Source organism: Actinomadura sp. NAK00032, from assembly GCF_013364275.1.
Taxonomy (GTDB): Bacteria; Actinomycetota; Actinomycetes; order Streptosporangiales; family Streptosporangiaceae; genus Spirillospora.
The window spans coordinates 6,159,071-6,215,759 of record NZ_CP054932.1 but is presented as its reverse complement, the minus strand read 5'-3'; the positions used below and the strand labels follow the sequence as shown (position 1 = coordinate 6,215,759).

50 protein-coding genes (2 of these 50 cut by a window edge) are annotated in these 56,689 nt (G+C 74.2%); 26 read left to right on the top strand and 24 right to left on the bottom strand.

Annotated features, from left to right (window positions below; all coding sequences use genetic code 11):
- Together HUT06_RS28665 and HUT06_RS28660 are read right to left on the bottom strand one after the other, a co-directional pair.
- A protein-coding gene (locus HUT06_RS28665) for a glycerol-3-phosphate dehydrogenase/oxidase (RefSeq protein ID WP_176198551.1) crosses the window boundary here: on the bottom strand, positions 1-618 show its 5' portion. Its footprint begins 936 nt before the window's first position; the window shows 618 of its 1,554 coding nt (coding positions 1-618); it begins with the start codon at positions 616-618; the stop codon falls past the left edge of the window.
- Positions 615-1,223, bottom strand: coding sequence for a TetR/AcrR family transcriptional regulator (locus tag HUT06_RS28660; RefSeq protein WP_176198550.1), 609 nt, complete (start codon positions 1,221-1,223; stop codon positions 615-617). The genes HUT06_RS28665 and HUT06_RS28660 overlap by 4 nt, the downstream gene beginning before the upstream one ends.
- Positions 1,224-1,287: 64 nt before the next feature.
- Between HUT06_RS28660 and HUT06_RS28655 the strand changes: the two genes are divergently transcribed.
- The 5 genes from HUT06_RS28655 (at position 1,288) to HUT06_RS28635 (ending at position 8,313) form a co-directional block, all read left to right on the top strand.
- On the top strand, positions 1,288-2,877 hold the full coding sequence (locus HUT06_RS28655) for an FAD-binding oxidoreductase (protein ID WP_176201686.1): 1,590 nt from the start codon (positions 1,288-1,290) through the stop codon (positions 2,875-2,877).
- A 5-nt stretch (positions 2,878-2,882) separates the two neighbouring features.
- Positions 2,883-3,764 (top strand): diacylglycerol kinase family protein, encoded by an 882-nt coding sequence (locus tag HUT06_RS28650; protein WP_176201685.1) that lies wholly within the window; start codon positions 2,883-2,885, stop codon positions 3,762-3,764.
- A 312-nt stretch (positions 3,765-4,076) separates the two neighbouring features.
- On the top strand, positions 4,077-5,582 hold the full coding sequence (locus HUT06_RS28645; protein ID WP_176198549.1) for a metallophosphoesterase: 1,506 nt from the start codon (positions 4,077-4,079) through the stop codon (positions 5,580-5,582).
- A 160-nt stretch (positions 5,583-5,742) separates the two neighbouring features.
- Positions 5,743-6,243 (top strand): DUF4234 domain-containing protein, encoded by a 501-nt coding sequence (locus tag HUT06_RS28640; RefSeq protein ID WP_176198548.1) that lies wholly within the window; start codon positions 5,743-5,745, stop codon positions 6,241-6,243.
- Positions 6,244-6,609: 366 nt separating this feature from the next.
- Positions 6,610-8,313 (top strand): bifunctional 3'-5' exonuclease/DNA polymerase, encoded by a 1,704-nt coding sequence (locus tag HUT06_RS28635; protein WP_176198547.1) that lies wholly within the window; start codon positions 6,610-6,612, stop codon positions 8,311-8,313.
- On the opposite strand, the gene HUT06_RS28630 is transcribed toward HUT06_RS28635, so the two are convergent.
- Positions 8,295-8,981 (bottom strand): SGNH/GDSL hydrolase family protein, encoded by a 687-nt coding sequence (locus HUT06_RS28630; RefSeq protein WP_176198546.1) that lies wholly within the window; start codon positions 8,979-8,981, stop codon positions 8,295-8,297. The genes HUT06_RS28635 and HUT06_RS28630 overlap by 19 nt on opposite strands.
- The gene (locus HUT06_RS28625; RefSeq protein ID WP_176198545.1) at positions 8,978-10,378 is read right to left on the bottom strand and encodes an MFS transporter; all 1,401 of its coding nucleotides are present in this window, start codon (positions 10,376-10,378) and stop codon (positions 8,978-8,980) included. Before HUT06_RS28625 ends, HUT06_RS28630 begins: the two co-directional genes overlap by 4 nt.
- Before the next feature lie 115 nt (positions 10,379-10,493).
- Here HUT06_RS28625 and HUT06_RS28620 point away from each other — a divergent pair, with 115 nt between their 5' ends.
- Positions 10,494-11,126 (top strand): TetR/AcrR family transcriptional regulator, encoded by a 633-nt coding sequence (locus tag HUT06_RS28620; RefSeq protein ID WP_217711496.1) that lies wholly within the window; start codon positions 10,494-10,496, stop codon positions 11,124-11,126.
- On the opposite strand, the gene HUT06_RS28615 is transcribed toward HUT06_RS28620, so the two are convergent.
- The 9 genes from HUT06_RS28615 to HUT06_RS28575 are packed head-to-tail and all read right to left on the bottom strand — an operon-like array spanning position 11,092 to position 20,213.
- Complete coding sequence (locus HUT06_RS28615; RefSeq protein ID WP_176198544.1) at positions 11,092-12,354, bottom strand: flavin-dependent oxidoreductase; 1,263 nt, start codon at positions 12,352-12,354, stop codon at positions 11,092-11,094. The genes HUT06_RS28620 and HUT06_RS28615 overlap by 35 nt on opposite strands.
- A gap of 16 nt (positions 12,355-12,370) precedes the next feature.
- Positions 12,371-13,252: an ABC transporter ATP-binding protein gene (locus tag HUT06_RS28610; protein WP_176198543.1), complete on the bottom strand. Its 882-nt coding sequence runs from the start codon at positions 13,250-13,252 to the stop codon at positions 12,371-12,373.
- A gap of 52 nt (positions 13,253-13,304) precedes the next feature.
- Positions 13,305-14,162, bottom strand: a complete 858-nt coding sequence (locus HUT06_RS28605; protein ID WP_176198542.1) for an ABC transporter permease — start codon at positions 14,160-14,162, stop codon at positions 13,305-13,307.
- Entirely contained in the window at positions 14,159-14,935 is a 777-nt protein-coding gene (locus tag HUT06_RS28600; protein WP_176198541.1) for an ABC transporter permease, read from the bottom strand. Before HUT06_RS28600 ends, HUT06_RS28605 begins: the two co-directional genes overlap by 4 nt.
- The gene (locus tag HUT06_RS28595) at positions 14,932-15,918 is read right to left on the bottom strand and encodes an ABC transporter substrate-binding protein (RefSeq protein WP_176198540.1); all 987 of its coding nucleotides are present in this window, start codon (positions 15,916-15,918) and stop codon (positions 14,932-14,934) included. The genes HUT06_RS28600 and HUT06_RS28595 overlap by 4 nt, the downstream gene beginning before the upstream one ends.
- Before the next feature lie 38 nt (positions 15,919-15,956).
- Positions 15,957-17,558, bottom strand: a complete 1,602-nt coding sequence (mdlC, locus tag HUT06_RS28590; protein ID WP_176198539.1) for a benzoylformate decarboxylase — start codon at positions 17,556-17,558, stop codon at positions 15,957-15,959.
- Positions 17,555-18,403, bottom strand: a complete 849-nt coding sequence (locus tag HUT06_RS28585) for an ABC transporter permease (RefSeq protein ID WP_254715436.1) — start codon at positions 18,401-18,403, stop codon at positions 17,555-17,557. The genes mdlC and HUT06_RS28585 overlap by 4 nt, the downstream gene beginning before the upstream one ends.
- Positions 18,400-19,209 carry an ABC transporter permease gene (locus HUT06_RS28580; protein ID WP_176198538.1) on the bottom strand — a complete coding sequence of 270 codons (810 nt, stop codon included), beginning with the start codon at positions 19,207-19,209 and terminating at the stop codon, positions 18,400-18,402. Before HUT06_RS28580 ends, HUT06_RS28585 begins: the two co-directional genes overlap by 4 nt.
- A 20-nt stretch (positions 19,210-19,229) precedes the next feature.
- On the bottom strand, positions 19,230-20,213 hold the full coding sequence (locus HUT06_RS28575; protein ID WP_176198537.1) for an ABC transporter substrate-binding protein: 984 nt from the start codon (positions 20,211-20,213) through the stop codon (positions 19,230-19,232).
- 861 nt (positions 20,214-21,074) lie between these two features.
- On the opposite strand from HUT06_RS28575, the gene HUT06_RS28570 reads away from it, so the two are divergent.
- From HUT06_RS28570 to HUT06_RS28550, 5 genes are all read left to right on the top strand, one after another.
- The gene (locus HUT06_RS28570) at positions 21,075-24,338 is read left to right on the top strand and encodes a nitrate- and nitrite sensing domain-containing protein (protein ID WP_176198536.1); all 3,264 of its coding nucleotides are present in this window, start codon (positions 21,075-21,077) and stop codon (positions 24,336-24,338) included.
- Positions 24,335-24,784 carry a roadblock/LC7 domain-containing protein gene (locus HUT06_RS28565; RefSeq protein ID WP_176198535.1) on the top strand — a complete coding sequence of 150 codons (450 nt, stop codon included), beginning with the start codon at positions 24,335-24,337 and terminating at the stop codon, positions 24,782-24,784. The genes HUT06_RS28570 and HUT06_RS28565 overlap by 4 nt, the downstream gene beginning before the upstream one ends.
- Positions 24,785-24,814: 30 nt before the next feature.
- The gene (locus HUT06_RS28560) at positions 24,815-25,273 is read left to right on the top strand and encodes a DUF742 domain-containing protein (RefSeq protein ID WP_176198534.1); all 459 of its coding nucleotides are present in this window, start codon (positions 24,815-24,817) and stop codon (positions 25,271-25,273) included.
- Between the two features lie 40 nt (positions 25,274-25,313).
- A complete protein-coding gene (locus tag HUT06_RS28555) occupies positions 25,314-25,913 on the top strand; it encodes an ATP/GTP-binding protein (RefSeq protein WP_176201682.1) in 600 nt (199 codons plus the stop codon).
- 124 nt (positions 25,914-26,037) lie between these two features.
- Positions 26,038-26,811 (top strand): SGNH/GDSL hydrolase family protein, encoded by a 774-nt coding sequence (locus HUT06_RS28550; protein ID WP_176198533.1) that lies wholly within the window; start codon positions 26,038-26,040, stop codon positions 26,809-26,811.
- Positions 26,812-26,855: 44 nt separating this feature from the next.
- On the opposite strand, the gene HUT06_RS28545 is transcribed toward HUT06_RS28550, so the two are convergent.
- Positions 26,856-27,194 (bottom strand): STAS domain-containing protein, encoded by a 339-nt coding sequence (locus HUT06_RS28545; RefSeq protein ID WP_176198532.1) that lies wholly within the window; start codon positions 27,192-27,194, stop codon positions 26,856-26,858.
- Positions 27,195-27,380: 186 nt separating this feature from the next.
- Here HUT06_RS28545 and HUT06_RS28540 point away from each other — a divergent pair, with 186 nt between their 5' ends.
- Positions 27,381-30,998: an AAA family ATPase gene (locus tag HUT06_RS28540; RefSeq protein WP_176198531.1), complete on the top strand. Its 3,618-nt coding sequence runs from the start codon at positions 27,381-27,383 to the stop codon at positions 30,996-30,998.
- Between the two features lie 11 nt (positions 30,999-31,009).
- Here the strand turns inward: HUT06_RS28540 and HUT06_RS28535 are convergent, their stop codons facing one another.
- Positions 31,010-33,082, bottom strand: a complete 2,073-nt coding sequence (locus tag HUT06_RS28535) for an ABC transporter ATP-binding protein (protein ID WP_176198530.1) — start codon at positions 33,080-33,082, stop codon at positions 31,010-31,012.
- Between the two features lie 167 nt (positions 33,083-33,249).
- Between HUT06_RS28535 and HUT06_RS28530 the strand changes: the two genes are divergently transcribed.
- From HUT06_RS28530 to HUT06_RS28505, 6 genes are all read left to right on the top strand, one after another.
- On the top strand, positions 33,250-34,356 hold the full coding sequence (locus tag HUT06_RS28530) for an LCP family protein (protein ID WP_176198529.1): 1,107 nt from the start codon (positions 33,250-33,252) through the stop codon (positions 34,354-34,356).
- Positions 34,357-34,408: 52 nt separating this feature from the next.
- On the top strand, positions 34,409-34,702 hold the full coding sequence (locus tag HUT06_RS28525) for a hypothetical protein (RefSeq protein ID WP_176198528.1): 294 nt from the start codon (positions 34,409-34,411) through the stop codon (positions 34,700-34,702).
- Positions 34,703-34,787: 85 nt separating this feature from the next.
- A complete protein-coding gene (locus HUT06_RS28520) occupies positions 34,788-34,946 on the top strand; it encodes a hypothetical protein (protein WP_176198527.1) in 159 nt (52 codons plus the stop codon).
- Positions 34,947-35,114: 168 nt separating this feature from the next.
- Positions 35,115-35,270, top strand: a complete 156-nt coding sequence (locus HUT06_RS28515) for a hypothetical protein (protein ID WP_176198526.1) — start codon at positions 35,115-35,117, stop codon at positions 35,268-35,270.
- Positions 35,271-35,320: 50 nt separating this feature from the next.
- Positions 35,321-35,809, top strand: coding sequence for a glutathione peroxidase (locus tag HUT06_RS28510; RefSeq protein ID WP_176198525.1), 489 nt, complete (start codon positions 35,321-35,323; stop codon positions 35,807-35,809).
- Positions 35,810-35,972: 163 nt separating this feature from the next.
- Positions 35,973-36,875: an oxidoreductase gene (locus tag HUT06_RS28505; protein ID WP_176198524.1), complete on the top strand. Its 903-nt coding sequence runs from the start codon at positions 35,973-35,975 to the stop codon at positions 36,873-36,875.
- Between the two features lie 4 nt (positions 36,876-36,879).
- Here HUT06_RS28505 and HUT06_RS28500 read toward each other — a convergent pair whose 3' ends face one another.
- The 4 genes from HUT06_RS28500 to HUT06_RS28485 form a co-directional block, all read right to left on the bottom strand.
- Positions 36,880-37,455, bottom strand: a complete 576-nt coding sequence (locus HUT06_RS28500) for a TetR/AcrR family transcriptional regulator (protein WP_176198523.1) — start codon at positions 37,453-37,455, stop codon at positions 36,880-36,882.
- A 38-nt stretch (positions 37,456-37,493) separates the two neighbouring features.
- On the bottom strand, positions 37,494-38,036 hold the full coding sequence (locus HUT06_RS28495) for a methylated-DNA--[protein]-cysteine S-methyltransferase (RefSeq protein WP_176198522.1): 543 nt from the start codon (positions 38,034-38,036) through the stop codon (positions 37,494-37,496).
- Between the two features lie 422 nt (positions 38,037-38,458).
- Entirely contained in the window at positions 38,459-41,053 is a 2,595-nt protein-coding gene (locus HUT06_RS28490) for a DUF6493 family protein (protein WP_176198521.1), read from the bottom strand.
- A complete protein-coding gene (locus HUT06_RS28485; RefSeq protein ID WP_176198520.1) occupies positions 41,050-42,441 on the bottom strand; it encodes an SWIM zinc finger family protein in 1,392 nt (463 codons plus the stop codon). Before HUT06_RS28485 ends, HUT06_RS28490 begins: the two co-directional genes overlap by 4 nt.
- Before the next feature lie 151 nt (positions 42,442-42,592).
- On the opposite strand from HUT06_RS28485, the gene HUT06_RS28480 reads away from it, so the two are divergent.
- The 4 genes from HUT06_RS28480 (at position 42,593) to HUT06_RS28465 (ending at position 45,789) form a co-directional block, all read left to right on the top strand.
- A complete protein-coding gene (locus HUT06_RS28480; protein ID WP_176198519.1) occupies positions 42,593-42,952 on the top strand; it encodes a hypothetical protein in 360 nt (119 codons plus the stop codon).
- Positions 42,953-43,013: 61 nt separating this feature from the next.
- The gene (locus HUT06_RS28475) at positions 43,014-43,343 is read left to right on the top strand and encodes a DUF3817 domain-containing protein (RefSeq protein ID WP_176198518.1); all 330 of its coding nucleotides are present in this window, start codon (positions 43,014-43,016) and stop codon (positions 43,341-43,343) included.
- Positions 43,344-43,418: 75 nt separating this feature from the next.
- The gene (locus tag HUT06_RS28470) at positions 43,419-44,342 is read left to right on the top strand and encodes a helix-turn-helix domain-containing GNAT family N-acetyltransferase (RefSeq protein WP_176198517.1); all 924 of its coding nucleotides are present in this window, start codon (positions 43,419-43,421) and stop codon (positions 44,340-44,342) included.
- 667 nt (positions 44,343-45,009) lie between these two features.
- The gene (locus HUT06_RS28465) at positions 45,010-45,789 is read left to right on the top strand and encodes a PP2C family serine/threonine-protein phosphatase (RefSeq protein WP_176198516.1); all 780 of its coding nucleotides are present in this window, start codon (positions 45,010-45,012) and stop codon (positions 45,787-45,789) included.
- Positions 45,790-45,850: 61 nt separating this feature from the next.
- Here HUT06_RS28465 and HUT06_RS28460 read toward each other — a convergent pair whose 3' ends face one another.
- The 4 genes from HUT06_RS28460 to HUT06_RS28445 form a co-directional block, all read right to left on the bottom strand.
- Positions 45,851-46,492 (bottom strand): GNAT family N-acetyltransferase, encoded by a 642-nt coding sequence (locus HUT06_RS28460; RefSeq protein ID WP_176198515.1) that lies wholly within the window; start codon positions 46,490-46,492, stop codon positions 45,851-45,853.
- Between the two features lie 205 nt (positions 46,493-46,697).
- The gene (locus tag HUT06_RS28455) at positions 46,698-48,005 is read right to left on the bottom strand and encodes an FAD-binding oxidoreductase (protein ID WP_254715435.1); all 1,308 of its coding nucleotides are present in this window, start codon (positions 48,003-48,005) and stop codon (positions 46,698-46,700) included.
- A 24-nt stretch (positions 48,006-48,029) separates the two neighbouring features.
- Positions 48,030-49,490 carry an MFS transporter gene (locus HUT06_RS28450; protein WP_176198514.1) on the bottom strand — a complete coding sequence of 487 codons (1,461 nt, stop codon included), beginning with the start codon at positions 49,488-49,490 and terminating at the stop codon, positions 48,030-48,032.
- 60 nt (positions 49,491-49,550) lie between these two features.
- Positions 49,551-50,057: a nuclear transport factor 2 family protein gene (locus tag HUT06_RS28445; RefSeq protein WP_176198513.1), complete on the bottom strand. Its 507-nt coding sequence runs from the start codon at positions 50,055-50,057 to the stop codon at positions 49,551-49,553.
- Between the two features lie 119 nt (positions 50,058-50,176).
- On the opposite strand from HUT06_RS28445, the gene HUT06_RS28440 reads away from it, so the two are divergent.
- The 3 genes from HUT06_RS28440 to HUT06_RS28430 all read left to right on the top strand — a co-directional run bounded on the left by HUT06_RS28440 (position 50,177) and on the right by HUT06_RS28430 (position 54,187).
- Positions 50,177-51,088, top strand: coding sequence for a LysR family transcriptional regulator (locus HUT06_RS28440; protein WP_176198512.1), 912 nt, complete (start codon positions 50,177-50,179; stop codon positions 51,086-51,088).
- 102 nt (positions 51,089-51,190) lie between these two features.
- Positions 51,191-53,587 (top strand): endopeptidase La, encoded by a 2,397-nt coding sequence (gene lon / locus HUT06_RS28435; protein WP_176198511.1) that lies wholly within the window; start codon positions 51,191-51,193, stop codon positions 53,585-53,587.
- A 126-nt stretch (positions 53,588-53,713) separates the two neighbouring features.
- On the top strand, positions 53,714-54,187 hold the full coding sequence (locus tag HUT06_RS28430) for a VanZ family protein (RefSeq protein WP_176198510.1): 474 nt from the start codon (positions 53,714-53,716) through the stop codon (positions 54,185-54,187).
- A 16-nt stretch (positions 54,188-54,203) separates the two neighbouring features.
- Here the strand turns inward: HUT06_RS28430 and HUT06_RS28425 are convergent, their stop codons facing one another.
- Positions 54,204-55,718 carry a nitroreductase family deazaflavin-dependent oxidoreductase gene (locus HUT06_RS28425; protein ID WP_176198509.1) on the bottom strand — a complete coding sequence of 505 codons (1,515 nt, stop codon included), beginning with the start codon at positions 55,716-55,718 and terminating at the stop codon, positions 54,204-54,206.
- Between the two features lie 177 nt (positions 55,719-55,895).
- Between HUT06_RS28425 and HUT06_RS28420 the strand changes: the two genes are divergently transcribed.
- On the top strand, positions 55,896-56,689 hold the 5' portion of the coding sequence (locus HUT06_RS28420) for a Gfo/Idh/MocA family oxidoreductase (protein WP_176198508.1). Its footprint extends 211 nt past the window's final position; only the first 794 of its 1,005 coding nucleotides appear in the window; it begins with the start codon at positions 55,896-55,898; the stop codon falls past the right edge of the window.

The following is a 56,689-nucleotide window of genomic DNA, read 5'->3' as shown; positions in this document are numbered from 1 at the left end:
GAGGACGCGGGCGCCGTGCCCGGCGGCCGTCCGGGCGAGCGCGGTGACCAGGCGCGCGTCGTCGCACAGCTGCCCGTCCCACGACAGCAGCCCGCCGCGCAGCCCGTGCGGGCGCAGGGCGGGCGCGAGCCGCAGCGTCTCGACCGCCGACAGCCGGCGCGGGCCGGGCAGCACCGAGCGCGGGGTGCGCGCCGCGAGCCGCAGCAGGTCGCCGGCCCGCATCCCGCCGCCCGCGACCACCGCCTGCCCGCGCGACACCAGCGGTGTCAGCGGCAGCACGAACGGCAGCGCGCGCACCAGGTGCGGGGCGGTGCGGCGCATCAGCGTCCCGCGCTCGACCGCGCTCTCGTGCGCCACGTCCAGCTGCCCGGACGCCAGGTAGCGCAGCCCGCCGTGGATCAGCTTCGAGCTCCACCGGGAGGTGCCGAACGCCAGGTCGTGCGCGTCGACCGCGGCGACCGACAGCCCCCGCGACGCGGCCTCCAGTGCGGCGCCCGCGCCGGTCGCGCCGAGGCCGACGACCAGCACGTCCACCACCTCGTCGGGGAGCGCGGCGAGCTCGCGTTCCCGGCGCGCCGCGGTCAGCGACGTGCGCGGGTCCGGTGCGGAGGTGTTCATGGGGCGAGCATCCTCTCCAGGACGTGGCGGAGCTCGGCGTCGAACGCGTCGGCGTCGAAGCCGGGCTCGGCCGCGTCGATCATGATCGGTGCGGACAGCGCGAAGGACTGGACGATCAGCAGCAGCGCGCGCGCCTGCCGGCCGGGATGGCCGGCGCGGACCGTGCCGTCCCGCTGGCCGGCGGTGATCGCCTCCTCGAACCAGTCCAGGAACGCCCGCTGGCTGGCGCCGCAGCGGTCCAGCAGGTAGGGCAGCAGCAGCTCCGGGTCGACCTCGATGATCTTGCGCAGCAGCGGGTGCTCGCGGAACGTCCGGACGCCGGTGACCAGGCCGTCCACCATCCGGGACCGGACGGGCCGGCCGTCGTCGGGCGGCTGCAGCGCGCCGCCGAGCGCGGTCCACTCGCGGGTCATCAGGTCGGCGACGATCGTGCGGACGTCCGGCCAGCGGCGGTACAGCGTCATCCGGGACACGCCCGCGCGGCGGGCGATGTCGGTCAGCGTCGTGCGGCGCACGCCGACCGCGAGCACGCAGTCGCGCGCCGCGTCCAGCACGGTGTCGTCGGCGGTCCGCGCCGCCGGCCTGTTGTGACGATTCGACGTCATGTGTCACAGTGTAAGCACACAGGGGACGGGCGGACGACGAGGAGGCGGCGTGGAGACGCGGGACATGCTGTGGAGCGGCTGGGGGGATCCGGCCAAGGCCGCGCCGCTGCCCGAGGGGACGGCCGGGCTGCTGCGCGACCTGCTCGGCGTGCGGCCCGCCGCCGCGGCGCCGCCCGCGCTGCGGGCGCTGAAGGTCGCCGACCCCCGGCTCTCGGGCGCGGACCTGACCGCGCTCGCCGCGGTCGTCGGGGACGGCAACGTCCGCGCCGACGCCGAGTCGCGGGTCCGGCACACGCGCGGCAAGTCGACCCCCGACCTGCTGCGCATCCGCGCCGGGGAGACCTCGGACGCCCCGGACGCGGTCGTCCTGCCCGGCTCGCACGAGGAGGTCCTCGCGGTGCTCGGGGAGTGCGCCGCGCGGCGGATCGCGGTGGTCCCGTTCGGCGGGGGCACCTCCGTGGTCGGCGGTCTGGAGCCCGAGGGGGTGGACGCGTTCATCGCCCTCGACCTGCGGCGGATGGACCGCCTCGTGGAGATCGACGAGGTGTCGCGCACCGCCGTCCTCCAGCCCGGCCTGCGCGCCCCGGCAGCCGAGGCGCTGCTCGCCGAGCGCGGCTACACCCTCGGCCACTTCCCGCAGTCGTTCGAGTGGGCGACGATCGGCGGCTTCGCGGCGGCCCGGTCGAGCGGGCAGGCGTCCGCCGGGTACGGGCGCTTCGACGACATGGTGGTCGGGCTGACCGTCGCGACCCCCGAGGGCGCGCTCGACCTCGGCCGCGCGCCGAAGTCGGCCGCCGGACCCGACCTGCGGCAGTTCGTCCTCGGCTCGGAGGGCGCGCTCGGCGTGATCACGTCGGTGACGGTGCGGATCCGCCCCGTCCCGCAGGCCCGGGAGTACGAGGGCTGGCGGTTCGCGTCCTTCGACGCGGGCGCCGCCGCGCTCCGCGGGCTCGCCCAGGACGGGCCGCTGCCCACCGTCCTGCGCCTCTCGGACGAGGCGGAGACCATGGTCGGTCTCGCCGACCCCGCGGCGATCGGGGAGGGCGCGTCGTCGGCCGGCTGCCTCGCCGTGCTCGGCTTCGAGGGCACCCCGGCGGACGTGGCCGCCCGGCGGGCCGGGGCGGCGGAGGTGCTCCGCGACGCGGGCGGCGAGCCGCTCGGCGCCGGGCCGGGCGAGAAGTGGGAGCACGGCCGGTTCAACGCCCCCTACCTGCGCGACTCCCTGCTGGACGCGGGCGCCTTCGCCGAGACGCTGGAGACCGCCGCGTTCTGGTCGGACGTCCCGAAGCTCTACGAGGCCGTGCGGACCGCCCTCACCGGGACGCTGTCGGAGGCGGGGACGCCGCCGCTCGTCATGTGCCACATCTCGCACGTCTACCCGTCCGGGGCCTCCCTCTACTTCACCGTCGTCTCCGCGCAGGGGGAGGACCCGGTCGAGCACTGGGCGCGCGCGAAGCACGCGGCCAGTGACGCGATCGTGGACGCGGGCGGCACCATCAGCCACCACCACGGCGTCGGCACCGACCACCGCGACTGGTACGCCAGGGAGATCGGGCCCCTCGGCGCGGCCGTGCTGCGGGCGGTCAAGGAACGGGTCGATCCGGCGGGCGTCCTCAATCCGGGCGTCCTCGTCCCGCCGGCGCCGGAGGCGTGACCGCCATGCGCGCCTTCACCGCGATCGTCAACCCGGCGGCGGGCGGGTCCGCGTCCGCCTCCTGCCTGATCCCGCTCGGCCGGCTGCTGCGCGAGGCGGGCGCCGAACTCGACGTCGAGTACAGCCGCGGCATGGAGCACGCCGCCGACGTCGCCCGCGCCGCGGCGGAGGCCGGGCGCGTCGTCCTCGGCGTCGGCGGCGACGGCATGGTCGGCTGCGTCGGCGGCGCCGTCACCGGCACGGACGCCCTCTTCGGCATCGTCCCGGCCGGGCGCGGCAACGACTTCGCGCGGCAGCTCGGCGTCCCGTCGGACGCGGCGGAGCTGGCCCCGCTGCTGCTGGAGGGCGAGCCGCGCGCGGTGGACGCCATCGAGGCCAACGGGACGCCCGTCCTCGGCAGCGTCTACGCGGGCATCGACGCGGTCGCCAACGACAACGCCAACCGGACCCGGCTGCTGCGCGGCTCGGCCGCCTACTACGTGGGCGCGCTGCGCGCGGTCCTCACCTGGCGGCACGCCGACTACCTGATCACCGTGGACGGCGCGCAGCACCGGCGCGAGGGCTACACCGTCGTCGCGGCGAACTCCGGCTACTACGGGTTCGGCAAGCACATCGCCCCGGACGCGCGCGTCGACGACGGCCTGCTCGACGTCGTCCTCATCCGCAAGGCGCCGCGCACGCTGTTCTTCGCGGTGATGCGGGAGCTGGCGGACGGCTCGCACGTGCGGCGCCCGGAGGTGGAGGTCATGCGCGGCCGGGAGGTGCGGATCGAGCTGGCCGGCGAGTCCGGCCGCAGGATGCCCTACGGGGCGGACGGCGAGCTGCCCGGGGTGCTGCCGGTCACCGCCCGGATCATGCCGGGCGCGCTGCGGGTGCTGGCCCCCTGAGGTTTTGCCTGCTGTTTGGGGCGGTTTACGCCCGCATTACGGCTCTCCGTATAGCGTCAGTTACGTCCCGCTTTCGGGACCTTGGGGGCCGTCCTGCGGAGGCATCATGAGAGGCGACTGCACGCTCGCCGTTCTGGGGGGACTCATGGTGTTCGCGGACGCCCCGGACGTGGTGGCGCCGGCGTCCTTGGGGGTGGCGCCGGCGTCCACCACGCGCACGCGCGCGTCTGCTTGACGCCGCGACCGCCTCCGGACAGGCTGTGAGGATCCCCTCACCGCTGCCGGAGGCGTTTCGTGTCCGAGGATTCCCCCGTGCCCGACAACTCGCGTACGTCCGAGGCGGGCGCGGGGTGGGTCTGCGGGAGGCCCGGCACCTTCAACGAGCTGCTGCCCGAGCGCGTCCCCGACTTCTCCTGGCGGCGCCCCTCGGCGCTGTGGCGGTCCCGCAACGACGTGCTGGCGAAGCTGTTCGGCGACCCGTCCAACGCGATCCGGCGGCGCTGCGTCGCCGCGCTGCGCGAGCGCGGCACCCCGGCCGCGTTCACCGTGCACCGCTCGGCCCCGGAGTTCTCGTTCGCGCTGCTCGGCGACACGGGGGAGGGCGACCGCTCGCAGTACGCGGTGGTGCCCCCGCTGCTGCACGCCGCCGCCGGCACCGACTTCATGATCGTCGCCAGCGACGTGATCTACCCGACCGGTGACTGCGCGCAGTACCCGGACAAGTTCTTCCGCCCCTACCGGGACTACCCGGCGCCGATCTTCGCCGTCCCCGGCAACCACGACTGGTACGACGGCCTGCGCGGCTTCCTGCACGTGTTCTGCGGCCTGGACGCCGACTGCACGCCGCCGCCCTGGCGCGGCGCGCTCCGGTTCGTCCCGCGGCTGCTGTGGCGGCGCCCCGGCGAGGTCGACGCCGCCGCGGTCGCCGAGGCCCGCCGCGAGTACCGGGGCGCGCCCGGCCAGCACGCCGTCCAGCCGGGGCCGTACTGGGCGATCGACACGCCGTCGCTGCGGATCATCGGCATCGACACCGGCATCACCGGCGCCCTCGACCGCGACCAGGGCCGCTGGCTGCGCGAGGTCTCCGGTGGCCCCAAACCCAAGCTGCTGGTGACCGGAAAGCCGCTGTACGTGGACGACGAGCACCGGCCGGGGGAGATCGAGGGCGGCGGGACGGTCGACGAGATCGTCCGGGACCCGGCCCACCACTACGTGGCCGCGATCGGCGGCGACATCCACAACTACCAGCGCTACCCGCTGCGGACCGGCGACGGCCGCACGATCCAGTACATCGTCTCGGGCGGCGGCGGCGCGTTCATGCACGCCACCCACACGATCCCGCGCACGCACGTGGTCGAGGAGAACGAGTTCCGCTGCTACCCGCTGCGCGGCGACTCCCTCTCGCGCTACAGCAAGCTCTACGGGCGGTGGCTGCGGCTGCCGAAGCTGTTCGAGCTGACCCCGGAGGAGGCCACCGCCGCCGTCCGGTACCGGCTCGGCATCAGGCCGGGACGGGGCTATAAGGCCGCGCGGGAGGAGGCCAGGCCGCCGCGCCGCGCGCGCTTCGTCGCCGCGGTCCTCGGCGTCCCGCGCGACGGCCGCCGCCGCCCCGGGTTCCTGCGGCTGCCGGTGCACCGGCTCCCGCAGCGCTTCCGCTCGGAGCTCGCCGACTGGGACAGGCCGCCCTTCTTCAAGAGCTTCCTGCGGCTGGACGTGACGGAGTCGCGGTTGCGCATCCGCTGCTTCGCCGCGACGGGTTGCGGCGACCACGAGGCCGACCCGCCGTGCGAAGACGAGGTGACGATCCCGCTGCGGTAGCCCGAAAACCCGGCGAAGTCGCCCGCAAACTGGCCAAAGTCGGCGATTTATACCCCCGACGTGGTCCGATGCCGTTACAGTCTTGGGCTCAGCCTTACGGGTGAACGGTAACGGACGGTCGGCCGGAAAACGACCGCGTCCCACAGGAAGAGCGAACTCGATGAGTTACCCCCAGCAGGGCCAGGGCCAGCAGCAGCAGGCCTACCAGGGCGGCTACGCGCCCGCCCCGGCGCAGCAGGGCGCCGCCCCCGCCGCCGTCGGCGCGGGCCTCAACATGAAGCGCCGCAACCCGGTCGGAGCCTGGCTCGGCCTGCCCATGATCACCTTCGGCATCTACGGGCTGGTCTGGTTCTTCAAGGTCCACAACGAGCTGCACCAGTACGACCGCCGCATCGACAACGCCGCCACCAACGCGCTGCTGTCCATGCTGTTCGGCGCCATCACGCTCGGCATCTGGCCACTGATCATGTACGTCAAGCTCGGCGGCCGCATCGCCGAGGCCCAGCGCGCCGCCGGCCTCCAGCCGACCTGCAGCGGCGGCATGGGCTTCCTGCTCGGCATCATCGGCTTCGGCGTGCTGTACTACCAGATCCAGCTGAACAAGGTCGTCGACCGCTACGGCGACACCCCGGCGGGCCAGCAGGTCTCGCTGGTCGCGTAGTTCATTGCTTCGCCCTCGGCGGTCGGCGCTGGCGCGCCTTCCTTCCACGGGCGAAGCGGCGATCGCTGTGTTGATTGCTTCGCCCTTGGCGGTCGGCGCTGGCGCGCCTTCCTTCCACGGGCCAAGCGGCGATCGCTGCATCGCTCCGGCTCGCCTTGCGGCTCGCTTCGCGATCAGGTTTCTTGCTTCGCTCGAAACCTGGCTTCGCACGCGATCGCGGCGCTGAGGTCGTCGCGGTGCTGAGCTTCTAACCCGGGCGGTTACGGCCCTGATCGTCCGGGCTCTACAGGACCCCTCCGTGTGCACCCGTCGCGGAGGGGTCTTCGCGTGCGCGGTTCTGTCGGTGGGGGCCAGCACAATGGGCGGGTGAGGATCGCGGTCGCCGCCGGGGCAGGCGGCGGGGGGACGCTGCGGACGCTCGGTGAGGACGGGGCGCCCGCCGCACCCGCGCGCGACGTCCCGGACCTGGTCGCGGCCATCGCCGAGCAGGAGCGCGCCGCCGCGCCGCGCTGGGTGTGGCCGGCCACCGCGCGGCTCTACCCGCGGCTGCTCGACGCGGGCGTGCGGGTGGCGCGCTGCCACGACCTCGAACTGGTGGAGAGCCTGCTCCTCGGCCATGCCGGGCGGTACGGGGAACCGCGCTCGGTGCCGGCCGCGTGGGCGCGGCTGCGCGGCGAGCCCGTCCCGCCGGACCGCCCGCCCCCCGACGAGCCGGCCCCGCAGGCGTCGCTGTTCGACGACGAGCTGTTCGACCGGGGCGCGGGGCGGGACGCGCCCGCCGACGACATCGGGCAGGTCGTCGCGGTCCACGCCGCCCAGCAGCGCGCCATCGCCGGGCTGGACGGCTTCGCGCTGCTCGCGGCGGCCGAGTCGGCGGGCGCGCTGGTGGCGGCCGAGTTGCGGCACGACGGGCTGCCCTGGTCAGCGAAGGAGCACGACGCCCTGCTCACCGAGCTGCTCGGGCCGCGCCCCACCGGCGGGCTGCGCCCCCGCAGGCTGCAAGAGCTCGCCGACCAGATCAGCGCCGCCTTCGGCGCCCGGGTGCACGTGAACCCCGACTCGCCGGCGCAGATCGTCAAGGCGTTCGCGGGTGCGGGGCTGCCCATCGCGTCCACCCGCGCGCACGTGCTCAAGCGGCTCGACCACCCGGCCGTCCCGCTGCTGCTGGAGTACAAGGAGCTGTCGCGCCTGCACACCGCGCACGGCTGGGCCTGGCTCGACACCTGGGTGAAGGACGGCCGGTTCCGCCCCGAGTACGTGGTCGGCGGCGTGGTGTCCGGGCGCTGGGCGACGAGCGGCGGCGGGGCGCTGCAGATCCCGCGCGTCCTGCGCCGGGCCGTCGTCGCCGACCCCGGCTGGTCGCTGGTCGTCGCGGACGCCGCCCAGCTCGAACCCCGCGTGCTCGCCGCCCTCGCCGGCGACCGCGCGTTCACCGAGGCCGCCGCGCACGGCGACCTCTACGCGGCCCTGTCCGACGCCTTCCACGACGACGGCGAGGGCGGTCTCAGCGCCCGGGCGAAGGCCAAGCTGGCGCTGCTGTCCGCCATGTACGGCGGCGGGACGGGCGAGGCGGTGCAGCTCCTGGCCGTCCTCAAGCACCGGTTCCCCGACGCGTTCGAGTACGTGGAGGCGGCGGCGCGGGCGGGGGAGCGGGGGCGGCTCGTCCGGTCCCGGCTCGGCCGCACCTGCCCGCCGCCGTCCGCCGGATGGCGGGAGCTGACCGCGGTGGGCGACGGCGAGGAGCCCGGCGACCGGCGGGGCGCGGCGGCGCAGGCACTGCGCGGCCGGGGCCGGTTCACCCGCAACTTCGTCGTGCAGGCCACGGCCGCCGACTGGGCGCTCGCCCTGCTCGGCTCCCTCCGCCGCCGCCTCACCGCCCTGGGCCCTCCCCGGCTGGTGTTCTTCCAGCACGACGAGGTCATCGTGCACACGCCCGCCGGGCTGGCCGGGGACGTGGCCGAGGCGGTGCACGCGGCGGCGGGGGAAGCGCGCCGGCTGCTGTTCGGCGACACCCCCGTCCTGTTCCCGATGGAGACCGCCGTGGTCGACCGCTACGCCGACGCCAAGTGAGCCGCCAGCGCGCGGACCGTGTTGGCCGCGGCGAACGCGTGCCCCCGCGCGTTCAGGTGCAGCTGGTCGGAGCTGTAGATGCCGGGGTCGGCGGCGACCGGGTGGTCCGGCGGGTTGTGCACGTGGCGCGCCCCCAGCTCGGCGGCGACGTCGGCGGTCAGCGCGGCCAGGCGGCGGGTGCGCGACGACATGACCTCCCGGTAGCGCGCCGGGCCGAGCCCGGCGACGGTGATGTCCAGGAGCCCGATCGTGACGACGTCGGCCCCCGCGGCGCGGAACGCGGAGATCATCGCGGCCAGCTCGCGCCGCACCCCGTCGGTGTCGAACTCGGGGCGCAGCATGTCGTTGCCGCCGGCGACCACGAACGCCAGGTCGGGCCCGAACGCCAGCGCCGGTTCGAGCTGCGCGGCGCGGACCTCGGCGGCGACCAGGTCGCGGCGGCCGAGGTTGAGCGCGGTGAACCCCGGTGCCACCGCGCCCAGCGCCTCCTCGACGCGGTCCGTCCACGACAGGTCGCGGTAGCCGGGCACGGGCTCGCGGACGCCCTCCGCGACGCTGTCCCCGATCGTCACCATCCGCCGCCACGGTGCTTCGGCCAGCATCGCGGCGGCCTCGGCGGCGGGCAGGACGGCGGGGTCGGTCCCTTCCGACAGGACGGTCTCGGTCATGAGTTCTCCTTCGGGGACGCGCCGCTCCGGAGGGTCAGGAGCAGGCCGGCGACGGCCGCGCCGGCGGCGGCCAGCGTGCAGAACAGGTAGACGGCGGTGTAGTCGTCCTGCACCGCCCGAGCGGGCAGCATCGCGGCGAGGACGGCGATGCCGAGCGCGCCGCCGAGCTGGCGCGCCGTGGTGTTGAGGCCGGTGGCGCCGGCGAACCGCAGCGGGCCGACCGACAGCGCGGCGGCCGAGGCGGTGCCGGTGGTGAGCATCCCCATGCCGGTCCCGACCAGGAGGCCGACGGGGAGCCAGAACGTGAGGAAGTGCGGGTCGGCGGGCAGCGACGCGACCGCCCAGATCCCCGCCGCGACCATGATGGACGCGCCGCCGACCACCGCGGGCCGGACGCCGATGCGCCCGGTCAGGCGGCCCATCGTGATCGCGGCGGCGGTCGCGGTGAACGCGCCGGGCGTCGAGGCGAAGCCCGCCTTCAGGATCGAGTAGTGCCATTCGGAGGTCAGGTACAGCACGCCGAGCAGCAGCCACGAGTACAGGGCCGTTCCGTACAGGAACGAGGCGGCGTTCGCGGCGGCGAACTGCCGGTTGCGCCACAGCGAGATCTCCAGCGCGGGCACCGGGTGCCGCGCGGACCGCCAGAGCGCCGCGGCGACGAGCGCCGCGCCGCCGAGCAGCAGCGCGAGCGTGCGGGCGTCCGTCCACGACCAGTCCTGGGTCTGCGTCACGCCGAGTGCGACGCCGCCGATGCCGGTGCCGAGCAGGACCGTCCCGGCGAGGTCGGGGAGCCGTCCGGCGCCGCGCGCGGCGCGCGGCAGCCGCAGCCCGCCGAGCAGCATCGCCAGGCCGACCGGCAGGTTGATGACGAACAGCGACCGCCAGCCGAACTGGTCGACCAGCACGCCGCCGAGGCCGGGGCCGATCGCGGCGGCGAACGCGCCCGCCGCGCTCCACAGCCCGATCGCGCCCGCGCGCCGGTCGGCGGGGGTGTCGTGCAGCAGCAGGGCGAGGGACGCGGGGATCAGCGCGGCGGCCGCGGCGCCCTGCACGCCGCGCGTCGCCAGCAGCACGGGCACGTTCGGCGCCAGCGCACAGGCCAGCGAGGCCAGCGTGAACAGCCCGGCGCCCCACAGGTAGAGCGACCGCCGGCCGACCAGGTCGGCGAGCCGGCCGGCGGGGGCGAGCAGCGCCGCGAACAGCGCGGCGTACAGGGTGATCACCCAGGTGAGGCCGGTCAGCGAGCTGCCCGGGAAGTCGGTGTGCAGGTCGGGGACGGCCAGGTTCGCCACGGTGGCGTCCAGCATGGCCAGGAACGTCGCCCCGGCGGCCAGCCAGGGCACGTCCCGCCGCGCCCCGGCCGCGCGGGGCGGCGCCGCGGTGGTGTCGGCGGTCATGGGGAGGTCCTCTCCAGAAAAATAAACGAACGGTCGTACACTCTTCTCTCCGGACCCCCGCCGTCAAGGGGGTGAGCGCCTTGACTTTGCACGAACGGTCGTGCAGATTTATCGGGTGACGACGGACGGACGGCTGCTGAAGGGCGAGCAGACCCGCAACGACATCCTCTGCCGGGCCGCCGACATCGCCTCGGCGGAGGGCCTGGAGGGGCTGTCGATCGGCCGGCTCGCGACCGAGCTGCGGATCAGCAAGAGCGGGGTCTTCACGCACTTCGGCTCCAAGGAGGAGCTCCAACTCGCCACCGTCCGCAAGGCGGTGAAGCTGTTCCGCGAGCACGTGGTCAAGCCGGCCCTGGCCGCGCCGGAGGGCCTGCCCCGCGTCCGCGCGCTACTGGAGGCCTGGCAGCGCTACCAGCGCGAGCCCGTCTTCCCCGGCGGCTGCTTCTTCCACTCGACGATGGCCGAGTTCGACGCCCGCCCCGGCCGCGTCCGGGACGCCATCGCGGGCTCCCAGCGCGACTGGAACGCCTTCCTGGAGCGCTGCCTCACCGAAGCGCGCGACCGCGGCGAGCTGGCGGAGTCCGCCGACGTCCCGCAGCTGGCGTTCGAGCTGGACGCCCTCTGCCGCACCGGCGCGGCCCACGCCCTCCTGTACGACGAGCCCGCCTACCACGACCGCGCGGCGCGGGCCATGGACGCCCGCCTGGCCGCCGTCAGCCCGGCGGCGAGTACGACGGGCGCGTGTTGAGCGCCTCCACGTCGGAGAACGACGTCTGCCGGTAGGCGCCGGTGATCGCGCTCAGCTCCTCGGGGGACAGGACGTCCTCGATCCGCTCGAACCCGTGCGGCGCGCGCTCGCTCACGGTGTGCAGGACGCGGTCGGCCGGCATGTCCCGGCACGCCAGGACGATCGCGTTGGCCGTCTCGCGGCGCTCCTTCTCGTAGGCGAGCAGCCCGGTGGCGGGGTCGGCCGCCCGGACCAGCTCGTGCACCAGGACGCGGGCGTCGAGGACGGCCTGCGACCCGCCGTTGGAGCCGATCGGGTACATCGGGTGCGCGGCGTCGCCGAGCAGGGTGACCCGGCCGAAGGTCCACCGGTCGAGCGGGTCCCGGTCGACCATCGGGTACTCCAGGATCTCCGCCGCGCCGGCCAGCATCGCCGGGACGTCCAGCCAGCCGAACCGCCAGTCCGCGAAGTGGGGGAGCACGTCGCCGAGCCGCCCGCCCCGGTTCCAGTCGGCGGCGCCGGCCGCCCCGTCGCCGGCGACCTTCACCTCGGCGACCCAGTTCAGCAGCGCCCGCCCGCGCCGCTCGGCGCGCATCGAGATCGGGTAGACGACGATCTTCGCGGCGGTGTTGCTGCCCGCCACGGCCAGCGTCCGCCCGGTGAGGAACGGCGCGCCCTCGGTCAGGCCGCGCCACATCCGGATGCCGTTCCACAGCGGCGCCGGCTCCCGCGGGTAGAGCCCGCGGCGGACCGCGGAGTACAGCCCGTCCGCGCCGACCAGCACGTCCGCCGCGACGGTCTCGGCGGTGCCGGACGCGCGGTCGACCAGCCGCGCCCGCACCCGCGCGCCGTCCTGCTCGAAGCCGTCGAGCGCGGTGCCGGTGCGGACGGACCGCTTCCCGAGGCGCGCCAGCACCGCCTCCAGCAGCGCCATCTGCAGCTCGCCGCGGTGGATGGAGTACTGCGGCCAGTCGTAGCCGAGCGCGCGGCCGCGCGGCTCCCCCCAGATCCGGCCGCCGTACCGGTCGAAGTGCACCATCTCGCCGGTGGGGACGCCGAGCTCGGCCAGCGCGCCGCCGAGCCCCAGCTCGGTCAGCTCGCGGACGGCGTGCGGGAGCAGGTTGATGCCGACGCCGAGCGGCCGCAGCCGGGCCGCCGAGTCGACGACGAGCGCCTCGATGCCCGCCTCGTGCAGGCTCAGCGCGGTGGTGAGCCCGCCGATCCCGGCCCCTGCCACGAGTACGCGCATCGATCCCCTTCCCCCGTCAGCGCGCGGACTTGCCGCCCGGCTCCGCCTTGGTCATGATCTCCTCTCCGGCCGCCGTTTCGGAGTCGGCGTCCGGTTCCGGCCCCTGCGGCGCGGCCGTCCCGGTGGTGGGGGCGGCCCCCGGCACCTTGGCGCCGCCGCGGACCAGCCGGCCCACCTCGGCGCGGAGCCGGACGAAGTCCGGCAGCCCCCGCGTCTCGATCTGGTCGCGGGACGACGGCAGCTCGACGCGCAGGTCGGCGTGCACCCGGGCGGGGGCCCGGTTCAGCACCACCACGCGGTCGCCGACGTAGACGCTCTCGTCGATGTCGTGGGTGACCAGCAGGATCGTCATCTTCTCGGTCCGGTGCACCTGGAGGACGAGGTCCTCCAGGTCCTCCCGGGTCTGGGCGTCCACGGACCCGAACGGCTCGTCCATCAGCATCAGCGACGGGCGGTAGGCCAGGGCGCGCGCGATCGACACGCGCTGCTGCATGCCGCCCGACAGCTGCCACGGGTACTTGCGCCCCGCGTCCGGCAGCCCCACCGACTCCAGCGCCTTCTCGGCGGCGGCGCGCCGCTCCGCGCGGGCCATCCCGCGCCGGCGCAGCGGCAGCGCCACGTTGTCGCGGACGGTCAGCCAGGGGAACAGCGACCGGCTGTAGTCCTGGAAGACCACGGCGAGGTCGTCGGGCACGCCGTTGATGGGCGCGCCGTCCAGCGTCAGCGTCCCGCCGGACGGGCTGATCAGCCCGGCGATGCAGCGCAGCAGGGTGGACTTGCCGCAGCCGGACGGCCCGACGATGCTGAGCAGCTCGCCGTCCGGGACGGTGAGGTCGAGGCCGTCGAGCGCCAGGTGCCCGTCGGCGTAGGAGTGGGTGAGGCCGGTTATCTGAAGCATCTCGGAGGCCTTTTCTGTGTTATTTCCAGTGCGGTTCTTCGGTGCGGGGGCATCAGCCGGCGAGCCTCTGCGCACCCGTGTGCCAGGCCAGCAGGCGCCGTTCCAGCAGCATGAAGAGGGCGTTGAAGAGGAGGCCGAGGATGCCGAGCATCACGATCGCCGCCCACATCCGCGGCAGTTCGAAGGACCGCTGGGCGCCGATGAGCTCGGAGCCGATGCCCGCGGTGCTGCCGAACAGCTCGGACAGGACCATCAGGATCAGCGCGAACGACAGCGCCACCCGCAGCCCCGCGAAGATCTTGGGCGCCGCCGCCGGCAGGACGATCGCCAGCAGCCGGCGGCCGGGCCCGACGCCGAACACGCGGGCCGTGTCCAGCTGCAGCGGCTCCACGGTGCGGACGCCCTCGGCGGTGTTGAGCAGCACCGGCCACACCACGCCGAACGCGATCGTGACGACCTGCATGGTCGCGCCGAGCTGGAACACCATGATGAAGAACGGCACCAGCGTCGGCGGCGGCACCGCCCGCAGGAACTCCAGCACCGGGTTCAGCAGGTCGTTGAGGACCGCCGAGCGCCCGATCGCCGCGCCGATCGCGACGCCGGCGGCGCCCGCGGCGGCCCACCCGATGAACAGGTGGGTGAGGCTCGTGGCGAAGTCGTCCAGCGCCTTGTCGGTGAGGAACAGGTGCGACGCGGGGCCGCCGAACCACAGCTCGCGCAGCGCCTCGGCGATCGTCGTGGGCGGCGGGAAGTAGGTCTCCTCCACCGCCCGCGTCACGACCTCCCACAGCACGGCGGCGACGGCGACGAGCCAGACGCGCTCGGCGAACCCGCGCGCCGCCCGCGCCGCCCCGGCGCCCGGCCGCCGCGCGGTGCCGGCCGCCGGCGCCCCGGTGCCCGCGGCGCTCATACGGCGGCCTCCGCGCGGGCGGAGTGCCAGCGGAACGCGACGCGCTGCAGGCCGAGCAGACCCGTGTTGGCGAGCAGGCCGAGGACGCCCGCCCAGCACGCCCCGGCCAGCAGCAGGTCGGTGCGGCCCCCGCCGGACTGGGTCTCGCTCAGGTAGATCCCCACCCCGTCGACCCCGCCGGCGAACAGCTCGGTGCTGATCACGACGATGAGGGCGACGGACGCGGCGATCCGCACGCCGGTGGCGATGAACGGCGCCGCGCTCGGCAGCGACACCCGCCACAGCACGGCCGGCGTCCCGAACCCGAAGGCGCGCAGGCTGTCCTTGGCCAGCGGGTCGACGTCGCGGAGCGCGTACAGCGTGTTGATGAGGATCGGCCACAGGCACGCGTAGAAGATCAGCGACATCTTCATCCGGGTGGGATCCGCGAACAGGATGATGGCGAGCGGGATCAGCGCGACCGACGGGATCGGCCGCATCAGCTCGACCAGGGCCCGGGCCGCGGTGCCGAGCAGCGGCACCGAGCCGAGCAGCACGCCCAGCGGCACCGCCACGAGCACCGCCAGCGCGAGCCCGCCGAACCACGCCCGGAGCGTGGCCCCGACGTCCACCAGGAACTCCCCGTCCACCGCCAGCCGCCCCGCCTCCCGCAGGATGGTGGACGCCGGGGGCAGCGCGGTCGCGTCGACGAGACCGGTACGGCTCAGGGTCTCGATGACGGCGGCCACGCCGACCGCCCCGGCGGCACCGAGAACGATCCGGCGGAGGTTCATGGAGTCTGCGCGATGAACGACTTGACGTCGATGGGCTTGTCCACGTACTGGAACTCGCTCATCAGGTCGGCCACGCGCTGCAGGGCGGCGGCGTCCATCGACGTCGGGTAGGTCCCCATGCTCATGGACGCGGCGACCTTCGCGTTGATGCCCTTGGCGTACGTCGGCAGGACGGCCTCGACCACCTTGCGGTCGGCGGCCATGCCCTGCGCCTTCTGGAGCGCGCGCTGGAACGCCGCGACCGTCTTCGGGTTCTCCTTGACGAACTTCTCCGTCGCGGCGTACCCGGCGATCGGGAGGTCGGCGGTCTTGCCGGTGGCGAGGTCGGCCACCATCCGCGCGCCCATCGACTCCGCCATCTGGGTGCCGAACGGCTCGATCGCCTGGACGGCGTCCACGCTCTTGGATTTCAGCGCCTGCTCCATCGCCGGCGGCGCGACCTCGACGAACTGCTTGTCCTCGTCGAACTGCACGCCCGCCGGCGTCCCGGCGGCCCGGATCAGCAGCGTGCTGATGTTCCGCTTGGTGTTGACGGCGACCTTCTTGCCCGCCAGGTCCTTGATGGTCTTGTACGGGGAGTCGCCGCGCACCATCAGGGTGTGGGTCTTGGACGCGCTCCGGAACCCCTCCGCCACGATCTTCGGCTTGAAGCCCGGGTCCTTGGTGCCGGCCGTGAACAGCGAGACGTAGTTGCCGAAGCTGAAGTCGAGCCGGCCGCTCTTGAGCAGCGGGATCCCCGCCGCGCCGCCCTGGATGACCTGCGTCTTGACCGTGAGGCCCTCGGCCTTGAACAGGCCCTTGTCGATGGCCAGCTGGACCGGCGCGGTGTCGGCGACGGTCATGGTGCCGAGGGTGATCTCGGACTGCTCCAGGCCGTTGGCGGACTTCGGCTCGTCGGAGCCGCCGCAGGCCGCGGCGGCGACGGCGAGCACGGCGGCGAGCGCGCCGCCGAGCACCGCGCGTCGGGGGTGGGGTACGGACATGGGGGTTGCTCCAATGTGCCGGGGGTGATGGAGGTCCGCTAAGGAGTAGACCCGTACATTGCGGAATTGTCTGCCATGACACTCACATCGAGAAGGAACGGACCGTCGTATTCGAGCGCCTCGGCCATCGCGGCGTCCAGGTCCGCGGCGCTCGTCACGGCCCGGCCCGCGCAGCCGTGCCCCCGGGCCACGGCGGTGAAGTCGATGCCGGTGACGTCGGCGCCGACGATGTCCTCGATGCCGATCCGGCGGCCGAGCGCCCGGACCGCGCCGTAGCCGCCGTTGTTGAGGACGATCACGGTCATCGGCAGCCGGTGCCGCGCGGCCGTCCACAGCGCCTGCACCGAGTACATGATCGCGCCGTCGCCGAGGACGCAGACGATCCGCTCGCCGGATCCGGCCAGGCCGCGCCCGACCGCCATGGGCAGGCTCCAGCCGAGCGCCCCGCTGCCCATCGTGTAGAACCCGCCGGGCCGCGTGACGGGGAGCCGCGCGTGGAACATGTCCCGGTGGCTCGGGCACTCCTCCACGATGACGGCGTCCTCGGGCATCCGCTCCCGCAGCGTCTCGATGACCAGCGACGCGTCCAGCGGGTCGCGGACCGGCGGCTTCGCCAGCCGCGGCCGCGGCTCCGGCGCGGGCCGGTCGGCCTTGTCGACGCGTTCGAGCAGCCCGGTGATCCCGGCCCGCACGGTGGTGAGGACGCCGACGCCGACCGGGGCCCACGCCAGCTGGTCGGGGTCGCAGTCGAAGTGGAACAGCCGCGTCCCCTCGGGCAGGAAGGGCCCCTCGCTGTGCACGTGGTAGTTGAACACCGGCGCGCCGAGCACGAGCACGACGTCGTGCCCCTCCAGGCGCCGGGCGAGCTGGTCGCGGACGGGCGGCAGGAAGCCCTGGAACAGCGCGTGGTCCTCGGGGAAACCGGACCGGCCCGACAGCGGGCTGATCCACACCGGCGCGCCGACGCGCTCGGCGAGGTCGACCACGAGCGGGAGCGCGTCCTCGTCCTCGACGCCCGAGCCGACGACGATGACGGGCCGCTCGGCGCCGTTCAGCGCGTCGGCCGTCTCGGCCAGCGCCGCCGGGTCGGCGGCGAAGGCGCCGCGGATCTCGCGGTGCGGGACGGGCTCGGCGGGCCGGTCCCAGTCGTCCTCGGGCACCGACAGGAAGACCGGGCCGCGCGGCGGCGTCATCGCCGTCCGGTACGCCTCGGCGAGCGCGGCCGGCACGTCCTCGGCGCGGGCGGGCTGCCGGCTCCACTTCACGTACGGGCGGGGGAACTGCTCCGGCTCGTCGGCGCCGAGGAACGGCCGGGTCGGCAGCATCGCGCGGGTCTGCTGCCCGGCGATGATGACCAGCGGCACCCGGTCGCGGTGGGCGGTGAAGACCGCGCCGAGCGCGTTGCCCACCCCGCCGGCGGAGTGCAGGTTGACCAGGGCGGCGTTGCCGGTGCCGATGGCGTGGCCCGCGGCCGCGCCCACCGCCACGATCTCCTGCAGCCCGAGCACGTACTCGAAGTCCGCGGGGAAGTCGCGGAGCATCCGCAGCTCGGTGGAGCCGGGATTGCCGAAGACGGTCGTCATCCCGACCCGCCGGCAGTAGTCGAACACCGCGTCCCGGACCGTGAGTTCCGTCGTCATTCATCTGCCTTTCGCGCCCCGCGGTGCCAGCGGAGCGTCCGCCGCTCCACCGCGAGCAGGATGGTGTTGAACAGGTAGCCGAGGATGCCGAGCAGCACGATCACCGACCAGATGGTCGGGAGGTCGGACTGGCTCTGGGCGTTCGTCAGCTCGAAGCCGAGCCCGTCGGAGGTGCCCGGCAGCAGCTCGGAGAAGACCATCAGGATGAGGCCGAGCGACAGCGCCAGCCGCAGCCCCGCGAAGATCTTCGGCAGCGCCGCCGGGATGATGAGGAACCGGATCCGCTGCACGGCCGACAGCCGGAACACCTCGGCCGTGGCCGACTGCGTCTGGTCCACGCTGCGGACCCCGTCCACGGTGTTGAGCAGGACGGGCCAGACCGCGCCGAAGACGATCGAGGCGATCTGCATCTGCGTGCCGAGGTCGAACAGCACGATGAAGACCGGCACCACCGTCGGCGGCGGGATCGCGCGCGCGAACTGCAGGATCGGGTCGAGGTAGGCGAGCACGCGCTCGGACCGGCCGATGGCGATGCCGAGCACGACGCCGGCCACCACCGACAGCAGCAGCGCGACGGCCATCCGGGTCAGGCTCGGCGCGATGGACCCGCCGGCGTCCCCGCCGAAGTACAGGTGCGCGGCCGGGCCGGAGAACCACATCTCCCGCATCCGGCCGACGATGTCGGACGGGGGCGGGAAGAACGCGCTCTCGGCGATCCGGGTCGCGGCCTCCCAGCCGGCGATCAGGACCACCAGCGGGAGCGCGCGGTGCAGCAGGCCGCGGACCAGCCGGCCCGCGACGCCGCGCGGGCGCGCGGCCCGCACGGTGAGGGCGGCCGCCGTCACGATGCACCACTCCTCTGCGCCTTGTGCCACCGGAACGCGCGGTTCTCGGCCTGCACCAGCACCATATTGATGATCAGTCCGATGGAGCCGGCCCAGATGGTGCCGGCGAGCACGTCGGTGTTTCCGTCCGGCACGGTGCCGGCCTGCGCGATGAACATGCCGAGGCCGTCGCCGAAACCGGAGAGGATCTCGGTGCTGACGGCGAGGATCAGCGCGATCGCCGCGGCGAGCCGCACGCCGGTCGCGATGAACGGGGCGGCGCTCGGCAGCGAGACCTTCAGCAGCACCTGCCAGCGGCTGAATCCGAAGGTGCGCAGCGTCTCCTTCGCCGTGGGGTCGACGTCGTGCAGGCCGTACATGGTGTTGAACAGGATCGGCCAGCTGGACGCGTAGACGATCAGCGGCACCTCCATGCTGAGGCCGGAGCCGAGCAGCAGCCCGGCCAGCGGGATGAGCGCGACCGACGGGATCGGCCGCAGGAACTCCACGATCGCCCGGACCGCGGTGTTCACCGCGGGGACGCTGCCGAGCAGCAGCCCGAGCGGCACCGCGATGGCGATCGCGATCAGCATGCCGAGCGCCCACGCGGTGAGCGTGACGCGCACGTTGAACAGGAAGTCGGAGTCGCCGAACAGCTCGACCGCGCGCGCGGTCACGCTGGAGGCGGGCGGCAGATAGGAACGGTCCACAATCCCGGCTCTGCCGAGCAGCTCGCTCGCCAGGAACAGGACCGCCACCCCGGCGGCCCCCCGCGCCCACTTGCCGGGACGCGAGAGGCCACGGGGTGGCGTCGTCTGGTGTGCCATGGGGGAATCAGTGCTCGCCGTCAGGACGTCGGCTGGAACAGGACGGACTTCATGTCGGGCTTCTGCTTGAGCAGGCCCGCCGTCAGCATGAGGTCCACGGTCCGCTGCATGCGGGTGGTGTTCAGCGAGGTCGGGTAGCCCGGCAGCGTGATGACGCCGGCGACCTTCGCGTCGATCTTGGTGTAGGTGGGCAGCGCCTGCTCGACGACCTTGCGGTCGCCGGTGGCGAGCTTCTGCGCCTTGATGATGGCCCGCTGGAACGCCGCGGCCGTCTTCGGGTTCTTCTGGGTGAACTCCTGCGTGCTGACGTAGCCGCTGATCGGCAGGTCGGTCACCGGCTCGGCGCCGCCGTCGACGGCCACCCGCGCGCCGAGCTTCTTCTCGGTGTCGGAGGTGAACGGCTCGACGGCGTGGATCGCGTCGACCTGGCCCTTCTGCAGGGCGGTGGCCATCTGCGGGAAGGGCACCTGGACGTACTTGATCTTGGAGGCGTCGACGTTGTTGGCCTTCAGGATCGCGTCCAGCGTCAGCGACTGGATGTTGTTGAGGATGTTGACCGCGACCTTCTTGCCCTCCAGGTCCTTGGGGGTCTTGATCTTGGAGTCGGACTTGACCAGCAGGTCGAACGTGTGCGAGGCCAGCGTCGCGCCCTCGGCCACCACGCTCAGCTTGAGTGTGCCCTTCTCGTTGGCCTGCAGGAACGACACGTAGTTGGCGCCGGCGATGACGTTCACGTCGCCCTTGATCAGCGCCGGGATGGCCTGGGTGCTCTGCTGGACGGGCTTGATCTCGACCTTGAGGCCCTCGGCCTCGAACAGCTTCTGCTTCTGGGCGATGTAGACCGCCACGTTGTCGGCCAGCGGGAGGGCCGCCACCGTCATCGTGTCCTTCTCCAGACCCTGCCCGCCCGAGGCGGAGTCGTCGGAGTCGCCGCAGCCCGCCGCGGCGGACAGGACCAGGGCGAAGGCACCGACCAGTGCTGAAAGACGGAGGGATTGCCGCATGGGCACTCCTTAACTCGCGGGGGAAGTTGCTTCGGCGGGGCCGTCGGTCGGGCCTTGCGAGCCAGGGGAACGACTGTAGCCACCGCACCGCCACGCCTGAAGATCACGTTCGAGGGAGGGTATCGCGAAGTGTGCGACTTGAGTGGTTTAGCTCCGAATTGCGTGACTTTCTTGTGTCCTGGCGGGCGCGTTCGGGCGGCTCCCGGCGGCCGCCGGGAGCCGGGAAGGGTCCCCTGGTCGAGCCGTCGCCGCCCCCCGGCGGACGTCCCGGCCGCGGCCGCCGGGACGCCCGGAACCCCGGCGGGCTGCGGGTTCCCGCGCTGTCGAATATGGCGTCCAATGGCGCGCCGAAGTCGCCCGGGCATTCCCGGAGGGCCGGATTCCGCACCGCCGGTGACAATCCAGCGCCATTCCAATTCGGAGAGTGACTGGTCACGGTACGGTTGCGATGTACTTTCGCCTTCCGTTCACCGAAAGGAATGGAGTCATCAGCCGATGTGACGATACGTGATCGTAACATCGCGGTACGCTCCACCACCCTCCGTGATCGTCCATGCTCAGGAAACCGGACATACGGGCATAAAGTCACGATCGCTCCATTGGTCTATAACCACTGACCTATGGTCCTTTGCGGCCTATCCGGGAATGTGCTGCAATGTCGTGCGCCGAGGGTGGAGGTGAGGTCGCTTTAACCCTGCGCGCCTATGAGGCCACGGAGAGTGCGACATCGTGTGGAGAGGGTGTTAGCGGCGGATGCAACCAAGCGACGAAGGTCGCGACGGTCCTCGACCAGGTAACGTCGAGGTTCAGTCGGACCGTTCGACACGGTCAGGCAGCAGGCTGAGCCTGCGGAACTGGCGTGTGCCACAGCGGCTGATCGTGCTGGTCCTGGTTCCGACGGTCGCCGCCGTCGTGCTCGCCGGGGTGCGCATCTCCAGCTCCCTCAGCGAGGCGGAGGCGTACGGGCGGGTCGAGCAGATGGCCGAGCTGGGCGAGGGGATCACCCGGTTCGTGCAGGACTTCACGGCCGAGCGCGACATGGCCGTCGAGTACAGCGCCTCGGGCCGCTCCGGCGGGCTCCTGCCGGAGCTGCAGGCCCAGGAGCGGCGGACCGACGCGCAGGTGGCGCCGGTGCGGTCGGCCGCGAACGCCATCGACGGGTCCTACGGCGCGGAGGCCGTCCGCGACGCCCGCGCGGTGCTCAGCCGGCTGGACGGGATCACCGCCCTGCGCTCCCTGGTGGTGGGCACCAAGGTCCCGGCGTTCATCGTGCTGCAGAAGTACACCGAGGCGACCAACGAGCTGATCGCGATCCTCGACGGTATCTCGCAGAACGCCGCCGACGGCCGGCTCGCGGAGTCGAGCCGTGCCCTCGGCGCCCTCGCCCGCGCCAAGGAGGCGGTCTCCCGCGAGCGGGCCCTGCTGCTCGTCGGCGCGCGGTCGCGGCAGCTGGCGGCCGACGAGCTGAACGAGCTCCGAGCGGCGCGCGCGCAGGAGGACAGCGAGCTCGCCGCCTTCCGCGACTCCGCGACCCTGGAGCAGGTCCAGCTGTACGAGGACACCGTGGTCGGCACCAAGATCGACCAGGGCCGGCTGCTGCGGCAGCGCGTCATCTCCGGCGTCGCCGCCTCCGGCGGGCCGCTGTCGCGCTCGCTCGGCACCGCCCGCTCGCCCAAGCTGCTCCGCGATTCGATGACCAGCATGATCGACAAGATGCGCGAGGTCGAGCAGCGGCTGGCGAGCGACATCAAGGCCCGCAGTGACGACAAGGGCGCCGCGGCCCAGACGGCCTCGATCCGCGACGCGGTCATCATCGCCGTGCTGCTGGCCATCGTGCTGCTGATCACGGTCGTGATGGCGCGGTCGCTGGTGCGGCCGCTGCGCCGGCTGCAGGTCGGCGCGCTCGACGTCGCCAGCACCCGGCTGCCCGGGCTGGTCGACCGGCTGCGCGACCCGGAGGCCGCCGCCGGCGGCATCGAGGTCGAGCCGATCGACATCGACTCCACCGACGAGATCGGCCAGGTCGCGCGCGCCTTCGACGAGGTCCACCGCGAGGCGGTCCGGCTCGCGGCCGACGAGGCCGTCCTGCGCGGCAACATCAACGCGATGTTCGTCAACCTCTCCCGGCGCAGCCAGTCGCTCATCGAGCGGCAGCTGCGGCTGATCGAGGAGCTGGAGCAGAGCGAGCGCGACGAGGAGCAGCTCTCCAACCTGTTCCGGCTGGACCACCTGGCCACCCGCATGCGGCGCAACTCGGAGAACCTCCTCGTCCTCGGCGGCCAGGAGCAGGTGCGGCGCTGGAACAAGCCCGTCCCGCTCATCGACGTCGTCCGCGCGTCGCTGTCCGAGGTGGAGCAGTACGAACGGGTCGCGCTGCGGGTTCAAGGCGACATGGCGGTCACCGGCCCCGTCGTCAACGACCTCGTCCACCTGCTGGCCGAGCTGGTGGAGAACGCCACCGCGTTCTCCTCCGAGCACACCAAGGTCACCGTCTCCGGGCAGATGCTCAGCGGCGGCGGCTGCATGCTGCAGATCACCGACAACGGCGTGGGCATGTCGCCCGAGGAGCTGGAGCAGGCCAACTGGCGGCTCGCGAACCCGCCGGTCATCGACTTCTCCGCGGCCCGCCGCATGGGCCTGTTCGTGGTCGGCCGCCTGGCCGTCCGGCACGGCATCCGGGTCGAGCTGCGCGCCGCCCAGGGCGGCGGGCTCACCGCGTTCGTCGTGCTGCCGGACGCCGCGATCAGCGCCGGCGAGTCCGGCGGCATCGGCGCCCGCGGGCTCGCGCCCCGCGAGGCCGGCTCGCACGGGCAGCTCTCCCCGCTCACCGCGACGGCCGCCGACCGGCCCGGCGCGGCGGGCGGCGCGTTCCGGCAGGACGGCTACGGGCCGGCCGGAACGCCGATGGGCGCCCCGACGGCCGGCGGGACCGGCGGCCACCCCATGGCCGGCGGCACCGGGCCGCTGCGGTCGCTGCGCGGCGGCACCGACGCCCAGCCCGTCATCGGCGAGACCGGCCCGATCCCCGTCGGCGGCGGCTTCTCCGGCACCGACGCGCAGCCGACCGTGCCGCCCATCGAGCGGCGCACGCCGCGCGACCGGCTCCGGGCGCAGGAGGCGCGCCCGCCGGCGGACGACCCGTACCAGCCCGGCGACCGGCAGCCGCCGCGCCGGCCGGGCGAGCTGCCCGTCCGCGAGCCGGGCGCGAACCTGCCCGACCGCCCGTCCGACGACGGCGCCCCGAACGGGCTGTTCCAGCCGCGCGCCGAGCGCCCGCCGGAGCCCCCCGCCCCCGCCCCCGGCGCCGCCGGGAGCAACGGCTACCGGCCGGGCGGCCGCACCGGCCCCCAGTCCGTCGTGCCGGAGGCGCAGCCGGCGGTGCCGGAGCCCCGCTCCGCGCGGCAGATCCCGTGGGAGACCGGGCCGCTCCCGGTCGAGTCCCTCCCCGCGGCCGACGGCTACGCCTACTCCGACGGCGCCGCGCCGGCCCCGGTGGAGGAGTACGCGCCCGAACCGCCCGCGCCCGAGCCGGCCATGCGGGCCCCCGCGGCGCAGCACGCGCCGCCGCCGCCCGCGCCGGCCGAGCCGAAGGGGCCGCCGCGCATGCCCGAGCGGTCGCCGATCTTCGACGCGATGCAGTCCGAATGGTTCCAGCGCAGGTCCGGAGGACCGTCCGGGGAGGATCCGGTGAAGGGTTGGGAATCGCCCGCGGACGCGGGGTTCCGCGCCGCCGAGGCCGCCCGGCGGCCGGTGGCGACGTCCCGCACGAACGTGGGGCTCCCGAAGCGGGTGCCCGGCAAGAACCGCGTGCCCGGCGCGGTCGGCCGCACCCCCGCGGGGGCCGCGCAGCCGGCGGGCGCCGCTCAGCCGCCGGCGGTACCGCCGACGGCGCCGCTGCCGACCGGGCTCGGCCAGGGGCAGCCCGTCCAGGGGCAGCAGCCCCCGGCGCCGCAGGGACCGCAGGTCCCGGGCCAGCAGGCGGCCGGCCAGTCGGCCGACGTCGTACGCAGCCGTTTCGCGAGCCTGCAGCGCGGCGTCCACCGGGGACGCAACGAGGCTCGAGGCACAGGAACTTCAGGTGAGGCGCCGTCACAGGGTGACGGCGAGACAGGAGGCACGCGGTGAGCGGGCAGGATCTCAACTGGTTGGTGACGAACTTCGCCGACCGTGTCGCGAAGGTCGCGCACGCCGTCGTGGTCTCCTCCGACGGACTGCCGATGGCGTACTCGTCGGGGTTCCCGCCGGAGCGCGCCGACCAGCTGTCGGCGATCGCCTCGGGGCTGATGAGCCTGACCCAGGGCGCGGCGAAGATCTTCGACGCGGGCGGGGTGAACCAGACCGTCGTCGAGATGGACCGCGGGCTGCTGTTCGTCATGTCCATCACGAACGGGTCGGTGTTCGCGGTGCTGGCCGCCCCGGACTGCGACCTCGGGCTGGTCGCCTACGAGATGACGCTGCTCGTCGAGCGGGTGGGCCGGGCGCTGACCCCGGCGCTGCGCACCCAGGAGCAGCAGCCGCCGTACGCCGGGCCGTCCGTGACCGAGATGGGCGCAGGCCCCGCCCGCTATTGATCGTGACTGACTCTGACGGAGGTCGGCGACATGGATCGAGGCAGTCACTACGGAGGCGCCCCCGGCGGCCCGGGCGGCTCCGGACGCTGGCCCGGTGACCAGGGCCGGGCACCGGGCCGCCCGCCCGAGCGGGAGGAGAGCGAGGCCAGTTCGCTGGTGCGCCCCTACGCGGTCACCGGGGGGCGCACGAAGCCGCGCTACGACCTGGCCATCGAGGCGCTGGTCACCGCGGCGCCCTACCCGCCCCGGGACGTGGCCGTGCTGACCCCGGAGTACCGGGCGATCATGGATCTGTGCCGGTCCGCCCGCTCGGTGGCCGAGGTGTCCGCGCTGCTGCGCCTGCCGCTCGGGGTGGCGCGCGTGCTCGTCGCCGACATGGCCGTCGAGGGCCTGCTGCGGCTGCACCAGTCGCAGCCCGCAACCACCGCCGGCGGACAGCCGGACATCCGCTTGCTAGAAAGGGTGCTCAGTGGCCTTCGGAAGCTCTGACCAGGTCCCGCCCCCCGGGCCGCACGGCGGAGAGGCCGAGCTGACCTCGGTCAAGATCGTCGTCGGTGGCGGCTTCGGCGTCGGGAAGACCACGTTCGTCGGCTCCGTCTCGGAGATCATGCCGCTCACCACCGAGGCGGTGATGACGGCGGCCAGCGCCGACGTGGACGACCTGTCGGCCGTGCCGGACAAGACGACCACCACGGTCGCGATGGACTTCGGGCGCGTGTCGCTCGACAGCGAGCTGATCCTGTACCTGTTCGGCACCCCCGGGCAGCACCGGTTCTGGTTCATGTGGGACGACCTGGTGCGCGGCGCGATCGGCGCCGTCGTGCTGGTCGACACCCGCCGGCTGGAGGACTGCTTCGCCGCGGTGGACTACTTCGAGGAGCTCGGCCTGCCGTTCGTGGTGGGCGTCAACGGGTTCCACGGCGAGTTCCAGTACGCCGTGGACGACATCCGCGAGGCGCTGTCGATCAGCGCGCACGTGCCGATCGTGCAGTGCGACGCGCGGAGCCGCGAGTCCACCAAGCAGGTGCTGATCACGCTGGTCAAGCACGCCATGACGGTGCACGCCGGCGGCGCGCCCGCCGCCGCGCCCGCGCCGCAGCCCGGCTCCACCTCCCCGAGCTGGACCTAGCCGCCCGCGCCGCCCCGCCGGGGGCGCGGGCGTCCGGGCGCCCGGGTTACGGTCGCGTAAGTCGTATGCACGATGCATGATTGTTGGTCGTGTTCGACCATGTTCATGCGTGCTGGGGGTTGTGATGAGCGAAGTGGGGCGGATCCGGACGTACGTGGCCATCGGCGATAGCTTCACCGAGGGCCTCAACGACCCCTATCCGGGGGAGGACGACGTGTTCCGCGGCTGGGCCGACCGGCTCGCGGAGCACATCGCCGCGCACAGCCCCGGCCTGCGCTACGCCAACCTCGCCGTCCGCGGCAAGCTCGTCCGGCAGATCGTCGACGACCAGGTGCCGCGCGCCGTCGACCTCGCCCCGGACCTCGTCACGCTGTGCGCCGGCGGCAACGACATGATCCGCCCGGGCGCCGACCCGGACGCGCTCGCGGTCGTGTTCGACGACGCCGTCCGCCGGCTGCGCGGCACCGGCGCCCGGGTCGTGGTCTTCACCGGCTTCGACACCCGCGGCCTGCGCTCGGGCCACCGGATCCGGGGCAAGGCGGCGACCTACAACATGCACCTGCGCGCCATCGCCGACCGCCGCGGCTGCGACGTCGTCGACCTGTGGCCGCTGCGCGCGTTCGACGACCCCCGCGCCTGGCACGAGGACCGCCTGCACCTGTCGCCGGAGGGGCACCGCCGCATGGCGCTGCTGGTCGCCGGGGCGATCGGCGTCCCGGCCGAGGGGGACTGGCGCGAGCCGTGGCCGCCGCTGGACCGGGCGGACTGGCTGACCATGCGCCGCGAGGACGTCCGATGGGCGCGCACCTACCTCGTCCCGTGGATCGGGCGGCGCGCGACCGGGCGCTCGTCCGGCGACGGCCGCGGCCCGAAGCGCCCCACGGCTCTCCCGCTGTAGGAGCCCCTCCGCGCTGGGGCCCGCGCCGGGGGCCCGCGCTCCGGTCAGCCGGCGAGGGCCTCCTGCAGGGTCTCGGTCACGGGGATCCGGCGGTGCAGCCCGGTGATCTCCAGGGCGCGGCGGACGATCGGGCGGGGGCCGGCGAGGGTGAGGCTGCCGCCGGCGGCGGTCGCCGCCTTGTAGCAGGCGACGATGACCGACAGGCCGCCCGAGTCCATGAACTCCAGCTCGGCGAGGTCGAGGACGAGGTGCTCGCCGTGCTCGCGGCGGGCCTCGTTCAGCCCCCTGCGGAGGTCGTCGGAGCAGGCGATATCGAGTTCCCCGCGCAGCCGGACGACGGTTCGCCCGCCGTCCGACCGCGCGGTCACTTCCAGAGGTGGCACGGGGGGTTCCCCTCCTGTGAGCGAAGCGTCCGGCGGAGGGCCGTCCGGCGGATGCTTTCCGTCTGACAACTATCACCGACGGCCGCCCGCCTGCCAACCCGCCGCGACGGGGGTGTGTCGGTGTGTGCCGGGTCATAGGGTGCTGTCGGACGTGATCGCCCCCGCCCGCTGTACAGGAGACGCGACTTGAGTGCCCCCCGGCTTCCGGACCATCTCGAAGTGCTGCTCACCGAGGAGCCCGTACTGGACGTGTACGCGTACGGTCCCTGGCGCGTACCGGACGGACTGTACGAGGAGATCCGAGAACGGGCGGTCGCCTACAACACCGACAAGCGCGCGGTCGTGCTGACCCGGCGGCTCAGCGACTTCTACGGGGACGGCACGAGCGCGGCGGGGGCCGAGCAGTGGTCGCTGCTGACGTTCCTGCTGGGGGCGTCGGCGGTGCGCGGCGGGTCGCGCGGCGACGTCGACTACGAGCTGCTGTCGGACTTCCTGGCGACGCCGGAGGCGGCGGTGCGCGACCCGCTGGCCTGGTTCACCCAGGGCGGGCGGTGGCGGCCGCCCGGCCTGTGGCTGCCCGAGCCGGCCGGGGACGACCCCGAGCGCCGCGCGGTGATGTTCGAGCTGGCGCGGGCCGGGCTGGACGTCTTCGCGGGCCTGGAGCCGGTGGAGCGGCGCCGCGCCGCGCTGGCCGAGCTGTTTGACCGCCGCGCCGCCGACCCGGAGCTGCGCGAGGCGGACATGGCCGTTCCCAACCGGCGGCTGGAGGACGCCTGGACCGCCGGGCTGACCGACGCCGAGCTGGCCGTCCTGCCGGAGCTGGCGGGCCCGGTCGGGTATCTGGGGTGGGCGTGCCAGGGCCTGGACGCCGCGCACGAGCGGCTCGCGGGGGCCGTCGCCGACGGGGACGAGCCCGACGCCGCGCTGGCCCGGCTGCTGCTGGCGGCCGAGGCGCCGGTCGTCCCGGCCGAGCTGGCGGTCGTGCTGGGCACCACCCGCTACGAGAACGTGGAGGAGCGGTTCCGCGCGGCGCGCGAGGGGTTCTCGGCGGAGGCGTGGCAGGGCGGCGTGCGCGCCTGGCTGGCGCGCGGCCTGGTCGCGGGGGAGGCCGACGCCGCCCGCGCGTGGCTCGACATGGCCGTGCGCGTCACCGGCGCGGTGCAGGGGCTGCCCGACGCGCCGGTCACGCCGAAGTGCCGCGTCCCGGTGCGCCCCTTCCAGGCCGACCTGCGTCGGCTGTTCACCGCCCGCCGGATCCTCCACGCGCCGTCGTTCGGCGCCGACGGGGCGGACGCGACGGGCGCGACAGGTGCGACGGGCGCGACGGGCGCGACGGGCGCGGACGGCGCGGCGGAGCGCTCCGGACGGGCGGCCATGCCGGAGCCGGGGCTCGTCGGGCAGCCGGAGCTGTCGCGGGTGCTGCGCGACGCGGTGGCGGCCCGGCTGGCGGGCGAGCGGGCGGTCCGGCTGCTCGTCACCGGCCCCGAGGGCACCGGGAAGGGCACCGCGGCCGAGGCCGTCGAGGAGCTGCTGGCCGCGCGGGGCGCCGTCCGGGAGGCGCTGTGGATCTCCGACCAGGTGTTCGCGTCGCTGGGCGTGAGCGACGCCGTGCTGTGGCTGCAGGCCCGCGTCCGCGACTGCCTGGAGGGGCGCATGCTCCTCGTCGTGGACGACCTGGAGAAGCTCGCCGCGAGCGAGCGCTGCGGCGCCGCCGCCGTGGAGGAGCTGCGGCGGCTGATGGCCCGCGCGCCGTCCCTGGACGTCGTCGCGCTGTGCCGGCCCGGCGGCGACGCGCGGCTGTTCGACGCCAACCCGGCGCTGGTCCGCGCGTTCGATGTCGCCCGCACCCGCGACTTCGGCGAGGACGGCTTCGCCGAGCTGTTCGCGCTCGCCGTCGCGCGGCGCGGGGGCAGCGCCGCCCCGGAGGCCGCGGCGGCGGCGGGCGCGCTGCTGCGCCGGACGCCGCCGCTGCGGAACCTGCGCGGCGCCCGGCTCGCCGAGCACATGGCCGGCCAGGCCGTCGCCGCGGCCCGCACGCGGGCGGCGGACACCGGCGCCGAGGCCGGCGCGGTCGAGGTCACCGCCGCCGACCTGCCGCAGCGCCTCATCGCGGGCCGCCCCGCCGAGACCGACCCGCTCGCCGAGCTGGCCGCCTGCGTCGGCATCGACCCCGTCAAGCGGGAGGTCGACGCCCTGATCGCCGAGGCCGAGGCCGCGCGGCTGCGCCGCGAGGCGGGCATGACCGCGCGGGCCCGCCCCCGGCACCTGGTCTTCACCGGCGGCACCGGCACCGGCAAGGGCAAGGTCGCCGGGATCCTCGGCCGGATCTACGCCGACCTCGGCGTGCTGTCGTCCGGCCACCTCGTCGAGGTGGAGCGCGCCGACCTGCTCGGCGAGTACGCCAGCGAGAGCGTGCTGCGGGTGCGGCGCGCGGTGGAGCAGGCGCACGGCGGCGTCCTGCTGGTGCGCGACGCGCACGCGCTGGTGTCGGTGTCGGCGGACGCGGCGCGCGGCCGGGAGGTGCTGGACGTCCTGCTGACCAGCGTCCAGGCGCACACCGACGACCTCGTCGTGGTGCTGACCGGCCCGCACGCGGAGATGAACGGGCTGCTCAAGGCGCATCCCGAGCTGGCCGCCCACTTCCCCCGCACGATCCGGTTCGCCGACCTCACCGACGACGAGCTGGTCGAGGTGTTCGCGGCCAAGGCCGCCGCGTCGGGGTTCGAGCTGGCCCCCGGCGTGCTGGACAAGGTCCGCGCGCTGGTCGAGGCGGCGCCGCACGAGCGGAGCCTCGGCAACGTCCGCATCATGACCAACCTGCTGGACCGGGCCGTCGCCATGCAGGGCCGCCGCGTCCTCGCCGACGGCGTCGTGGACGAGACCGAGTCCCTCGACGTGATCCTGCTGGAGGACGTCCCCGACACGCTGACCCGCGGCCGCGACGACGTGCCCGGCGACCCGCTCGCCGAGGTCGAGCGGCTGATCGGGCTCGCCGACATCAAGCGGGAGGTGGCCGCGCTGGTCGCCGAGGTCCGCGCCGAGCAGCTGCGCCGCGACGCCAAGGTGTCGCCGGCGCCGCCGGCCCGGCACATGGTGTTCAGCGGCAACCCCGGCACGGCCAAGACGACGATCGCGCGGCTGATCGCCGCCGTCTTCGCCCGGCTCGGCCTGCTGTCGTCCGGGCACCTGGTGGAGGTCACCCGCGCCGACCTCGTCGCCGAGTTCGTCGGGCAGACCGCGCCGCGGGTGCGGGGCGCGGTCGAGCGCGCGCTCGGCGGCGTGCTGTTCGTCGACGAGGCGTACGCGCTGTCGTCGGCGGGCGGCGACCGGCGCGACTTCGGCCACGAGGCGATCGCCGAGCTGCTGCGGCTGATGGAGGAGCACCGCGGCGACCTGGTCGTCATCGTCGCCGGCTACGACGCCGAGATGGAGCGGTTCCTGGAGGCCAACCCGGGCCTTGCGTCCCGGTTCCCGAAGAAGCTGCGCTTCCCCGACTACACCGACGACGAGCTCGTCACGATCTTCGAGTTCATGGCGGCGGAGGCCGGGTTCGCGCTCGCGCCCGGGGTGCTGGACGCACTGCGCGAACGCGTCGCCGCCCAGCCGCGCGGCTCCTCGTTCGGCAACGCGCGGCTCGTCCGCAACCTGCTGGAGGCGGCGATCTCCCGGCAGGCCCAGCGCATCACGGCGGGCGACGACGCGGGCCGCGAGGTCGAGGCGGCGGAGGTGGTGCTGCTGCGCCCCGAGGACCTGCCCGACGCGCCGCCCCGCGCGGACGAGGGAGGCTACGGCCTCTACATCTAGCCGGTCTGCATCTAGCCGGTCTGCGCGGTCTCCTGCGGGCCGCCGGCGCCGTAGGCGGCGGCCTGCAGCGAGTACAGGTCGGCGTAGAGGCCGCCACGGGCCATCAGCGCGGCGTGGGTGCCCTCCTCGATCACTCGGCCGTGCTCCAGGACGTAGATACGGTCGGCGTGGCGGACGCTGGCGAGCCGGTGCGTGATCAGCAGAACGGTGCGCCGAGCGGAGCTCGTCGGTTGGTCGGCGGTGGGCGGGGGCTGGAGGACGGTCCGGCCGTCGGCGTGCGTGCGGATCCGCTCGAACAGCTGGTGCTCGGCCCGCGCGTCCAGCGCCGCGGTCGGCTCGTCGCAGATCAGCAGCGGCGCGTCCCGGAAGAAGCCGCGGGCGACCGCGAGCCGCTGCCACTGCCCGCCGGACAGGTCGGCGCCGCCCTTGAACCGGCGGTCCAGCAGCGTCCCGTAGCCGCGGGCGAGCTCCGCGACGACCTCGTCGGCGCCGGACGCGCGGGCGGCGGCGAGCATGGCCGGGTCCTCGCCGCCGTCGCCGTTCCCGTTCCCGCTCTCGGCGCCGTCGCGGCCCCGGCCCATCGTGATGTTCTGGCGGGCGGTCATCGGCCAATGCGTGTACTCCTGCGCGATGACGGCGATGCGCTCCCAGACGTCCTGCGGCGGGACGTCCGTCAGCGGCACGTCGTCCCACCGCACCTCGCCGGAGTCCGGGTCGTACAGGCCCGCCATGATCTTGGCGAGGGTCGTCTTGCCGGAGCCGTTCTCGCCGACGAGCGCGACCACCTCGCCCCTGCGCAGGTCCAGCGAGACGCCGTTCAGGGACGGCGCGTCCGCGCCCGGGTAGGTGAACACGGCGTCGCGGACGCGGATGTGCGCGAAGTCGTCCGGCAGCCGCCGGCGCTCCGCCGCCGGGGCGGGCGCGAGGGCGCGGTGCGGGATCCGCTGCTCGGCGGCGGCGCAGAAGGCGACGTAGTCGCCGAAGTACAGGCCCTCCTCGTAGCACCGGTTGACGGCGAACACCAGGTTCGCCAGGGACGACTGGCCCGTCCGGATCGCCAGGACCGCGGTGCCCGCGACCGCCAGCGGCACCGCGCCCTTCCACAGCATGAACCCCAGCGCGACGTAGACGAAGGCCGTCGCGACGCCCTTCAGCATGTCGCCGGTGACCTTCACGAGCAGCTGGCGGCGCGCCACGTCCAGCTCCACGCTCCGCTGGTAGGAGGCCGACCTGTCGTACTGGTCCAGCAGGAACCCGCGCATCGTGAACGACCGCACCTCGGCGGCGTGCTGCCGGTCGACCATCAGCTCGGACAGGATCCACTTGCGCCGCGTCACCCCGACGAGGGACAGCATCATCACGTACCGCATCCGCGCGCTGCGCAGGGACGCCCACCCCTCCGGGACGGCGGTCAGCAGGAGCAGCGGCAGCAGCAGCGGGTGCAGCACGCCGAGGGTCCCGGCGGCGGCGACCATGCCGATGGCGCCGGTGAGCACGTCCACGGCGTGCTGGACGACCATGGGCGCCGACATCATGCCGCGCCCCTGGGCGCGCTTCAGGTCGTCCAGGAAGTCGGAGTCGTCCAGCGCGGTCATGTCCACCGCGGTCGTCGCCTCGTACAGGCGCAGCTCGACCAGCCGCTCGACCTGCGGCTCCAGCCGCGCCTGCGCCCAGCCGGCGCCCGCCTGGAGCGCGGCCCGCAGCGCCACGGCGCCCGCGACGAGCGCCAGCGACGGCAGCGCGTCGCGGACCCGGGACGGCGTCGGCGCGGCGCTGAACAGGGCGGTGAGCACCCCGGTCGTCGCCAGCAGCCAGAACGCGGTGAAGAACCCGGCGGCCACGTTGAGCGAGACCGTGGTGATCGTGTCGGCCCGGCTCGCCCGCCACGCGAGCCGCGCCGCCTGCGCGAGCGTGGCCGGGAACCGCCGCGCGATCGTGCCCAGCCCCGTCTCGGTGAGTTCCTTGTCACGCGCGTGCCAGGTGAGGATCACCTCGGGGAGCCCCGGGTCGGCGGGGGCCGCCCGGCGGCGCCGCCTCCCCCCGCGCAGCGTGAACCAGCTGGAAAAACGCCGTACCGCACCCATGCGCCGCCCTCCGCGCGTCCCGCCGGTTTACTCCCCGCCGGGGGCAGTGTGCGCCTTAAGGGGGATGGTGTCCGCTTCATTCGTCACAGAGCGCGGTGATTTGTTCAACTGGACAATCATGCGGCGGAGGGACGCGCCGCACCCCGCGCGTTGTCTAAGGTCTACGCATGAACGACGGCCGGTCGCACCAGCACGCCGCCTACGGACGGGGCCCGTCCGGGGGCGGCTACGACCCGTACGACGACCCCTACGCGGGGGACCAGCTCGCCGGAGGGCGGCACGACCGGGGCGGCCCGTACGACGGCGCGCCGGTCCGGCGCCGCCGGCGGCGGCGCTGGCCGCAGGTGCTCGGCGCCGTCGCCGTCGTGCTGCTGCTGATCGTCGTGGGCGGGTACTTCTACCTGGACTCGCGGCTCAAGCGCGAGTCGGTCCTGGTCGACTACCCCGGCCGCGTCGCCGACACCCCCGGCACGACCTGGCTGGTCGTCGGCTCCGACAGCCGCGAGGGCCTGTCGAAGGACGACCAGAAGCGGCTCGCGACCGGGTTCGCCGGCGGCCGCCGCACCGACTCGATGATGCTGCTGCACTACGGCCAGAGCGGGACGTCTTTGATCAGCCTGCCGCGCGACTCCTACGTCCCGATCCCGGGGCGCGGGTCGAACAAGCTGAACGCGGCCTTCTCGTTCGGCGGCCCCAAGCTGCTCGTGCAGACCGTGGAGAAGGCCACCGGCGTCCACATCGACCACTACGCGGAGATCGGCTTCGGCGGCTTCGTGGGCGTGGTCGACGCCGTCGGCGGCGTGGACATCTGCGTCAAGGACGACATCAAGGACCGCAAGGCGGGGCTCGACCTCAAGGCCGGCTGCCAGACGCTCGACGGCGGCCAGGCGCTCGGCTACGTGCGGACCCGCAAGTTCGCCCGCGCCGACCTGGAGCGCGTGGAGCACCAGCGCCAGTTCTTCGCCGCGCTGATGAAGAAGGCCACGAGCCCGGGGACGATGCTCAACCCGTTCCGCAGCGTCCCGCTGGCGACCAACGCCACCAGCAACTTCCTCGTGGACGAGAACGACCACCTGTACGACCTGGTCCGCATGATGTTCGCGATGAAGGACGTGAGCGGCGGCAACGGCGTGACCACGACCGTCCCGATCGGCGGCAGCGGCAGTTCGGCGGCGGCCGGCTCCTACATCACCTGGGACAAGGCCAAGGCGTCCAAGCTGTTCGACGCCCTCAAGCAGGACCAGCCCATCCCGCAGGACGTCATCACCAAGTGACCGGGGTCGGTCCACGGGCCGCCCACCGGGCCCGCTTGGCTACAGTCGGACCATGGCCGATGTGACACCGGACGGCGCGAACCTGGACGAGCTGTCCTCCAAGGAGCTGTACGAGCGGGCGATGGACCTGGCCAGGCGGCGGCGGGACGTCGGCTTCCTGTGGGAGCTGCTGCGCGCGATCCCGGCCGCCGCGGCGGCGACGGGCGAGGTCGACCGCGCCGAGTTCGACCTGTTCCACGGCCTGTCGCTGCTGGAGGAGTTCACGCACGCGGGGGAGGGCGAGGTCGGCGAGGCGCTCCGGCCGCTCTACATCGGCTACCTCACCGAGCACGCCAACCGGACCTGACCGTCTCTTTGCCCCCTCTTGATCTCCGTTCGGCCACCCCTGGGAATCACTCTGCGTAGGCAAGCGACCGCAGAGGGTGGTTGAAGTGAACAAGAAGCACATGAAGATCGCCGCCATCGCCTTCGTGGCGTGGTACGTCATCAGCAGGCCCGAGGGGGCGGCGCTCATGGTCAACAACGCCCTGAGCGGGCTCGGGAGCGCGGCGGAGTCGTTGTCGCAGTTCATGAGCGCCATCCCGAGCTGACGGACGGCTCCAGGGCCCCGTACCCCGGGCGGTGCGGGGCTTCTTCGCGTCCGGGCGACCAAGCGGTGGCGCGCGCGTCACAGTAAAATCCCGCTTTGCGGGCAGACGCCGCTGGGCACAATTGGATCGGGCCAGTTGTGTCGCGCGCTACAACCAGGGACGGGCGTAATGAACAAGAAGAACATGCGCTATGTGGCTATCGCCTTCGTCATCTTCTACTTGCTGAGCTCACCGACGGACGCCGCGGGAGTGGTCAACAACGCCATCAACGAACTCGGCAACGCGGGCAACCAGCTTGCCGCCTTCGTGAACGCCTTGGGCTAGCGGGACGGCGGCCGGGGCCGGTCGGGGAGGCATCTCCTAAGATCGGCCTCATGTCTGTCTTCGACGTAGAGATCGACGGTCTGCGGGGCGGCCCCGCGGACCTCGCGCAGTACCGGGGCAAGGCCGTGCTCGTCGTCAACGTCGCCTCCAAGTGCGGCCTCACCCCGCAGTACTCCGGCCTGGAGCGGCTGCAGGAGCGCTACGCGGAACGCGGCTTCACCGTCCTCGGCGTGCCCTGCAACCAGTTCATGGGCCAGGAGCCCGGCAGCGCCGACGAGATCGCCGAGTTCTGCTCGGCGACCTACGGCGTCACCTTCCCGATGACCGAGAAGGTCGAGGTCAACGGGAAGGGCCGGCACCCGCTGTACCAGGGCCTCGTCGACGTCCCCGACGCCGAGGGGCACACCGGCGACATCCGGTGGAACTTCGAGAAGTTCCTCATCGCCCCGGACGGCGCGGTCGCCGCGCGCTTCGCACCGCAGACCGAGCCGGAGACCGACGAGGTCACCGCCGCCATCGAGAAGAACCTCCCCGCCTGATCCCGGACGCGCCCTCCGCGCTCCGGGGGGCGCGCCCGCGCGGGGCGGGTGTGAATCGCGCCACACCGCTCGCGTCGCACCGCCGCCCCGTTGCCCGCTATTCGATCGCCCGTCTAACTTGGCAGTCCCGCGCGGCGACGCGCGCGACCCCGTGGAGGTGCCCATGCGCGGATGGACGGCGAACGACATCCCCGGCCTGTCCGGGCGGCGGGCGGTCGTCACCGGCGCCAACAGCGGCATCGGCTACCACACCGCCCTGCAGCTCGCCCGGCACGGTGCCTCCGTCGTGCTGGCCTGCCGCAGCGCCGAACGCGGGCAGGCGGCCTTCGACCGGATCAGGGCCGCCGCCCCCGGCGCCGACCTCGCGCTCGGCGCGCTCGACCTCGCCGACCTGGCGTCCGTCCGGGCGTTCGCGGACCGGTACGGCACCGAGCCCGTCGACATCCTCGTCAACAACGCGGGCGTCATGGCGATCCCGCGCCGCGCCACCGCCGACGGCTTCGAGATGCAGTTCGGCACCAACCACCTCGGCCATTTCGCGCTCACCGGCCTGCTGCTGCCCGCGCTGCGCTCCGCCCGCGTCGTCACGGTCACCTCCGGCTTCGCCTGGACGGGCCGGCTGGACTTCGACGACCTCCAGGGCGAGCGCCGGTACCGCAAGTGGACGGCCTACAGCCAGGCCAAGCTCGCCAACCTCCTCTTCGCCAAGGAACTGGACCGGCGCTTCCCGCGGCTGACGAGCGTCGCCGCCCACCCCGGCTACGCCGCGACGAACCTCCAGCAGACCGGGCCGAGGATGCAGGGCAACACGCTCATGGAGAAGGCCACGGGCATCGGCAACGCGCTGGTCGCCCAGTCCGCCGCGGCGGGGGCGCTGCCGTCCCTGTACGCCGCGACGGCGGACGTCGAGGGCGGCGCCTGCTACGGCCCCCGGCTGCTGCAGTACCGCGGCGCCCCCGCCAAGGTGATCACGCCCCCGCAGGCGAACCGCCCCGGCCTCGGGGAGCGCCTCTGGGACGTCTCCGAGACCCTCACGGGCGTCACCTACGAGCCCGCGCGGACCTGACCCGCTAGGACAGCCCCCGGACCGCCTGCGCCACCGTCGCGTCGATGACGGCCCCGGCGCCGGACGGCCGCCGCTGCGCGAGCCGCGCGGCGGCGTCGACCAGCCCCTGGACCAGTTCGGCCCGCAGCTCCGGCTCCGGGACGCCGCCCGCCTCCAGCGCGGCGGCGAGCGGCCGCAGCAGCTGCGCGTGCCCGGCCCGGATGCGGTCGAGGGCCGGCTGGGCGAGCGCGTGCTCGGCCAGCGCGACGGCGGCGGCGTGCCGGCCGTCCGTCATGACCTCCAGCTGGCAGCGGACGTAGGCCGCGACCTTGCCGTCCAGGCCGGCCGCGCCGCCGAGGGCCCGCTCGACGAGCGCCGCCCACCGCGGCAGCTCCTCGTCCAGGATCGCGGCGACGAGGTCGTCCTTGGACCGGAAGTACTCGTACAGGCTCGGCCGCGACAGCCCGACCCGCCGCGCCAGCGCCGCCAGCGTCAGCGCCTCGATGCCCTCCTCCGCGACGAGCGCCCGCGCCCCGTCCAGCAGGTTGCGCAGCTGCCGGGCCCGGTGCTCCGCGACGGTCGCCTCACTGATCTTCGGCACCCGCCCATTCTAGGCTTCCCGACTACTCGTAGGTAAGTTCACGGGGCGCGGCCGATGTCCCAGTCGAGGGTCGCGGGCAGGGCGCCCTCCATCGTGAGCAGCCAGCGCTTGACCTCCACGCCGGACCCGCCGCTGTAGCCGCCCAGCCCGGTCGAGGCGACGACCCGGTGGCACGGCACGATCAGCGGGATCGGGTTGCTGCCCATGATCTGCCCGATGACCTGCGCGTGCACGCCGGTGCCGCTGCGGTCGCCCAGCTCGCCGTAGGTGACGGTCTTCCCGTACGGGACGGACTCGTACAACGTGGTGAGCACCTGCCGCTGGGCGTCGGAGGTGAGGCGCCAGTCGATCGGCACCTCGAACCCCTTCAGGTCGCCCGCGAAGTAGTCGCGCAGCGCCGCCAGCACCGGCGCGACCCGGCCCGGCGCGTCCACGACCGGCAGCCCGGCCGCCTTGGCGGTCCGCGCCCGGGCGGCGGGCGTGTCCCGGAAGTGCAGCGCGGCGACCCCCGCCTCGGTCTCGGCGACGAGCAACCGCCCGAGCACGGTCTCAACCGTGCCGAACACAAGCGTCTCGGTCATCCTGCAATGCTCCTTCCCGGTGCCCTCACCCTCCCACGCCCCACCGACACCCCACCGCCCCGAGACGGCACCCGCCCCGAGACGGCGTCCGTGTCGACACGGCGTCCGCGTCGAGATGGCGCCCGCGTCGACACGGCGTCCGCGTCGAGACGGCGTCCACCCCGAGACGGCGTCCACCCCGAGACGGCACTTGCGTCGACACGGCATCCGCGTCGACACGCCACCCGCCCTGAGACGGCGTCCGCGTGGGCGAGCGTCCGCTCCTACACGGCACCTGCCCCGAGACGGCGTCCGTGTGGACGGGCGTTCGCGTCAATGCTGGGTTGTTCGTGCGCGGTGTTTCCGTCGACCCGGCGTCCGTGTTGGCGGGGCTGCGTCAAGGCGGGCTCGCTGTTGTTCCTCCTTAACACCGGCGCGTGTCGTCAGGTTGCGAGGGTTTGGTGGAGGCGGGCGCATTCGGTGACCAGGCGGCCGGAGCCGGTGCGTGCGGCCACTTCGGCGACCGCCGGGATGGGGCCCTTGGCGCCGGTGAGTTCGGCGAGCCGGGTGGTCTGGGCGACCAGGGAGGGGAGGCCGGAGGGCGCGCGGTCGCCCGGTGCGGGGAGGAGGCGCGGCAGCGCGGTGGCCAGGATCGTCCAGACGTCGGCGTGGGCGCCCGCGTCGGCGGCGGCCGTGAGGGCCTTGAGGGTGCGCGGCAGCGGGACGCGGCCGAGCGCGGCGAGCCGGCCGAGCGCGGTGCCCGTCTCGGTCGCCGGGAGGGCGCCCCGCGAGCTGAGCGTGACCAGCGCGTCGACGGCGTTCGATCGCTCGCGCTGGTCACGGTTGGCCAGGGTGGACGCGAGGAGGGTGCCGGTCGCCGATCCGGCGGGGCCGTCGGCCTCGGCGACGCCGAGCATGGCGGCGCCCTGGTTGAGGGGCTCGTCCTCGGTGCCGGCCATGAAGCGGACGATGTGCGCGGCGGCGACCTCCCGATGGGACGGCAGGACGGCCGGCCAGTCGGCGATCCGGGAGAGCGCCTGCCAGGACGTGTCCCGCCCGCCCGGCCCGGGGAGGACGCACAGGCGGTCGATGTCGGAGTCGCCGTCCATGGCGACCGTGGCGCGCACCGGCGAGCCGGTGGCGCCGAGGACCGTGCAGGCGACCGCGGGGTCCGGGAGCCCGCCCGCGGCGAGCCAGGACGCGACGGCCCGGCCGGCCTCGGACGTCAGGCCCTTCGCACGTGCCACGGCCGCCGGGTCGATCTCGCGCGGGACGCGGAGCTTCGCCTGCGCGAGATCGGCGGGCCCCGGCGCGCAGCCCGCCTCCTCCAGGCGTTCGAGGCGGCCGACGAGGACGTCCGGGTCGATGTGCCCGCTCGCCTCGGTCGGGGTCGCGAGGAGGAACGGCACCGTTCCGACGGCGGACCCGATCTCCTGGAGCCGCCACTCCAGGAACCGCGACGGACCGGACGCCGCCGCGCCGTGCCCCGCTCGCCGCAGACCCAGGGCGGCGCGAAGGCCGGCCGCGCGCCTGCGGCGCTGGAGCAGCAGGTTGTGGACCGGGAAGGCGATCCAGCTCCTCCGGACGAGGTTGTGCATGGAGGAGTGGCCGTCCGGCCCGGTGATCCACGGCGCGATGTCGTCGGCGACCTTCCGGAGCGCCTCACGGGTCCCGTCGGGGTCGCGGTGGGCGAACTCCGTGAGGGCGGCCAGGAACCGCTCCGTCGTGGCCCACTCCTCGTCGGCGCGCAGCCGGACGGCGAACTCGGCGGCGAGTTCGGCGAGGGAGCCGATGGGCGCGGGCAGCGTCCGGGGAACGTAGGGGAGCGGACCCGGCGGCGCGGGCTCGGGGACGGCCTCGACCGCGCCGAACGCGTCCGCGATCGCCGCGCGCGGCCCGGCGGGCAGGACGCCGGCCGCGTCCCGGACCTGCGCCCGGACGGGCTCGCCCGCGTGGGCGGCGTGCTTGGCCGCGATCCGCACGGCGCGCTCGCGCAGGTCGACCGCGTCGGACGGGAAGACCGCGGTGAGGGCGCCCAGCGTGGCCTCGACCCGGCCGCGCTTGCGGGCCGTCCGGTCGAGCCAGGTCAGCGCCGCCCGGACGAGTTTGCGCTCGGGCCGGAACAGCACCGCGTCCGCCGCCTCGGCGAACAGCGCCGCGTCGAGCCGGCCGAGGTCGTCGGCGCGGCGCACCTGCCGCAGCGCGAGATCGGCGACCGCCGGCGGCGCGGCGGGCAGGAGCCGCACGTAGTCGCGGGCACGGGCGGCGGTCTCGTCGCCGGTGGGTTCGAGCGCGTCGTGGAGCTGGACGAACCAGCGCAGGGTGTGCGCGGTGCCGCCGCGCAGGAAGCGGCTGACGCAGCCGTCCAGGAGGAGCGCGCGTTCGACTCGTCCCGTACGGGCCAGGCCGGTCAGGGAGTCGACCCAGGTGCTCTTGCGGGACCTGTCCCACTGGACCCGGTTCGCGTCGTTGGCGAGGGCGGCGCCCACACCGTCCGCTTCGAACAGCCTTGGGAGAAGGGTGTCGAGGAACGGGTCCTCGGCGAGGCCCTCCGCGCTGCCCGCGCCGGAGACCCAGCCGACCACGAAGCCGTCCGTCACCGGGGGCGCGGAACCGGCCGACGCGGCCAGCGCCGCCGCGGTGTGCCAGCGCGACCACTCCTCGTCGGAGACGCGCAGCCGGTCGCCGATCCGGCGCGCGACCTCGGCGCGCCACTGCGCGGGGCGGTCCGCCGTCGCCTCGACCAGCAGCCGGGTGGTGTACTCGCTCCACGACCAGAGCCGCAGGTCGGTGCGGCACAGCCAGGTCGCGGCCGCCGCCGGGCCGCCGATCACGCCGGCGCCGGCGATGAGCAGGCGGCTGATCCCCTCGTTGTCGAGGAACCCGTACCGCGTCGCGGCGCGCATCTCCTTCAGCAGCCCGGGGAGCCCGGCGGCGGCGGTGCGGCGCTCGGCCTCGTCCAGCGCCTTGACCGCGCGGGCCGTCGCCTCCATGCCGCCCGTCTCGATCGCCTCGCGCAGCTCGGCCCAGGTGCTCATCGCGCGGCCTCCGCCGTCTCCGCGGCCGTCTCCTCGGCGGCGCGGCGGGCGATGCGCGCCGCGAGGACGTGCTTGCACGGCCCGCGCTCGCCCCGGTGGTCGAACCACCAGGGGCAGGTGCAGGAGGCGCGGTCGCCGTCGAAGCGGACCTCCCGCTCGCCGCCGCCGGTCAGCACGATCGCCGCGCCGCCGGGCGCGAACCGCACCGCGCCGTCCTCGACGAGCGCCCGCGCCGACCGCAGCCGCGGGTTGAGGCCGGCCACGCGCGCCGGGTCGTAGGGGAGTTCGCGGTGGAAGAAGGCGGCCTCGGCGGCGTCGAAGCCGACGCGTCCGGACGTGCCGAGCTGGGTCAGCGCCGCCTTCGTCCGGGCGAGGTCGAGGCCGGACCGCTCGGCGAGCAGGTCGGGTTCGACGCGCGGCTCGAAGGACAGCAGCGCGCCGAGCAGGTCGGCGTCCCCGGCGGCCTCGTCGGTCGCGATGTCCTCCAGCACGGCGCCCTCACCGGAGAAGCCGCGCGAATGCTGGGGGGACAGGGTGAGGACGTACCTCATGCCGGGGAGTTCCAGCTCCCACACGCTCGACGCGGGCCCGCCGCCATGGGTGATGGGCGGCCCGTAGACGCGCAGGGCGCGGGCGAAGCGGAGCAGCGGCAGCATCGTCCGCAGGCGGTCGGTGCCCGCCAGGCACACCGCGCCGGGCGCCGGACGGGACGTGACCCGGAGCGTCCTGCCCGCGGGCACCGCCCACAGGGGTTCGCGCCGCGCGCGCGGCAGGGTGCGCAGGAACCGCACCGCGCCCGGCCCGTCCAGCTCGCCGCGCGGGTCGAACCCGGCCGTGATGACCTGCACCTCGGCGAACCCCCGGAGCCACCGGTCGGGCAGCGGAACCTTCTTCTCCACGACCGCGCCGTCCATCGTGGTGACGGCCAGTTCCTCGGCGCCGACCGCCAGATGCAGCGGATCGGACCCGCCCACGCGGGCGAGGGCCTCCCGCAGGGGGCCGTTGACGTCCACGTTCGTCGTGCCCCGTTCGTGGACCTCGCCGTCGAGCGCGGGCTCCAGCACGTCCAGGCGGGCGTACACGCCGCCGCAGGCGGAGAACGACTCCATCCGGATCCGGTCGCCGTTGCAGGTGACGACCGGGTCGCGGAAGGACGTCGGGCGCGGCTGGAAGTAGCGGGTCTGGGCGACGTCGGCCAGGGCGAGCAGGGCCGCCGCGGCCGGCGCCGCCTGGGTGAGCACGCCGCTGAAGAAGTGCGGGTGCGCGCTCGGCCCGCCGCTCGTCGTCCCGCCGGACGTGGACAGGCCGAGAAGCCCCGCGTCCAGCCCCGAAGGCCGCGTGTACGTGTACGACTGCGCGGCCCCGGCCGCCACCGTGCTGCTCACCATGCCCGGGAACGTAGAGTCCGCCTCGGACAAATTCTCCGCTTCCCCGACCGTCCGGGCCGGCCGGTCCCTCCGGACCGTCCGCGCCGGCGGGCCGGGTCGCTGAGGCGGGGTCGCGGCGCCACCTCGCGGAACCGGGGGTAGGCTCGACGACGTGCGACGGTTCCTCACCCCAGGCTGGCTGGGGCTGCACGCGCTCGCGATCGTCCTGTGCGGCGCGTTCCTCGGGTTCGGCTGGTGGCAGTTCGACCGCGCCCAGTCCGGCAACGACCGCAGCTGGGCGTACACGTTCGAATGGCCGATCTTCGCGATCTTCGTGATCGTGATGTGGGTCAAGATGATCCGGGACGAGCGGGCCGGGGTGAAGCCCGCGCCCACGGTGATCGAGGAGCCCGCGGAGGCCGAGGTCAAGCGGGAGATCATCAAGCGGCACGAGGAAGAGGACCCCGCCCTCGCGGCCTACAACCGCTACCTCGCCCGGCTGAGCTCCGAGAGCGCGCGCGGCCGCCGCTGACCCCCGCGTGCGGGCGGGGCGCGGTCGCGTCCCGGCCCGTCGAACGAAAGGTGTGTTTCCTGTGGAAGGCGCGGTCACCAGGTACCGGATCCTGGCGCTGATCGTCGGCACCCTGCTGGTGCTGCTGGCGATCGGGATGGTCCTGAAGTACGGGCCGACCGACATGCCGGAGATGGCGGGCATCGTGTCGCCCGTCCACGGCCTCTTCTACATGGTCTACGTGGCGCTCGCCTACGACCTGTGGCGCCGCACGGGCTGGCCGATCGGCAAGATGGTGCTGATCGTGCTCGGCGGTGTCGTGCCGCTGATGACCTTCTTCGTCGAGCGGAAGATCGTCCGCGAGGCGCGCGCGCTGCCCGCCGCCAAGGCCGAGGCCGGCGCGAGCGCCTGAGAACCACCTCCGGGGGCTGGTGCCCCCGCCCCGTCATCGCCTAACGTTTGACTAAGTCAAACGTTGGGAGGCGCCATGGCGGTGACCGAGAGGGACGTCGGCACGGTCCGCGCGTTCAACCGCTTCTACACCGGGGTCATCGGGGTGCTCGGCGAGGGGCTCGTCCGGTCGCCGTACTCGCTCACCGAGGCGCGGGTGATCTTCGAGCTGGCGCAGCGGGAGGACACCGAGGTGCTCGCCCTGCGCCGCGCCCTCGACCTCGACGCCGGCTACCTCAGCCGGATGCTGGCCCGCTTCGAGGCCGACGGGCTCGTGCTGCGCGAGCGCGCGCCGGGCGACGCCCGCCGCCAGGTCGTCCGGCTCACCGCGCGGGGCCGCGAGGTGTTCGCCATGCTGGACGAGCGGACCGTCGCCGAGATCCGCGCGCTGCTGGACGGCCTCGCCCCCGGCGACCGCGGCCGCCTGCTCGCCGCGATGCGCACCGTCCAGGGCGTCCTCGGCGGCCGGCCGCGCCCGGACGGGGCCGTCCTGCGCCCGCTGCGCCCCGGCGACCTCGGCTGGGTGGTGGAGCGCAACGGCGCCCTGTACGACGCGGAATGCGGCTGGGACCGCACCTACGAGGCCCTCGTCGCCTCGGTCGTGGCGGATTACGTGCGCGACCACGACCCGGAGCGCGAGAACGCGTGGATCGCCGAGTCGGACGGCGTCCGCGTCGGCGGGGTGTTCTGCGTGGCGCGCACCGAGGACGTCGCGCAGTTGCGGCTGCTGCACGTCGAACCGGACGCCCGCGGCCTGGGGGTCGGCGCGGCGCTCGTCGACGCCTGCGTCCGCTTCGCCGCCGGGGCCGGCTACGCGGAGATCATGCTCTGGACGACGGCGCTGCAGCGCCCGGCGCACCGCCTGTACGCGCGGGCCGGGTTCGTCCTCGCGGACGAGGAACCGCCCGCGGAGCGCTTCGGCGACGTGGTCCACGGGCAGGTGTGGCGCAAGAAGCTGTGACCCGGGACCCGCGGAGGATGTCGCTCCTCCACGGGCCCGGTTCTCGCAGCGATCCCTAACTGCGTCGGCGGCCGGGACGGGGGTCGGACGGAGTTCCGGCCGCCTGTGCTACCGGCGTGGCGCCGGTCTTTCTGGTGGCCGATTCTCACCTCCCTTCCGCTCGCGCCCGACGGGGGCGTGACGGCCCGTCCGGCGTAGGGGGGAGGGCGCCGAGGGGCGCCCGGATGCCTGGGACCGGGCCGGCGGTGCGGTGGGACACGGCCGCCGGCCCGGCCGCCGGGGGGTGCCGGTGCCGCGGGGGCGTGCGGCACCGGGGCCCGGGGAAGGCCGCTGCGCGGGGCCGGCCGGGTACGGCCGAGAACCCGAGGTGTGTCGCCGCGCGCCGGCGGGGAGCGCGCCGCGAACGCCCTCGGCCGTCCGGGCCGGGCCGCGCGGGGAGGGGGACGCGGGAAGGGGCCGCCCGGTGCGTCGCATCTCGGCTCCTCCTCGCTTCCGACCTGGGGCTTTGCCGCCCCGAGGATCTTTCCTTCACCGTGTGTCACGATCTCGTTGCGTTAGGTACCCGGTCGTCATGTACGCGTAAACGCGCTCCGTGCAAAGAATCAAGATCGCGAAGTGGTCTTTGCCTCCGCATTGCCGGGGCGGCCTTTCCGGCATCCTTTGCGTCATGACCTGCACCTCGTGCGGCGGGACGGTCGCCCCGGACGGCCACTGCTGGGACTGCGGCGCCCGCCAGCCCGCCTACCGCGCCCATCTGGAGGCCGCCACCCCCACCGCCGCGGCCGTCACCGACCGCGCCGGCCGCGCCGTCAACGCCGACGCCGCGGCCCTCACCGCCTCGGGCCCCTGGACGATCGCCGTCGTCTGCGACGGAGTCTCGATGTCGCCCCGCGCCGACCGGGCGGCGCAGGTCGCCGCCGATACCGCCGCCGCCGTCCTGGCCGCGCGCCTGCCGGGCGCGCTCCCCGAGGACGCCCTCGACGAGGCCGTGCTCCGCGCCTCCCGCGCCGTGGCCGCCCTCGCCGCCTCGATCCACGCGGCCCCCGCCTGCACCTACGTCGCGGCCGTCGCCGGCCCGGACGGCATCTGGGCGAGCTGGGTCGGCGACAGCCGCGCCTACTGGCTCCCCGACGAGGGCCCGGGAATGGCCCTGACCGAGGACGACGTCGACGCGCAGGAAGTCCTGACCGCCTGGCTGGGCGCCGACGCGGGCGACCCGCGCCCCCAGAGCCGCAGCTACCGCCCTCGGGGAGGGGGACACGTGCTCCTGTGCACCGACGGCCTGTGGCGCCACCTGCCCGATCCCGCCGCCCTGCGAGCCCACCTGCGCGGCCCCGCCCCGCTGGACGACGCCCGCGCCCTCGTCCAGCACGCCTTGGACGAGAACACCCGCGACAACGCCACCGCCCTCCTGGCCCGCGTGACTCCCGCCGTCCGTTCCGCGTAAGGGGTGCCAGGGCCTGCTGTTCCGGTGGACCTTGCGAGGGCGAGGAGTGGCCCGGAGGCACTCAAAGGCCGAAATGCGGGAGGCACGGTTCGAGGCCGTCGATCTGAACGGGCACGGTTCGGTGTTGCTGCCAGCGGTCGCGGTCGAGTGCGAATCGTTGCTCGTAGCCGAGGGTGTCGCGCACTCGGGCGCGGACGATCCCGTTGGGTCGGTATCCGAGCTTCCGGGAGATCGCGGTGGAGGCGACGTTGTCGGTCAGCGCCGCGGTGACCGCGGATTCGGCGCCGAGCCCGGAGAAGGCAAGTTCCAGTGCGGCGGCCCGCATCTCGGTGCCGATGCCTTGCCCCTGGTGACGTCGCCCCAGCCAGGAGCCCGTGCTGACCTCACGAAGGATCACGAAGTCGCCGGCGCTGATGCCTTGCACTCCGACGATGCGGTCGTCGAGGAAGACCCCGAGCTGCAGGTTCCAGTCCTCGGGAGTCCAGTTGGCCATCTGCCCCCAGTGGAACTGCATGAGGCTTCGGGCCCGCTCGGCGGGCGGTCGGTCCGTCCACGGGACGGCGAACGGCATCTGGCCCGGGTCATGGACGCCCTCGGTGGACAGCTGGGCGAGCGCGTCGAGTTCTTCGATCGTGGGGAGTCGCAGCTCCAGCCGCGGCGTGCGCGCCCGCAATTGGAACAGCGGCCAGTGGGTCACGCTCATCTTGCTCCTCGCCGCAGGCAGTAGGTCTCGATCGATCTTCCACGAGTGATCTGCGTGTTGAAGAGCAGGTCCGAACATCGGCTGCTGCTCTTGTTCGGACCCGCTCTGCATTTTTCGGTTGAGCGGTAGGCGGCGGCAGGTCGTGGCCCATGAGCGGGACGGAGGCCGCGCGGTCGTCGGCGTCCGTCCCGGCTGAAGGGATCGGTCAGCCTCCCACCGGGAAGTTGCCGCGGAAGGTGTTGTTCGGGTCATGGTGCTGCTTGACGCGGCGCAGGCGGTCGAGCGCGGCGGGGCTGAAGGCGTCGGCCGCGGTCTCACCGGGGTTGAGGAAGGTGAGGGGTTTGCGGCCGCTCACGGGGAGCGCCTCGGCCAGGCCGCGTTGCCTGCCGGCGACGGCGCGGGCCGTCGCCGGGTCGGCGGGGACGCCGAACAGGTAAAGGGCGTAGGGCTCGGTCAGCGGACCGTGCGGGGTGTCGGACGGACGGGTGAACGCGCCGCCGAGATGCCGGAGCTGGACGCTCAGCAGCGGGGCGATGGGTTCGGCGAGCAGGGCCTTGGCCGCGGCGTCGTCCAGGCCGGTGAGCAGTTCGGCGCGGGAGAGGCCGGGGCCGGGCTCGGTGGGTTCGGCGGTGATGCCGCCGAGTTCGGAGACCTCCATCATCCGCCTGGAGTCCGACAGCGGCCGGGGCAGGCGGTCCAGCGGGGCCAGCAGATCGCGTGCCTCCTCGGCGTCGCCGAGGTGGGTGGCGTCGATGGCGACCATGGGGTCGGCGCCGGGGAAGTGCAGCAGATCGAACCAGACGGTCAGCGCGTCGGGGGCGGCGGCGGTGATCTCCCGGTAGGCGTCCAGCACCTCGGGGGCGTGCCCGGCCGACCACAGCACCCGCCCGCCGTACAGCCGCGGGGCGGGGTGCAGGGCGAGTTCGAGGGCGGTGACGATGGCGAAGTCGCCGCCTCCGCCGCGCAGCGCCCAGAACAGGTCGGGGTCGGTCTCGGCGGTGATGTGCCGCTGCCGTCCGCGGGCGTCGACGACGTCGAACGCGACGACGCCGTCGGCGACCCAGCCGTGGGCGCGGCCGAACCAGCTCAGCCCGCCGCCGAGGGCGACGCCGGCGACGCTGACGATCGGGGAGCTGCCGGGCAGCCCGGTCAGCCCGTGCGGCGCGGCGGCGGCCTGCAGCCGTCCGGACGGCACGCCGGCGCCGACGCGGGCGCGGCGCGCGGCGGCGTCGATCCGCACCGAGTCGAGCCGGGCGGTGCGGAGCAGGACGGTGCCGCCGGTGCGGCCGGTGGCGCCGTGCCCGTTCGGCTGGGTCGCGATGCCCAGCCCCTCGGCACGGGCGAACCGGACCAGCGCCGCGACGTCGTCGGCGCCGGCCGCCTCGACCACGGCCGCGGCCGGCTGCTCCACGGCCAGGTTCCAGGGGCGGCGGACGGCGTCGAACCCCGGATCGCCGGGCAGCCACACCCGCCCGTGGACGGCGGACCGCAGGGTGTTCAGGTCGTTCATCATCTTCCTCAAGGTCGGTGCCGAAGCTCAGGCGACGGCGTGCTCGATGGTGTTGGCGTCGGTGTCGGTGGACGGCGCCTGGCGGCGCGCGGGGCTGAACCCGGCGGCGACCAGGGCGGTGAGCGCGATCCCGGCGGCCGCGGCGAACACGGCGGTGCGCAGCCCGTCGGTGGTGGCGGTGCGCAGCGCGGCGCCGGTCAGGCCGCCGGTGCCGTGGTTGGCGATCGCGACCAGGACGGCCAGGCCGACCGCACCGCCGGTCTGCTGGGCGGTGGAGGCGGCCGCGGAGGCGACGCCCTGCTGGTGGGCCGGGGTGCCGGCGGTGGCCGCGCCGAACATCAGCGTGTAGCCGGCGCCCTGCCCGACGCCGAGGACGATCAGGCCGGGCAGCAGCGCCGCGTAGGAGGCGCCGGTGCTGAGGGTCGCCCCCAGGACGGTGGCGCCTACGCCGCCGACGGCCAGGGCAGCGATCATCGCGGTGCGGGTGCCGCGGACGGTGGCCAGCCGCCCGGCGAGCTGGGAGCCGGCGACGATGGCGGCCATCGGCACCAGGAACGCCAGGCCGGTGCGCAGCGCGCCGTAGCCGTGCACGACCTGGAAGTAGACGGTCAGGAAGTACAGCAGCGTCCCGAAGGTGGCCATGTACAGGAACGTCACCAGCACACCGGTGCGCAGGTCGCGGCCGCGCAGCAGCCGCGGCGGCAGCAGCGGGTCGGCGCTGCGGGACTCGATCACCGCGAAGCCCGCCAGCAGCAGCGCGCCCAGCGCCGCCGCGCCCGCGACGGCCGGGGCGTCCCAGCCGGATTCGGGTCCCTGCACCAGTGCGAACACCACCAGGGTGGTTCCGGCGGTGGCGGTGAGCGCGCCGGCCAGGTCGAACCGGCGGCCGGTCGTCCGCGCGGCGTCCCGCGGGACCAGCGGCAGGGTCGCTAGGACGGCCGCGGCGGCCAGCGGAACATTCACGTAGAACACCGCCTCCCAGCCGAACGCCTGGGTGAGCACGCCGCCGAGCAGCGATCCCAGGATCATGCCGCTGCCGCCGGCGGTGCCCCAGACCGCGAACGCGCGGTTGCGGTCCCGGCCTTCGGCGAACCCGGTGGACACCAGCGTCAGCGTGGCGGGGAACAGCAGCGCGCCGCCGAGCCCCTGGACGGCGCGGGCCGCGACCAGCGGCCCGGGACCGCCGGCCAGCCCGCCGGCCAGCGACGCCACCGCGTACAGCGCCAGCCCGCCGAGGAACACCCGCCGCGGTCCGAACAGGTCCACGGCGCGGCCGCCCAGCAGCAGGAACCCGCCGAACGCCACCGCGTACGCGCTGATCACCCACTGCAGGGACTGCGCGGAGAAGTCCAGTGCGCCCCCGATCTCGGGCAGCGCCACGTACACGATGTTGTAGTCGAGGGAGATGATCAGTTGCGCGAACGCCAGCAGCGCCAGCGCGAGCCGCCGGTGCGGGAACCCGGCTCGGGCCGGGTGGACGGTGGACATGGGAAAGCACCTTCGTCAGAGATCGGGAGAATGGACGGTCAGGCCGGCGGACCTGCGGGGTCAGCCGAAGATGGCGGTGGGGTCGCCGGTGTACCAGGTGTTGTCGATGCGCAGGCGGCGGATCACCCAGCGGTCCCCGTCGCGGACCAGGTCGACGTCGTAGGGGTTCTTCAGCAGGGCGAAGGTGGCGTGGTCGGCGGTCAGCAGGTGCTGGGCCTCCACCAGCGCGGTCAGGCGCGCGGTGTCGCCGTCGACGGCGATGCGGGGGTTGGTGATCTGGTGGGTGGTGTCCACCCGTCCGGCGAACATGGCCAGGATGGTGGTGACGATGGCGTCGCGCCCGGTCATCAGGGGCGGGCTCCCGCCCCAGCGGGCCGCCGCGGGACGGAAGTCCAGTTCGGCGCCGGGGGCGAAGGCGGAGGCGAACAGGTCCTTGTCCTTCAGGTCCTGGCCGAGGCCGAAGCGGTAGAGCGCGTCCACGATCTCGGTTCGGTCGCGCAGTTCCCGCGCGACGGCGACGGAGTCGGTGGCCGGTGCGGACACGGCGCGTCCATCGGTGCAGTACATGCGTGCTCCCGTGCAGGTCGGAGGGGGGATGGGCGGTTCCACTCTCGACCGGGGAACACGGCGGATCAACGCGCCGCTGTGCAACAATCGTCAAGCCTGACTTAACGATTGGGGGAGACGTGCTGGAACGGCATGAGATCGAGGCGCTCCTCGTCCTCGCCGAAGAGCTGCACTTCGGCCGCACAGCCGAGCGGCTGCACGTGTCCACCGCCCGGATCAGCCAGACGATCGCCAAGCTGGAGCGCCGCGTCGGGGTGCCGCTGTTCGACCGCACCAGCCGCCGGGTGGAGCTGACGGAGGCGGGACGGCGGCTGGACGAGCGGCTGCGCCCGGCCTGGGCGCAGATCACCGGAGCCTTCGAGGAGGCCGTCGCCGCCGGCCGCGGCCTGACCGGCACCCTGCGGGTCGCGTTCGTCGGTGCCGCGGGCGGGCAGCTGCTGGCCGGGGCCGCCGAACTGTTCCGCGGGCGCCACCCCGACTGCGACGTCCGGCTCCGCGAGGCGCAGATGGCCGACCTGATGCCGTGGCTGCGCGACGGCGGGACCGACCTGGCCCTCGGCACCTTCCCCATCGACGAACCCGGCATCGCCACCGGCCCCGTCCTGGTGTCGGAGGCGCGCATGCTCGCCGTGCCGGTCGGGCACCCGTTCGCGCGCCGCTCGTCCGTCAGCCTGGAGGACTTGGCGCGGGCGCCCCTGCTCCAGCTTCCCGGCACGCTGCCCGAGTCGCTCCGCCGCGACCGCACCCCCCAGGCCACGCCGTCCGGACGGCCGATCGCCCACGGCCCTTCCGCCGCCACCTTCAACGAGGTGCTCACCCTCATCGGCGCCGGCCGCGGCGTCTTCCCGGTCGGGGCGCAGGCCAGGCGCTACTACGCCCGCCCCGATGTCGCCTATGTCCCCTTCGACGACGCTCCGCCGCTGCGCTGGGGCCTGCTGTGGCGGGCCGACAACGCCACGGCGCGCGTCCTCGCCTTCGCCGAGGCCGCCCGCGACCTCCTCGGCCACGCGGGCGGGACGCTCGGCCGGTGATCGCTGAGAGCGAACGTTGCTGCGGAAACAAAATGCTGCTCCGTTTTCTTGAGTGTGTATGACTCAACTTGAGGTTGGGTCGCAACGGACTTGGAGCTGAGCATGAGCGAAACCCTGACGCTGCCGGTGCTGCCCCTGGAGGACGGGGTCGTTCTGCCCGGCATGGTGGTCCCCCTGGACCTCTCCGAGAACGGCGAGGTGCGGGCGGCGATCCAGGCCGCGCGGGCGGTGTCGCAGTCCAAGGGCCCGGGCATCCGGTCGGCGGCGAAGCCGCGGGTGCTGCTGGTGCCCAGACTGAACGGGCGGTACTCCGACGTCGGCACGCTCGGCGTGGTCGAGCAGGAGGGCCGGCTGCCCGGCGGCGAGCCGGGCGCGGTCGTCCGCGGCGTGTCCCGGGTGCGGATCGGGACCGGGACGACCGGCCCCGGCGCGGCGCTGTGGGTCGAGGGCACCGTGATCGAGGCCCCGCCGGCGTCCGGGCGGGCGCAGGAGCTGGCCAAGGAGTACAAGGGCCTGGTCGCCGGGATCCTGCAGAAGCGCGGCGCCTGGCAGGTCGTGGACGTGGTGCAGCAGATCGACGACCCGTCCACGCTGGCCGACAACGCCGGCTACGCGCCCTACCTGACCGACGAGCAGAAGATCGAGGTCCTGGAGACCGTCGACGTGGTCGAGCGGCTGGAGCTGCTCATCGGCTGGACCCGCGACCACCTCGCCGAGCTGGACGTGGCGGAGACGATCCGCAAGGACGTCCAGGAGGGCATGGAGAAGACGCAGCGGGAGTTCCTGCTGCGCCAGCAGCAGGAGGCCATCCGCAAGGAGCTGGCCGAGCTGAACGGCGACCCCGCCGACGAGGAGGACGACTACCGGGCCCGGATCGAGGCCGCGAACCTCCCCGAGAAGGTGCGCGAGGCGGCGCTGAAGGAGGTCGACAAGCTGGAGCGGTCGTCCGACGCCTCGCCCGAGGGCGGCTGGATCCGCACCTGGCTCGACACCGTCCTCGACATCCCGTGGAACGAGCGCACCGAGGACGCCTACGACATCGCGGGCGCCCGCGAGATCCTGGACGCCGACCACGCCGGGCTGGACGATGTGAAGGAGCGCATCATCGAGTACCTGGCCGTGCGCAAGCGGCGTGAGGACCGCGGCCTCGGCGTGGTGGGCGGCCGCAGGAGCGGCGCCGTGCTGGCGCTGACCGGTCCTCCCGGCGTGGGCAAGACCTCGCTGGGCGAGTCGGTCGCGCGGGCCATGGGGCGCCAGTTCGTCCGTGTCGCCCTGGGCGGCGTCAGGGACGAGGCTGAGATCCGCGGCCACCGCCGCACGTACGTGGGCGCGCTTCCCGGACGCATCGTCCGGGCCATCCGCGAGGCCGGCTCGATGAACCCGGTCGTCCTGCTGGACGAGGTCGACAAGGTCGGCGCCGACTACCGCGGCGACCCGACGGCGGCGCTGCTGGAGGTCCTCGACCCCGAGCAGAACCACACCTTCCGGGACCACTACCTCGAAGTGGAGCTCGACCTCAGCGACGTGCTGTTCCTCGCCACGGCGAACGTGGTCGAGGCCATCCCCGGGCCGCTGCTCGACCGGATGGAGCTGGTGCAGCTGGACGGCTACACCGAGCACGAGAAGGTCACCATCGCCCGCGACCACCTGCTGCCGCGCCAGCTCGACAAGGCGGGGCTGGAGGCCGCGGAGGTGACGTTCGGCGACGACGCGCTGCGGCTGCTGGCGGCCGAGTACACCCGCGAGGCCGGCGTCCGGTCCCTGGACCGCTCGATCGCGCGGGTGCTGCGGAAGGTCGCCGCGAACGTGGCGCTGGAGAAGGCGGAACTGCCGGTCGCGATCGGCGCGGCCGACCTGAAGGACTACCTGGGGCGGCCCAGGTTCACCCCGGAGGTCGAGCTGAGCCGGGGCGAGCGCCGCACCGGCGTGCCGGGCGTGGCGACGGGCCTCGCGGTCACCGGCGCGGGCGGCGACGTGCTCTACATCGAGGCGTCGCTGGCCGACAAGGAGACCGGCGACACCGGCGTGACGCTCACCGGGCAGCTCGGCGACGTCATGAAGGAGTCGGCCCGGATCGCGCTGTCCTACCTGCGCTCGCGCGGCGCGGAGCTGGAGCTGCCGGTCGGCGACCTGAAGGACCGCGGCGTGCACGTCCACGTGCCCGCCGGCGCGATCCCGAAGGACGGCCCGAGCGCGGGCATCACGATGACGACGGCCCTGGCCTCCCTGCTGTCGGGGCGGCCGGTCCGGGCGGACGTCGCGATGACCGGCGAGGTGTCGCTGACCGGGCGGGTGCTGCCGATCGGCGGCCTGAAGCAGAAGCTGCTCGCCGCCTCCCGGCTCGGCATCACGACCGCGATCGTGCCGAAGCGGAACGAGCCCGACCTTGAGGACGTCCCGGCCGAGGTGCTGGACAACATGACGGTCTTCACCGTCAGCGACGTCCGCGAGGTGCTGGACCTGGCCCTGGAGCCGGCCACCACCGCCGTGGCGGCCTGACAGAACCGAACGCCCGCGCCGTCCACCGGCGCGGGCGTTCGCATGCCGGGATTCTGTCCCGGCCGTAACCCCGGGCCGCGCATAGTCCGGGACGGGGCGGGGACCAGCCGCCGGGTGTTGGTGGAAATGTGGCAGCCCGCGACGCCGGGCGAACGGGTCCCCTGGTACATCGTCGCCTTGCGCGTGCTCGTCGTCCTGGTGGCGCTGGGCCTTCTCGGCGTCTTCTTTTACTTCGCGTTCAGGCTCACGCTCACGCCCGTCCATGACAACGGCCAGGCCGGCGGCAACACCGACCCCGGCCGCTCACTGCGCTTCTACTTGGACCGCCCCACCAAGGAGGCGGTCTTCCAGATAGGCGGCAACCTGGCGCTCCTGGCCCCGCTAGGCGTCCTGCTGCCCATCGTCTGGACGACCCTCCGCGGCCCCATCCGCCTGGCCCTCCTGACCGGAGTGCTCTCCCTGACGATCGAGGCCATCCAGGGCGCCCTGGTCGTGGGACGGGCCTTCGACATCGACGACGTCATCCTGAACGTGACCGGCGTGGTCGTCGCCTACCTCTTCCTGGGCCGGCGCCTGTCCAAAGCCCTGCGCGGCGCCTAGCAGGCCTGCGCGGGGCCTAACGCGGGATCAGGTGGAAGACGCGTAGCTCGCGCTGGGCACGTTCCACGTAGTCGTCGTAGACGGGCCAGACCGCGGTGAGGCGGGGCCAGACCTCCTTGCGCTCCCGGTCGTCCAGGAGGTGGGCGGTGACGGGGACGTTGCGGCCCTGGAAGCTGACCTCGGCGGCGGGGTTGCTGATGAGGTTGCCCGTCCAGGCGGGGTGCTTCTCGCGGCCGAAGTTGGAGCCGACGACGTACCAGCCGCCGGCCGGGTCGGGCAGGCAGGCGAGCGGGGTCCTGCGGGGGAGGCCGCTCTTGGCACCGGTCGCGGTGAGGACGAGGCTCGGGACGAGGAGCTGGCCGAGCATGAGCCGGCCGCCGGTCGCCCTGTGCAGGGCCCGGTCCACGGGCGGGACGATCTTCGGGCCCACCTTGGCGAACCACGCGGCGCCCGAGACCCGGTGGAACACGGGCCCGAACGTACGCTGGATCAGGGTCGGCATCGGCTTCTCCTCGGCGGCGGCGAGCCGTCCGGCCCGGCGCGGGTTCAGGTGGCCGCTGCGGGCCAGCCACCGCAGCCCGTCGGCGACGGTCTCCTCGACGGGGCGCAGCGTGAGGTCGAGCGCCTCCAGGATGGGGCGGTCGTCGGTCGCAACCAGCGTGACCATGAACTCGGCCGCGTCGCGGGTGAGCGGGTAGTCGAAGTGGCGGACGCGCTTGGCCGCGTCCAGCGCCGAGCCCAGTGCGAGCATGGCGCGGGACGGGACGCGTACACGGCGGCACTTCACCCCGGTGAGGCGGTCGCACAGGTCGGCGTACTGCGGCCAGGTCAGGTAGTGCCCGCCCAGGACCCAGCGGCTCGGGCCCTGCCGCGCCTCGACGGAACGTGCCAGCGCCTCGCCGAGGTCGCGGACGTCGATGACGGAGACGCCGCCGCCCGGCAGGGGCCACACCTTGCCCAGCGCGGCGGCGAGCCCCTCCATCAGCGCGTCCAGCGAGGGCTGGTCGGGGCCGCAGACGCCGCCCGGGTAGACGATCGTCACCGGCGCGCCGTCCTCCTGGAGGCCGCGCACGTAGCGCTCTGCCGCCAGCTTGGACCTTCCGTAGTCGGTGCGGGGGTTCGCCAGGCCGTCGTTCGCGGTGATGACCTTGCCGGACGGCGGGACGAACACCCCGATCGTGGACACGTGGATCACGGGGGCGAGGCCCTGGGCGACGGCGCCGCCGACCACGTTGCGGGTGCCCCGGACGTTGACCTCGACCAGGTCGCGGGCGCCGCCGGTCACGCCGATCGCGGCGGCGGCGTGGACGGCGGCGTCGCAGCCGGCGAGGGCCGCGGACACCGCGTCCGCGTCCAGCATGTCGCCCTGGACGAGCTCCACGTCCTCCACCGCGACGCCGACCGCCCGGAGCACCTTCGCCGCCTTGCCCGGGTCGCGGACGAGCGCGCGCGGGCGGTGCCCGGCGGCGAGGAGGGCGCGGACGGTGTGGGAACCGACGAACCCCGAGGCGCCGGTGACGAAGATCCGCATGGGGACAAACTAGCGCTTGGTACGACCCGCGCGACAGCCCGCGGCACCGTCCGGTCAGCGTAGCGCCGGTATTTTCGGGCGCCTTCATTACCTGTGGGCGGACGGTCCGCCATTGACGCCGCTGGAACGGTCCAGCCACACTCGTGACTCACCTGACCGCCGACCGGGAGGGGATCGATGAGGATCGGACTGGCCGGCGCGGGGCGCATCGGTGCGCGCCACGCCGCCGCTCTCCGCGCACTGCCTGAGGTGGACACCCTGCTCATCGCCGACGCGGACGCCGCCCGCGCGCGCGACCTCGCGGCCCGCCTCGCGTCCCCGGCGCGGGCGCTGGACACCGTCGGGGAGCTGTTCGCGGCCGGCCTGGACGGCCTGGTCGTCGCGGCGGCGACCGGCGCGCACGCGGCCCTGGTGGAGCGGGCCGTGGCCGCGCGAACTCCCGTCTTCTGCGAGAAGCCGCTCGCCGCGGATGTGGATGGAACGTTCCAAACCGTCCGGACGGCGGCCGCCGCCGGGGTGCCGGTGCAGGTCGGCTTCCAGCGCCGGTTCGACGCCGGGAACGCGGCGGCCCGCGAGGCCCTCGCGTCCGGGCGGCTCGGCTGGCTGCACACCGTCCGGTCGTGCAGCTTCGACCCGTCGCCGCCGCCCGCCGGGTACGTCCCCTCGTCCGGCGGGCTGTTCCGCGACTGCGTCATCCACGACCTGGACCTCATCCGGTTCGTCACCGGGCGTGAGATCGTCCGCGTGATGGCCGCGGGCGCCAACCGCGGCGAGGACTTCTTCCGCGAGTGCGGCGACATCGACACCGGTTCGGCGCTGCTCGTCCTCGACGACGGGACGCTCGGCACCGTCTCCGCCACCCGCTACAACGCCGCGGGCTACGACGCGCGGCTGGAGCTGTTCGGCTCCAAGGACAGCATCGTCGCCGGCCTGGACGACCGCACGCCCGCCACCGCGCTGCCCGAGCAGGG

Excerpts from the sequence above, each read along its gene's own strand:
- HUT06_RS28595 (WP_176198540.1), bottom strand. The coding sequence starts at position 15,918 with ATGTCCGTACCCCACCCCCGACGCGCGGTGCTCGGCGGCGCGCTCGCC.
- HUT06_RS28535 (WP_176198530.1), bottom strand. The coding sequence starts at position 33,082 with ATGGGTGCGGTACGGCGTTTTTCCAGCTGGTTCACGCTGCGCGGGGGG.
- HUT06_RS28470 (WP_176198517.1), top strand. The coding sequence starts at position 43,419 with ATGGCGGTGACCGAGAGGGACGTCGGCACGGTCCGCGCGTTCAACCGC.
- HUT06_RS28650 (WP_176201685.1), top strand. The coding sequence starts at position 2,883 with ATGCGCGCCTTCACCGCGATCGTCAACCCGGCGGCGGGCGGGTCCGCG.
- HUT06_RS28465 (WP_176198516.1), top strand. The coding sequence starts at position 45,010 with ATGACCTGCACCTCGTGCGGCGGGACGGTCGCCCCGGACGGCCACTGC.
- HUT06_RS28445 (WP_176198513.1), bottom strand. The coding sequence starts at position 50,057 with ATGTACTGCACCGATGGACGCGCCGTGTCCGCACCGGCCACCGACTCC.
- HUT06_RS28425 (WP_176198509.1), bottom strand. The coding sequence starts at position 55,718 with ATGCGGATCTTCGTCACCGGCGCCTCGGGGTTCGTCGGTTCCCACACC.
- HUT06_RS28460 (WP_176198515.1), bottom strand. The coding sequence starts at position 46,492 with ATGAGCGTGACCCACTGGCCGCTGTTCCAATTGCGGGCGCGCACGCCG.
- HUT06_RS28495 (WP_176198522.1), bottom strand. The coding sequence starts at position 38,036 with ATGACCGAGACGCTTGTGTTCGGCACGGTTGAGACCGTGCTCGGGCGG.
- HUT06_RS28510 (WP_176198525.1), top strand. The coding sequence starts at position 35,321 with ATGTCTGTCTTCGACGTAGAGATCGACGGTCTGCGGGGCGGCCCCGCG.
- HUT06_RS28490 (WP_176198521.1), bottom strand. The coding sequence starts at position 41,053 with ATGAGCACCTGGGCCGAGCTGCGCGAGGCGATCGAGACGGGCGGCATG.
- HUT06_RS28640 (WP_176198548.1), top strand. The coding sequence starts at position 5,743 with ATGAGTTACCCCCAGCAGGGCCAGGGCCAGCAGCAGCAGGCCTACCAG.
- HUT06_RS28505 (WP_176198524.1), top strand. The coding sequence starts at position 35,973 with ATGCGCGGATGGACGGCGAACGACATCCCCGGCCTGTCCGGGCGGCGG.
- HUT06_RS28610 (WP_176198543.1), bottom strand. The coding sequence starts at position 13,252 with ATGCTTCAGATAACCGGCCTCACCCACTCCTACGCCGACGGGCACCTG.
- HUT06_RS28600 (WP_176198541.1), bottom strand. The coding sequence starts at position 14,935 with ATGAACCTCCGCCGGATCGTTCTCGGTGCCGCCGGGGCGGTCGGCGTG.
- HUT06_RS28625 (WP_176198545.1), bottom strand. The coding sequence starts at position 10,378 with ATGACCGCCGACACCACCGCGGCGCCGCCCCGCGCGGCCGGGGCGCGG.
- HUT06_RS28515 (WP_176198526.1), top strand. The coding sequence starts at position 35,115 with ATGAACAAGAAGAACATGCGCTATGTGGCTATCGCCTTCGTCATCTTC.
- HUT06_RS28530 (WP_176198529.1), top strand. The coding sequence starts at position 33,250 with ATGAACGACGGCCGGTCGCACCAGCACGCCGCCTACGGACGGGGCCCG.
- HUT06_RS28450 (WP_176198514.1), bottom strand. The coding sequence starts at position 49,490 with ATGTCCACCGTCCACCCGGCCCGAGCCGGGTTCCCGCACCGGCGGCTC.
- HUT06_RS28655 (WP_176201686.1), top strand. The coding sequence starts at position 1,288 with ATGCTGTGGAGCGGCTGGGGGGATCCGGCCAAGGCCGCGCCGCTGCCC.
- lon (WP_176198511.1), top strand. The coding sequence starts at position 51,191 with ATGAGCGAAACCCTGACGCTGCCGGTGCTGCCCCTGGAGGACGGGGTC.
- HUT06_RS28560 (WP_176198534.1), top strand. The coding sequence starts at position 24,815 with ATGGATCGAGGCAGTCACTACGGAGGCGCCCCCGGCGGCCCGGGCGGC.
- mdlC (WP_176198539.1), bottom strand. The coding sequence starts at position 17,558 with ATGACGACGGAACTCACGGTCCGGGACGCGGTGTTCGACTACTGCCGG.
- HUT06_RS28580 (WP_176198538.1), bottom strand. The coding sequence starts at position 19,209 with ATGGCACACCAGACGACGCCACCCCGTGGCCTCTCGCGTCCCGGCAAG.
- HUT06_RS28525 (WP_176198528.1), top strand. The coding sequence starts at position 34,409 with ATGGCCGATGTGACACCGGACGGCGCGAACCTGGACGAGCTGTCCTCC.
- HUT06_RS28615 (WP_176198544.1), bottom strand. The coding sequence starts at position 12,354 with ATGCGCGTACTCGTGGCAGGGGCCGGGATCGGCGGGCTCACCACCGCG.
- HUT06_RS28630 (WP_176198546.1), bottom strand. The coding sequence starts at position 8,981 with ATGACCGAGACCGTCCTGTCGGAAGGGACCGACCCCGCCGTCCTGCCC.
- HUT06_RS28660 (WP_176198550.1), bottom strand. The coding sequence starts at position 1,223 with ATGACGTCGAATCGTCACAACAGGCCGGCGGCGCGGACCGCCGACGAC.
- HUT06_RS28485 (WP_176198520.1), bottom strand. The coding sequence starts at position 42,441 with ATGGTGAGCAGCACGGTGGCGGCCGGGGCCGCGCAGTCGTACACGTAC.
- HUT06_RS28605 (WP_176198542.1), bottom strand. The coding sequence starts at position 14,162 with ATGAGCGCCGCGGGCACCGGGGCGCCGGCGGCCGGCACCGCGCGGCGG.
- HUT06_RS28455 (WP_254715435.1), bottom strand. The coding sequence starts at position 48,005 with ATGATGAACGACCTGAACACCCTGCGGTCCGCCGTCCACGGGCGGGTG.
- HUT06_RS28575 (WP_176198537.1), bottom strand. The coding sequence starts at position 20,213 with ATGCGGCAATCCCTCCGTCTTTCAGCACTGGTCGGTGCCTTCGCCCTG.
- HUT06_RS28430 (WP_176198510.1), top strand. The coding sequence starts at position 53,714 with ATGTGGCAGCCCGCGACGCCGGGCGAACGGGTCCCCTGGTACATCGTC.
- HUT06_RS28550 (WP_176198533.1), top strand. The coding sequence starts at position 26,038 with ATGAGCGAAGTGGGGCGGATCCGGACGTACGTGGCCATCGGCGATAGC.